Source organism: Streptomyces sp. NPDC004667 (assembly GCF_040609475.1).
In the GTDB taxonomy this organism is placed as follows: domain Bacteria; phylum Actinomycetota; class Actinomycetes; order Streptomycetales; family Streptomycetaceae; genus Streptomyces.
This window is the reverse complement of the sequence record NZ_JBEXKC010000009.1, coordinates 1-55861: the sequence shown is the minus strand read 5'-3', so window position 1 is coordinate 55861 and position 55861 is coordinate 1. Positions and strand designations below refer to the sequence as shown.

Sequence of the window (55861 nt, the reverse complement as noted above, 5' to 3'; positions counted from 1 at the left end):
CAGGATCGGAACGGGCAGGGTCTGCATCATCGACACGACCATGGCGGCGAGGCTCAGGGCGAAGACGATGACCGTCTCGTTCCTGTTCTTCGCTTCGGCGGGGGCGGATGCGGCGGAGCTCATGACTGGCAAGACCTTCTTACTGCTTCAGGACGCAGATGTTTGATGTCATCAAGTACTTGGACGAAGGTAGCCAGTAATAGTTAAGGTGGTCAAGTAAAAGGTTGATAATGTCAATGATCCTGGCGTACGCTCCATGGGTATGAGCGCCACCGCCCCCCACGCCCCCAGCAAGCTGGAACTCCTCGAACTGCTCGCCGCCATCGGCACCGCGCAGTGGCGGGACTTCGCCGCGGCGGCCGGCCGGTACGGGCTGACCTCCACGCAGGCGAAGGTCCTCGCCCAGCTGGAGGGCCCGGTCCCGATGCGCGGCCTCGCGACCCTCCTGGCCTGCGACGCCTCGAACGTCACCGGGATCGTGGACCGGCTGGAGGCGCGCGGGCTCGTCCGGCGCGAGGCCTCCGCCGCCGACCGGCGGGTCAAGAACGTCGTCGCGACCGACGAGGGTCGCGAGACCATCCGTCGGGTGCGCGAGGAGATGCAGGCCACGCACGGCGCGCTGGACACCCTGGACGCGGCCGAGGGGGCGACGCTCTACGCCCTGCTGGAGCGGCTGCGCCCCACCATGGAACGCAGCGCCTGACGGCCTGCGGCCTCGCTCTGACGGTTCGGGGCGTCGTTGCCCTGGCGGTCCGCGGCCCCTGTGCCCTGTTGGTCCGAGGTCCCTGCGTCCTGGCGGTCCGCGGCCCCTGTGCCCTGATGGTCCGAGGTCCCTGTGCCCTGGTGGTCCGCGGCCTCCACCCCCTGGCGGTCCGCCGTCCTCAGTCCTGCGGGACGGCCGCGTCGAGCGCGGCCGTGAGGCGGGCCAGGCGTACCTGGAGCTCGCGGATCTCGGCCAGCTCGAAGCCGGTGGCCGCCGCGATCCGGCGCGGGACCTCCACCGCCCGCTCGCGCAGGGCGGTGCCCTCCTCGGTGAGCACCGCGTGCACCGACCGTTCGTCCCGCGCGCTGCGTTCGCGCCGGATCAGGCCCGCCGCCTCCAGTCGCTTCAGGAGGGGGGAGAGCGTGCCCGAGTCGAGCCGCAGGCGCAGGCCCAGTTCCTTGACCGGGGTCGTGCCGTTCTCCCACAGCACCAGCATCACGAGGTACTGGGGGTAGGTCAGGCCCAGGTCCTTCAGGACCACCCGGTACAGACCCCCGAAGGCCCGGTTCGCGGCGCCCAGGGCAAAGCAGATCTGCCCGTCGAGGCGGAGGAAGTCCTGGTCGCGGAGGGCGGCTGCGGGCTGCTCGGTCATGAGCGCCAGTGTACCGGAGCACACTCGCGAGCCATTGAGTTGTGCACAACTGAATTGTGTGCTCTATTTGTGGTCAGGGACGGCCACGAACCGCCCCACCCCCCTCCGAAAGGACCCCCCGATGGACGCGCTGTACACCGCCGTCGCCACCGCCAACGGCCGCGAGGGCCGCGCCGTCAGCTCCGACGGCCAGATCGACCTCGCGCTCGCCATGCCCCCGGCACTCGGCGGCAACGGCCAGGGCACCAACCCCGAGCAGCTCTTCTCCGCCGGCTACGCGGCCTGCTTCGCCAGCGCGCTCGGCCTCGTCGGCCGCCAGATGAAGGTCGACACCGGCGACATCTCCGTGACCGCGGAGACCTCCATCGGCCAGGACGCCGGCGGCTTCGGCCTCGCCGTGACCCTGCGCGTCGAGCTCCCCGAGTCCCTCGCGGGCGAGACCGGCGCCCTGCTGGTCAAGCAGGCCCACGAGGTGTGCCCCTACTCCAAGGCCACCCGCGGCAACATCCCGGTCGAGCTCGTCGTCGAGTAGCACCGGCACCGGGCCTCCCCGGCCCGGACCGCGCGGCCCGGACGGGCGTCCCGTCTCAGGACGCGCGCCGGGCGGCCACCGCCGCGCACACCCCCGCCATCGGCAGCTCCGCCGCGAGCGCCAGCACGAGCGCCATGCCCTGACCGCTCGTGCCCGCCGAGGTGGTGACGTCGAACCAGGCGTCCATCAGGAGCAGCGCGGCGGTGGCCGCCGCCACCGGCGACACCCTCGGATCCCCCTTGCGCAACAGCGCCCCCGTCCCGGCCAGTCCGAGGGCCAGCATCGCGTCGAGGCCGATCCACGCGGCCGACCAGTTGGACACCTCGGCCGTCGCCGGCATCGTCGTGGCCAGCACCACCATCCACGGCAGCAGCGCCACCCCCGCGCCGGTGAGCACCGTCGACAGGCGGGGGGCGCGCCGGGTCCGGAACTGCGGGGCGGCGAGGGCCATGGCTGCGGGTCTCCTTCCGGCCCGCCGGACCGTCCGCCGGGCACACCACCACTCTCGTTCCGCGCGCCGCGAAGATCAGTAACTCCACCGTCCGAACCGGGGGTGGTGCCAGGTACACCCCCCACCGGGCACCAGGGTGGTGGTGGGCCGATGATCACTGCGCATACCGTACGGACATGACAAACCGCGGCGCCCTGCGGCGTACGTACACCTGGATCGCCGCGCACACCCCCTGGTCGGCGTGGGCCTGGCGCAACACCGCCTTCAACGCGGCGGCGATCGCCCCCACCCTGCCGCTCGTCCTCGGGAGCCTGCTGCTCGTCGCGGCCCCCGGCCACACCCCCTACCCGCTGCTGCTCGCCGTCGTGGGCTCCCCGCTCCTGACCGCGGTCCAGCGCAGCCGTTTCCGTTCCCTGCTCGGCCTCGACATACCGCCGGTCGTCCGGGCGCACCCCCGGACGACCCTCCGCGGGCTTACCGAGCGGCTGCGCGCCGAATCGACCTGGCGGCAGTACGGTTACCACCTCGTGGTCGGCCCGCTCGTCGCCACCGGAGCCGCGCTCCTCGTCCTCGCCTGGGCCGCCGGCGCCGCCGGCGCGAGCGTGTACGCCTGGTCCTGGATGCTGCCCCGCGAGGAGCCGTTCGGGCCGCCCACCGGCTGGCAGAGCCAGTACGACACGATCACCGTGCTCGGCGCGCTGCTGCTGCTCGCCGCCCCCTGGGCCGCCGCCGCCCTGACCCGGCTGGACTCCGCCGCGGCGGCCGCCCTCCTCGGCCCCAACCGGGCCCGCGAACTGGAGCGGCGCGTCGAGGACCTCGCCGAGAGCCGTGCCGGGGTCCTGGACGCCGCCGACCTCGAACGCCGCCGCATCGAACGGGACCTGCACGACGGCGCCCAACAGCGGCTGGTCTCCCTCGCCATGAACCTCGGCATCGCCCGCGCCACCCTCCCCGACCTGCCGCCCGAGGCCAAGGCCGTCATCGACGAGGCCCACCGGGAGGCCAAGGAAGCCATCGAGGAGCTCAGCAACCTCGTACGCGGCCTGCACCCGGCCGTCCTGGAGGACCGCGGGCTGGACGCCGCGCTCTCCGGCATCGCCGCCCGCGCGCCGCTGCCCGTCGAACTCACCGTGGACATCACCGTCCGGCCGGGCCCCACCATCGAGGCCGTCGCCTACTTCGTGGTCTCCGAGACCCTCGCCAACGTGGCCAAGCACGCCCGCGCCCGGCGCTGTTCGGTCTCGGTCGCCCGCGTCACCGGCGACCGGGGGGACCTGCTGCGCATCGTCGTCACCGACGACGGCGTCGGCGGCGCGGACCCGGCGGGCGGATCCGGTCTGGTCGGCCTGCGCAAACGCGTAGGGTCGGTCGACGGAACGATATTGATCAACAGCCCCCTCGGGGGCCCGACCGTCGTCACTGTGGAGCTGCCGTGCGGGCTGTGATCGCCGAGGACTCCGTCCTCCTGCGCATAGGTCTTGTCAAAGTCCTCGAAATGGCCGGGTTCGAGGTGTGCGCCGAGACCGGCGACGCCGAAGGCCTGCTCGCCGCGGTCGAGGAACACCGCCCCGACCTCGCCCTCGTGGACGTGCGCATGCCGCCCGGCTTCACCGACGAGGGCGTCCGCGCCGCCCTGGTGATCCGCAGCCAGAACCCCGGCACGGCCGTGCTGCTGCTGTCCCAGTACGTGGAGGAGCGCTACGCCGCCGACCTGCTGTCCTCCCGGAGCGGCGCGGGCGTCGGCTACCTCCTCAAGCAACGCGTCGCCGACGTCGAGGAGTTCATCGACGCCCTGCGCCGCGTCGCGGGCGGCGGCACCGCCCTCGACCCGCAGGTCGTCGCCCAGCTCCTGCTGCGCCGCGGCGGCGGCCCCGACCCGCTGGAACGCCTGACCCCGCGCGAGCGCGAGGTGCTCGCGCTGATGGCCGAGGGCCGCTCCAACGCGGCGATCGCCGAAGGACTCGTCGTCAGCGAGAGCGCCGTGGCCAAACACATCAACAGCATCTTCGCCAAGCTCGACCTGCCGCCGGCCGCCGAGGCCCACCGCCGGGTCCTCGCCGTGCTGCGCTTCCTGGACGGCACCCCGTGACCCACCCCGCGCCCGCCGCCGCCGGGAGCGGGCACCGTCGTGCCTGGTACTGCGCCGCCGTCCTCGGCGCCGTCCTCGTGCTCCTCCCGGCCGGCTGGCAGGTGTGGGCCAAGAGCAACGGCCACACCGGCGTCCTGGAGGGCGGCAGCGCCGGACGGACGGTGGCCGCCGTCGAGATCGTCGCCGGTGCGGCGAACGTGAGCATCACCCCGCGCGGCGACCGGGAGATCGGCTACCGGGCCGACGTCCGCTGGTCGTTCGGGCCGCCGGTGATCGAGGAGAGCTGGCTCGGCGACACCCTGAAGCTGACGCCGCGCTGCCCCGGCGACACCGTCACGGTGGCCGACGAAGCCGGCTGCTCCGTACGGCTCGCCGTGACCGTGCCCACCGCGGTCCCGGTCAAGGTGTCCGCAACCTCCGGACGGATCGGCGTCAGCGGCCTGGAAGGCACCGTCGACGCGGACGTGCAATCCGGCTCGCTGATCCTCTCCGGCCTGCGCGGGCCCCTGCGCGCCAACGTCGATTCGGGCAGCCTCCATGCCGCCGGGCTCGCCTCCCGGCAGGCCGACCTCCGCGCGGGCGCCGGCCGGGCGGACGTCCGCTTCGTGGCCCCGCCGGACCGCGTCACCGCCCGCGCCGGCTCGGGCCGGCTCGACCTCACCCTTCCCACGGCCACCCGCTACCGCGTCACCAGCCACGTGGGGTGGGGCCGCTGCGAGGTGGACGACGGCCTCCGCGACCCGTCGGCCCCGCGCACCCTGGACCTCTCCGCCGATTCCGGCACCGCCACGGCGGGCCTGCGGCCCCCGTCCGACTGAACGGGCGGCCGGGGTCGGCGGACCGGGCGCGGGTCAGTGGTGGCCGGCGAGGGTCACGCGGATGTTCGCGATGCGGCCCAGTTCGTCGAAGGTGACCTCGGCCCCCAGGTTCCCGGGCAGGGTGGCCGTGATGCGGCCGGGCTCCTGGTGCTGCGGCAGGCCGAAGTGCTCGAAGTAGCCCGCCGCCATGGCGTACGGGGAGTGGCCGATCAGGCCCATCGCCGAGGTGAGCGCCCCCGGGAGCGCCGTGGCGTCGAAGGCGGGGCGCGGCACCCGCGGGTCGTCGGCGAGCAGGTACAACTGCGTGTCCGGACCGGCCTGCACGCTGAGGTAGCCCGGTGCGCCGGTCACCCCCATCGCGGCGAAGGCGAGGGTCTCCGCGGCCCGGCGCGGGTCGGCGAACCCCGACAGGTCCAGCGTCTCCTGCGCGAACTCGGCCATGCCGTACGCCCTCCCGTACTCCCCGGCGCGCCCGGAGAGCGCGACCACGGGGGTACCCCGCAGCCCCGGGTTGGCCCAGCCCCACATCCAGGTGCCCTGTGAGAGGTCGTAGGTGCCCAGTACGGATATGCGCAGGTCGAGGCCGCCCTGGCGGTAGAGGCAGGCGTCGAGGTCGGCGGTCCAGTCGCCCGCGGGCACGAAGGCCGTCAGGGCCTGGAGCTGCGCCGCGCCCCAGGCGGCGTGGCGTTCGGCTTCGAACAGGAAGGCGTCGCCGAAACGGGAGTTCACAGGTGTCGTCACGGGCCACACCCTAAGCCCGTCGGCGCGCTACTCCAGCCGCTCCAGGGCACCCCGGACGAAGGCGGCCTGGCCCGCGTGCTGGAGGTCGTCCGCCAGCACGCTGACCAGGCGGACGCCCAGGGTGACCGGCGGGTCCCAGCGGTCGTCGACCACCCGGTCGAGGTCGGCCGCCGCGAGGCCGTGCACGAACCGCAGGGTCTGCTCGTGCACGGCGTCGAAGTAGCCCAGCAGCAGCGCGAACTCGTCCACGCGGACCGCCGCGGCCTGTCGCGGGGTGTGCCCGTACCCGGTGGCCCCGACGGGCAGCCGCAGGCCGAAGCGGTCGGCCCAGCCCTGCTCCCGCCACACCTGGGCCAGCCCGGCGGCGTCGGCCACGTGGTCGTCCTGCACCCGCGTCAGGTGCCAGACGAGCCAGGCGATCGAGTTCGCCGCCGGGTCGGTCCGGGCGTTGAGTTCCTCGGCCGAGAGCCCGTCGACCACCTCGTGGACCACCTCCCGGACGCGTGCGAAGCCGTCCACGAGTACCTCGGTGCCCTTCATCGCCCTCTCCCGCCACATCCGCCGGACCGCCGGTCACCGCCGGTCACTGCCGGGACCACCATGCCGGTCCGCGGCGCGACGGCGCGGGGCGACACTCCGTCAGGGCCGCCGCAGCCGCCTGCGGCGCAGCAGGATGCCGGCGGCGGCGCCGACCAGGGCGATCCCGGCCACCCCGGCGGTGGTCCACCAGCCGGCGGCGCCGCTGTCGGAGGCGGGAGAGGTGGCCGGGGAGGTGGCCGGGGAGGCGCTCGGGGTGCCGGACGCCGGGGGAGCCGACGGGGTCGTGGTCACCGGGGCGCCGGAGGGGGAGGCGGCGGCGGAGGCGGTGGGCGGGGCCGGGTCCACCACCGGGACGGCCACCTCCCCTTGTGCGTGCCCCAGGGAGGGGAAGCCCGCGTCGACGGTCACCGTCCACGTGCCGGGCGGCAGCGCCTCGGCCGTCGTCCACGTCGCGGCCCCGCCGGTGCCGCGGACCAGCCGCCACGGTCCCGCCGTACGGGCCCCGTCGGCGCTGACCGCGTTCACGGTGGCCGCGACGGCCTCCTCGACGGCGTCGCCGTCGTTCTCCCAGGTGACGTCGGCGGTGACCCGCCCGGCCTGCTGACCGGTGATCACCACCTTGAGGGTGTCCCCGTGGGCGTGCGCGGCGCCGGCCAGGGCGACGGCCTGCACGGGCAGCAGCAGGGCCAGTCCGAGGGCGGCGGGGAACGGGAGGGGACGCGGGCGCGTGGTCATGGTGCTCCAGGCGGGAGGTGGGGAGGCGAAGGGACGAGCGGAGGTGGGGGGTTGGGGGTGAGGGGTGTGGGGGGCCTGGCCGAGCGTGGGGGAGGCGTGGGGGGTGAAGCCTGTGGGGGAGGCGTGGGGGGTGAAGCCCGTGGGGAAGGCGTGGGGGTGAAGCCCGTGGGGGAGGCGTCGGGGAGCGGAGCCGGAGGGCGGCCGGGGGAGCGGCCGCCCTCCGGAGCGGTGGGTCAGCCCGCCTTGCGGGCCGTCCAGGCCTGCGCGGGACGGCCGTCCGCGCGCTGGAGTTCGAGCAGCCAGTTCCCGTAGTAGGGACGGTTGCTCACCGCGAGGGCGAAGCCGCCGCTCGGGTCGGAGACGGTCGTCGAGCCGTCCCGGGTGGTCAGCCGCCACTGCTGCGACGCGGCGTTCCCGCAGGGCTGCTGCGAGACCCACATCCCGGCGGCGGGGGCGCCGCCCGGCTGCAGGCACTTGCCGGAGACGGCGGACCGGATGCGCACGAGCCCGTTGCCGGCGTCGTCGAAGTACCACTGCTGCTGCGCGTAGCCGTTGGTCCGGCCCGCCACCAGGACGGTCCCGTCGGCGGTGCGGCCGTCCCACACCTCGGCGGCCATGCCGCTGCTGCCGTTGCCGAGCACGTAGCGGCTGCCCGGAGTGGTGGCGCCGCCACCGGTGGCGGTCGTGCGGAAGGAGGTGGCCTTGCCGGGGCCGCTGTCACGGCCGGCCGTGTCGCGGACCGAGACGGCGGCGGTGTAGTCGGTGCCGGCGCGCAGGCCGTACACGCGCAGGGAGGTCGACTGCACCCAGGTCAGGTGCTTGCCGTTCAGCAGCACCTGGTACCAGGCGGCGCCCTCCGTGCGGGGCCAGCTCAGCACCACCGAGTCGGCCTGGATCTGGCCGGCCGTCACGACCGGTCCGCCCGTGGGCTTCTTGGTGGGCGAGGGCGAGGGGGTGGGCTTGGCCGTCGGGCCGGGGTTCGGGTTCGGACCGGGCCCGGTGCCGCCGCCGTCGGCGCGCATCAGGAACTGGTTGTCGGCGATGTTCCAGTGGGTCGCCAGGTAGCTGCCCGGCTTCGGGCTGGTGTGGAAGTAGTCGTCGTGGTTGCAGTCCAGGATGTTCTCGGACGCCTGGTTCGTGCAGACGTTGCGCATCTGCGGGTAGTACGGGGTGTCCGAGTAGCACATGACGTCGAATTCGTCGGTGCAGTGCGCGCCACGGCTGGTGTTGGGGGCGCTGTTGTTGACCGCGCCGAGGTTGTGCCCGAGTTCGTGCGCGGCGGTGTGCCCGCCCCAGCAGCCCGAGTCGGTGCGCCCGTAGGAGGGGCCGAAGTTGCTCAGGTTGTTCTGGCCGGGCCGCTCGTCGCCGTTGAAGGTGCCGATGCCGCAGTAGATCTGGGTGTCCGCGAAGATCATGTACTTGCGGTCGCGGCGGTCCAGGCCCTTGCCGGCGAGCGCGGCGTTGGTCGCGCTGAACTCGGCGAGGGCCGAGTCCGGGAGCTCGATGCTGATCACGGACGGGGTGCAGTCGGCGGCCGTCACGTAACGGATGTGCCGGATGCCGCCGGTCTCCTTGGCGCTGGCCGCGTAGATGAGGTCGGCGTCGGCCGCCCACTTGCGGAAGGAGGCCAGGTACTCGGCGTAGCGGTCGCGGCCGGGGCCGTGGGCGTAGACGACCTGGACCCGGTTGCCCGAGGTCCCGTCGCCGTCGCACTGGACGGTCTGTCCGGCCGGTCCGGCCGCGATGCCCTGGCTGCCGGAGGCCGGCGGGGCGGGGGCCGTCTTGGAGGCGGCCGTACGGGCGTCGGCAGCGGGCGCGTCCTGAGGACGCCCGCCGCCCTCCGTGGCGGCCGGGTCGGCGGAGGCCGGCGCGGCGGGGTCGGCTGCCGGGGCCTTGGTGCGGACCACGGGCTGGACGTCCTTCTTGATGTCCACGCCCCCGGGGGGTGCGTCCGGGCCGTGGGTGCACAGTCCGGCGTCCGTGCGGTAGACGCCGACGCAGCGGTCGCCCTTGGGGGCGGCCTCCAGGCCGTCGTAGACCATGCCGCGGGCGTTCTCGTTCGCCGGGGCGCTGGAGAGGGCGGCCGGTTCTGCGTCGCGGGCCGGTGCGGCGGCCGGTTCGGCGGGCGCGCCGGCCCCCGAGGCCTGCGCGGGGGTGCCGGCCTCGGCGTCCGCGCCGAGTCCGGCGTAGGTGATGCCGCCGGCTATCGCGGCCGCGGTGGCCATGGCGGCGGTCAGGAGCATCAACCTGCGCGGTCTGCGCCGGTGTTCACGCTGTTTGCGTCGTCGGCCGGTGTGTCGTGCTGTCATGCGCACCTCAAGTCCTGATCGGGAAGGTGGGTGCGCGGAAGCTTGCCAGACGGGAGCCGCGGAGAATTCGGACAAACGGGAGCCGGGCCCGAGAAATCTATCCGTGACCTTGTTGCTCGATTTGATGAACTGTCAACTTGCTTTTAGTGCAAGGGAGTTACGCGCGTTGCGTGAGAAAGGTCCAGGCCTTTTCGGGGATCTCGTTATCAAATCGAGATATACGGGTAATGCTTGTTGACGGCAATTCAGTCAGGTATTCATGTAAAAACTACCTGCCGAATTCTCCCCGTCACGAGCGGTGAAGTGCGACGGGGATCCGGACGTGGCCGTGGGTGCCCAGGCCGCCCGCCCGGTGCGGCGGCGGCAAGGGCACCCCTACGGACTAGCGCGCGGCGTCCCGCTCCCAGCGGTAGAACCGGGTGGCCATGGCGTCCTTCGGGCCCCGCCAGGTCTTGGGGTCGTGCGGGCTGATGTAGGCCTGGAGCCGGTCGCTGAGGTCGCGGAACTCCGGGTGGTCCGTGACCTGCGCGATGGCCGGACCGGGGTCCTTCTCGGACTCGATCAGGTGCAGGTACACGTCCCCGAACTGGAAGAGGCTGCGGCGGCTGACCCCGACCAGACGGGGGAGCTCGCCCGCGTCCGAGGAGGCGAACAGGTCGGCGATGTCGGGTGCCGATCCGGGCGCCATACGGGCCACGATGAGGGCTTGGTGCATCGGGTGGGTTGCCTTTCGACTCGGAGGGTGGGGAGGAGGGCGGTGCGCTCAGCGGCGGGAGGCCACCCGCTCGCGGCGCTCGATCTTGTCCCGGATCAGTTCCATCTGGATGCGGGAGTTGTGGTTGATGCGGTCGGTCATCCCCGCGTCGTCGATCGGCGCGTCCGGCTTCATCGCGAAGTCCTGGACCCACCGCATGCGGGTGCCGCCGCCGGGCGCCTCGCCGTACTCCCAGTGGATGTCCATGTGCGCGAACGGACCCGTCTCGACCCGGCGGGCCTTCACCGTCAGGCCCGCGCGGTCCACCGTCCGCTCCGAGACCCAGCTCCACACCACCCCGTTCTCGTCCGGGTGCATGGCGAGACGGAACCGGGTGGTGTTCCCGGCCTTCTCCAGGATCTCGATCGAGGCGTACTCGCTGAACAGCTCCGGCCAGTTGGGGAGGTCGTTCGTGACGTCCCAGACGACGTCGACGGGCGCGTTGACGGTGATCTCGTTGTCGGTGTGTCCAGGCATGTCAGGCTCCGGTCATGAGGCTGTTGTTGACGAGGTCGACGAACTCGCGGGGGCTCTTGCAGCGGTCCGCGTCGGTGGGCAGCGCACGGCCGCGCCGGTTCTCCAGCTCACCGACGATGCCCAGCAGGCCCAGCGAGTCCAGGCCGTAGTCGTCGAACCGGGAGTCCGGACGACTCGCCAGCTCGGTGGGGTCGACGGTGATGCCGGCGCTCTTCATGAGCGTCGCCAGCTCTTCCATGGTCAGTCGGTCGGACATGGTGCCTTCTCTCTCTTCCTGCTTCCGGGGGCCGCGCCGGACTCCCTGCGCGGCCCTGACCAGCCGGGGTCCCGACCCCTAGGCGCGGGATTCGGGCCCCTTGCGGAGGACGAGTGCCGCGTTCGACCCCATCCGGCCGCGGCTCAGGACGAGCGCGGTCCGCACGGGGGTGACCCGGGCGCTGCCGGTGACCACGTCGAGGTCGTGGCAGACGTCGAACACGTTCGGGGTCGGCGGCACGACCCCGTGTTCCAGGGCCAGCACGGCCGCGGCCGTGTCGAGGGTGCCGGCCGCGCAGTACGCGCGTCCGGTCCCCGTCTTGGGGGCGGTCACCGCCACCTTGGAGCCGTGACCGCCGAGCGCGTCGCGGATCGCCCGCGCCTCCGCCGCATCGGCCTCGGGCGTGCCCAGGGCGTCCGCGAAGACCACGTCCACCTCCTCGGGCGCGCAGCCCGCCTCCCGCAGCGCACCGCGGATGGCGTGGGCCAGGCCCTCGCCGCAGACGTCCGGCGACCGCGTCCCGGTGAAGGTGGCGGCGTGGCCGGCCAGCAGGGCCCGGACCGTCGCGCCCCGCCGCCGGGCGGCCTCCGCGTCCTCGACGACGAACATCGCGCCGCCCTCGGCCGGGACGAACCCGCACGCCTTGGCCGTGAAGGGCCGGTAGGCGCGCTCCGGGTCGTCCCAGGTGCTCAGGCCCTCGTAGCCCAGCTGGCAGACCACCGAGTACGGGGCCAGCGGGGCCTCCGTCGCGCCGGCCAGCATGGCCCGGCTGCCCTGCCGGATCCCCCGGGCGGCGTGCGCGAAGGCGTCCAGCCCGCCCGCCTCGTCGCTCGCGATCACCCCGCACGGGCCCTTGAACCCGCGCCGGATGGAGATCTGACCGGTGCTGGCCGCGTAGAACCAGGCGATCGACTGGTACGGGCCGACGAAGCGAGGGCCCTGCCCCCACAGCCGCTGTAGCTCGCGCTGCCCGAACTCGCCGCCGCCCGAGCCGGCCGCGGTGACGACGCCCACCGCGTACGGGTCGTCCTCGTAGTCGGCGCGCCCCAGCCGGGCGTGCTCCAGCGCCAGATCGGCGGCGGCCAGCGCGTAGTGGCTGAAGCGGTCGGTCTGCACGAGGAAGCGGTCCTCGACCAGCGCCCCGGGATCGAATCCCCGGACCTCGCCGGCGACCCGCACGGGAAGGTGCTCGCAGCCCTGCCGGGTCACCCGGTCCAGGACGCTGTCGCCCGCCTGCGTCGCCTTCCAGAAGGCGTCCGCGCCGATCCCGTTGGGGGCGACGACCCCGATGCCGGTGATCGCCACCGGCGCTCCCGCAGTACGGCTCTTCACGCGCGTACCTCCTTGGGCTGGGTCAGGACCACGGCGGACTGGAAGCCGCCGAACCCGCTGCCGACGGACAGCACGCTGCGCAGGGTGTGGCTGCGGGCGGTGCGCGGCACGTAGTCCAGGTCGCATTCCGGGTCGGGGGTCTCGTAGTTCGCGGTCGGCGGCACCACGTGATGGGTCATCGCCAGGACGCAGGCCGCGAGTTCGATCGCCCCGATGGCGCCGAGGGAGTGCCCCACCATGGACTTGATGGAGGTCATCGGCGTCTTGTAGGCGTGGTCCCCGAGCACCCGCTTGACGGCCGCCGTCTCGTGGCGGTCGTTCTGCTTGGTGCCGGAGCCGTGCGCGTTGACGTAGTCGATCTCACCGGCGCCGATCCGGGCCTGGGCCAGGGCCGTTTCGATGGCCCGCGCCATCTCCAGGCCCTCGGTGGTCAGCCCCGTCATGTGATGGGCGTTGCCGAAGGTGGCGTACCCGCCGATCTCGCAGTAGACGGTCGCGCCGCGGGCCCGGGCGTGCTCCAGCTCCTCCAGGACCAGGACGGCGCCGCCCTCGCCGAGGACGAAACCGTCCCGCTCGGCGTCGAAGGGCCGCGAGGCGTGCGCCGGGTCGTCGTTGTTCGCCGAGGTCGCCTTGATGGCGTCGAAGCAGGCCACGGTGATGGGGGAGACCGGGGAGTCCGACGCCCCGGCTATGCACACGTCCATCCGGCCCTCCTGGATGGAGTGGACGGCGTAGCCGACGGCGTCGAGCCCGGACGTGCAGCCCGTGGAGACGGTCTGCACCGGGCCGCGCGCCCCCGTCTGCTCCGCCACCGCCGAGGCGAGGGTGGCGGGGGTGAACGCACGGTGCAGGAAGGGGGAGGACAGCCGGTGGTCCACGTCCCACCAGTCGCCGTGCTGGCTGACCGCGACGTAGTCGTGCTCCAGCCGGGTGGTACCGCCGACCGCCGTGCCCAGGGAGACGCCGGTGCGCCAGGCGCTCTCGCCGTCGAGTTCCAGGCCGGAGTCGGCCACCGCCTCGCGGGCGGCGACCAGGGCGAACTGGATGTACCGGTCCGCGCGGGCCGCCTCGTCCTCGCTCAGGCCGTGCTCGGACGGGTCGAAATCGACCTCGGCGGCTATCCGGGAGCGGAACCCGGACGGGTCGAAGAGGGTGATGCCACGCGTCGCCGTACGGCCGTTGGACAGCAGGTCCCAGAAGGCGGGGGCGCCGATGCCCCCCGGGGCCACGACACCGACCCCGGTCACGGCCACCCGCCGGCGGGTCACGAAACCGCTCCGGTGCGCTCCGGCGGACGCTCCGCCCACCCGGAGGCCGCCGGGTTCGGCGCCTCCTCGGTGTCGACGTGCCCGAGCTTCGGGTCCGGGGCGAGCGGACCCAGGTGGAAGACCATCCGGGCCTCGGTGGAGCCGACGTTGCGGAACCGGTGGCGCATGTTCAGCGGGACGAGCAGCCCCTGGTCGACGCGCAGCGGGTGCGGCTCGCCGTCCAGGTCGACTTCGAGGGTCCCGGCGACCACGTACACGAACTCCTCGGAGTACGGGTGGTAGTGCTCGGCGATCGACTCGCCCGGGGCCATCACCGCCAGCCCCATGAAGCCGCTGGTCGAACCCACCGACGTCGGGGTGAGCACGGCGCGCAGATCACCTCCGCGCCTGCGGTTGGGCTGGGTCTCGCTGAGGTCGACGATGCGCGGGTGATGTCTGGTCATGCTGACTTCCTCCTGGCGGAACGGGAGCCCGCACTGCGCACGGACTGCCGGACGGGGTGGTGGGGACGGGGACGGGGGCGGGACGGGGTGCGGGGGCTCGGGGCGAGGTCCGCCCGGATCAGTCCCGCGCCGGCGCGCGCCGGTCGGTGACGGGGGTCATGGGGCGGGGGGCGTCGGCCGCGGTGGCGGGATCCCCGGTGAGCAGGCGCCGCAGCACGGCCGCACGGCGGGGGCCCTCGATGCCGAAGCCGCCGGCGAAGCGGCCGTCGGCCGGCCCGTTCACGTCGAGGAGGCGGACCACCACGTCGTCCCGCTGGAAGATGGTGCTGCTGAGCACGGGACTCGTGGGGAGCTTCGCGGCCGCCTCGTCCTGGCGGGCGAGGAAGCGGGCCACGAGCGGGCCGCAGCCGGGCTTGGCCGGGTAGAAGAGCGCGTGCCGCGTCACCTCCGGCGGTTGCTGCCCCTGCGCCGCCACGTGGTGCACGGCGGGCAGGGCGGCGCGCATGAAGAACATCCGCGCGGACTCCGGGTCGGCGAGGTCCCGGTCCTGCTCCAGGTACGGGTTGATGGCGTGCTCCACGGCACGGACCTCGGGCTGCTCCGACACGTGCCGCAGCGCCGCCGTCAGGTCGCCCTCGACCTCCACCGCCCGCACCACCCGGTTGCCGTACATGAACAGGGAGGTGCGCAGCAGCCGGGTGTGGTCGTCGACGCGGGCCTGCGGGGAGTCGTAGGACGACAGGATCTGCGCGACCTTCTCCTCGCTGCCCGGCTTGACCGTGAAGGTCAGGGCGTGCCGGACGATCCCCGCCCCGAGCCGGGGCGAGCCCTGGAGCCGGGCGACCGGCGCCCGCCCGGGGGCCTCGTAGCGCTTGCCGGTCTCCCGCAGCACGGTGAACGTCAGCGGGCGCATCGAGCGGGCGCAGGCACCCAGCGGCCGGACCTGCGCCGCGTGCTCCTCGCTGTTCACCCAGGCGAGGTACTGCGGGGCGCTCTCCCACTCACTGGTGATCAGCCACTGCGAGGGGTTCGCGAAGGACTGGCAGAGCTGGTCGCCCAGGTGCCCGGGCACCGACGCGATGTCGTGCCGGAGCTGCTCGTAGGCCTCGAAGAAGCGCTGTTGGGCGCCCTCGTGGAGATCCATCAGCAGGACGACCCGGAGCATGGAGCCGTCGAAGGCGGACTGCGACACCCGTTCGGACAGGGTGGTTGTCATCTGCTCACTCCTTCGTGAGTGCACGGAGACCGCCACGTACGCGTTCGTGTGCGTCATCGGCGGCAACGGCCCGGAGGGCGGGGGCGGGCGGTGTGGCCAAAAGGGCTCCCGCTGTCGCTCATCGTCATCCGGCGGGGTACGGATCGCTACATCTCCGGATCAAGCGGGTGACAAGACGCGACTCGCCAGGGCAAGAACCCTGATCGGGGGCATAAGGCGTCCACTGCCCCCCACACGAAACAGGAGCCCGCAGCCGATGGAAGAGCATGCCGATGTCCGCGTACCGGTCCTCGTCGTGGGAGGCTCCCTCGTGGGCCTGTCCACCTCGCTGTTCCTGAGCCGTCACGGCATCAGGCACCTGCTGGTCGAGAAGCACGCCGGTACCTCGGTCCACCCCCGCGGCCGGGGGATCAACGCCCGGACGATGGAACTGTTCCGCACGGCGGGCGTCGAACCCGCCATCCGCAAGGAAGCCTCCGCCCTGGAGGCCAATCAGGGCATCCTGCAGACCCGGTCATCGCTCGTCGAAGGCGAGCACAAGTGGCTCGTCAAGGCCGTCGACCCGTCCGGCGCGCTCAAGAAGTTCAGCCCCACCGGCTGGTGCCTGTGCAGCCAGAACAACATCGAGCCGGTGCTGGCCGCGCAGAGCCGCGCCCAGGGCGCCGACGTGCGCTTCGCCACCGAACTGATGAGCTTCGACCAGGACGAGACCGGCGTGAGCGCCGTGGTGAAGGACCGGGAGACCGGCGAACACCTCACCGTCCGCGCCGACTACCTGATCGCCGCCGACGGACCGCGCAGCCCCGTCCGCGAGGGCCTGCGCATCCGCCAGACGGGCAACGGCGAGCTCTTCCACAACGTGAGCATCGTCTTCCGCTCGGAGCGGCTCGCCGACGTCCTGGGCGACCTGCGCTTCATCGTCTGCTACCTGATGAAGGAGGGCGCCGACGGGGCGCTGCTGCCGGTGGACAACGAGACCCAGTGGGTCTTCCACGCCCCCTGGCACCCGGAGACGGGCGAGACCCTGGAGGACTTCACCGACGAGCGCTGCAGGGAGCAGATCCGCTCGGCGATCGGCGTGCCCGACCTGGACGTGGAGATCGGCGGCAAGGCGCCCTGGCACGCCGCCGAACGGGTCGCGGAGCAGTACGGCGTCGGCCGGGTGTTCGTGGTGGGCGACGCCGCCCACGAGATGTGCCCGACCGGAGCCTTCGGCTCCAACACCGGCATCCAGGACGCGCACAACCTCGCCTGGAAGGTCGCCGCGGTCCTCGACGGCGCCGCCGGACCGGAGCTGCTGGACACCTACGAGCAGGAGCGGCTCCCCGTGGCCCGGGCCACCAGCGAGCGCGCCTCGGCCCGTTCGGCCGAACACAGCCACCCCGGCTACGTACCGCCCCCCACCATGGGCGGCGGTCCGGGCAGCGGGGTCCTCACCACCGCGATGGGCTACTGCTACCCCGAGGGCGCGGTCCTCGGCGGCGACCCGTCCCGGCCGGTCATCCCCGAGACCATGCGGCTGCGGGGCGACGTGGGTACCCGTGCCCCGCACATGTGGCTGACCCGGGCGGGCGAGCGGATCTCCGCCCTCGACCTCTACGAGCGGTCCTTCGTGCTGCTCAGCGGCCCGGGCACGCCCTGGCGGGAGGCGGCGCGGGAGGTCGCGCGGCAGACGGGCGTGCGCCTGGACGCCTATGCGATCGGCTCCGGATCGGACGCCGACCTGGTCCAGCCGGACGGCGTCGACTGGGCGGAGGTGCACGGGCTGCCGGCCGACGGGGCGGTCCTGGTGCGCCCGGACGGGTTCGTCGCCTGGCGTTCGGAAGGGGCCGTCACGGACCCGCGTGCCGTCCTGACGGACGCGCTGACGCGGCTGCTGCGCCGCGCCTGACACCGCGCGGGCAGGGCCGGGGCCTAACGGCAGGCCCAGCACCCCGCCCAGCATCCGTGGCCCACGGGCCGCGGACGCGGGCGGTGGTGCGCGGTGTGCGCGGGGCGGTCGCAGGAGGGCGCGACCCGGCCGGCGAGGCAGGCGACCACCACGGTGATCGCGGCCAGTTCCTCGGGTTCGGCGGTGCCCCGGTGGACCCGGAGCAGGCTCGATATGGAGTCGTCGCTTCGCATCGGCACGGCCTCCCGGCAGGAGATTTCGCCCTCGCCGGGCCGTCCGGCGCCGACGCTGACGACGCTACGAGCCCGCCGGTGGGCTGTCGTGCCGGGGAGCTCCGTCCACAGCCATCCGTGCGACGCGCGCGGGCGGGGCGGCCGCGGCCCCCGGGCGGCCGAGGAAGATGCCGGCCACCGCCAGCAGCAGCCCGCACAGCTGGCGCGCCGTCAGGCTCTCCCCGGCCACCGCGAGCCCCAGCAGCACTCCGGTCACGGGGTTGAGCAGCCCGAGCAGTCCGACGGTGGCCGCGGGCAGCCGCCGCAGCCCCGCGAACCAGGTGGTGAAGGCGAGGGCCGTCGCCACCAGGACCGCGTAGCCGAACCCGACCGCCGCCCGGCCGTCGACGGCCGGCGGCGCGCCCTCCACCGCGACGGCGAAGGGCAGCAGCAGGAGGCCGCCGCCGAGCAGCTGCCAGGAGGCCGAGGCGAGCACTCCGGCGCCGGCGCTCCAGCGTTTGGCCAGGACGTAGCCGAGCGCGGACATCGCCATGGCGACGGCGGCGGCCACGACCCCGAGCGCGTCGGCGGGCACGCTGCCCGTGAACAGCATCAGCGCCACCCCGCCCGCCCCCAGCCCCGCCCCGGCCAGGTGCCGGGACCCCGGCCGCTCGCCCACCAGGGGCCAGGCGACCAGCATCATGGTCAGCGGTCCGGTCGCCATCACCGTCGCGGCCACGCTGCTCGGCAGCCGCTGCGCGGCCACGTACACGAGGGCGAAGAACCCGCCCATGTTGAGCACGCCCAGCAGGAGCGACTTCCACCACCAGGAGCCGCGCGGCAGCTCGCGGCTGACGGCCAGGAGCAGCAGCCCGGCGGGCAGCGCGCGGATCGCCGATCCGTAGAGGGGGTGGCCGTCGGGGAGGAACGCGCGGGTGACGTAGTAGTTGGCGCCCCAGGCCACCGGGGCTATCGCCGTGACCAGGGACCACCGCAGATCAGCTTCCATGGAAGCTACAATACCTTCCATGGAAGACATCAAGAGCGGTGCACCGGACCACGTCGCCCGCATCCAGGCGGAGTGGGCCCGTGAGCGCCCCGACCTGGACGTGGGCCCCCAGGCGGTGATCGGCCGGCTGCACCGCCTCGGCCTGCTGCTGACCGAACGCCTCACCCCCGTCTACCGGCGCCACGGCCTGGGCGAGGGCGAGTTCGACGTCCTCGCCGCGCTGCGCCGGGCGGGTGAACCCTTCGAGCGGGCGCCCGGCGAGCTGGCCGCCCACACGATGGTCACCACGGGGGCCATGACCAAGCGGATCGACCGGCTCGAACGGGACGGGCTGGTCACCCGCCGCCGGTCGGCCGCCGACGGCCGCGGCCGCGTGGTCGCCCTCACCCCGGCGGGCCGCGAGGTGATCGACCGCGCCTTCACCGACCACATCGGCAACGAGCACGTTCTCCTCGACGCACTGACCCCCGCCGAGGCCGCCGACCTGGAGGTGCTCCTGACCGCCTGGCTCTCCCGCCTGGAACCGCCCGCGCAGACCTGAGCGGCGGCCGGTCCGCTAACGGACCCCGAGCTTCAGCCACTTCGCCGTACTGGGGACCCCCCGGCCGTCCAGGAGGAAGAGCATGTAGTACCCGGGCGGCGCGTCGGCCGGGGTGGCCGGCGTGCGCAGGGTGATCGTGTCGCCGCGCACCCCGGTGACGGGCAGTTCCAGGTGGCGCTGGCTGGTGTTCACCGCGTGGGTGACCGTGGTCGGCGCCAGCAGGACGGCCCGTCGCACGGCGGACGCGGTGGAGCTGCGCACCTCGAAGGCGGCGTCGTGGGGGAGTTCGCCCCCCGGAGCCCGGTCCAGGGCGGGCCGGGGGCCCCGGTGCAGGTACGCGGGCTCGTAGAGCTCGATGCTGCCGTCCATCGTGTCGCGGATGTCGGGGTCGTTGGCGATCTGCTGGAGCTCGTCACCGGTCACCATGACCCGGCCGTCCGGCATGACCAGGGCGTTGGAGTGGTACCCGCGCGGCAGCCGCTGGGCGGGGCCCAGCCGCCAGCGGCCGTCCGCGCCGCGCAGTTCGGTCTGCCGGTACTTGAGGTCGGCCTTCGGGTTGAAGGGGCCGTAGCCGTAGTCCCGGGTGCTGAGGGCGCCGTTGACGGTGAGCAGGGTGGCGTCGGGCAGGATCAGGGTGTCGTCCTGGGTGCGGCCGAAGGCCCGGGGCTCCTCGGTGGTCCACCCCGCACCCGACAGCCGGTACGTGTTCGGGTCGAGCGGGTCGCCGCCGAGGACCAGGACCGAGTCGGGGCCGCGCAGGCCGGCCGGGAGCGGTACGGCGGATCCGTACCCGCGGAAGTCGGCCGGGCGCCGGGGGAGGTCGCGGCGGGTCTCCTTGACGGGGTCGAACAGCCATTGCTGGTCGGCGTCGCGGCCCAGGCCGTAGATCATGCCGTCGCGCAGGGAGAAGAGGTGCGGGTAGTCGTTGCGGAAGGGCGCGTCCGCGCCGAAGCGCTCCGAGGCGATGTCGAGGGGGATGTCGTACGTGCGCCAGGGGACGGGCAGCCGCTTCGCCGGGAACCGCTCCACCACCGGGGTGGGGGTGCCCGTACCGCGCTCGGACTGGCCCGACATGATGATCTGGCGGCCGTCCGCGCCGGTGACCACCGAGGGGTACCAGCGGCCCACCGACATGTCCCGGTTGCGGTACCAGGTCTCGGTCCAGGGGTCGAACACGAAGGAGAGCCGGGCGCCGCTGCCCCCCTTGCCGCCGTTGTTGCCGCCGAACACGGCGACCATCCCGTTGGGCAGGAAGGCGTGTCCGGCGCAGAAGAACGGAGCCGGGCGCGGCCAGTGGGTGCCGTCCGGGATCAGCACGGTCGGCGGCCGGACCTCCTTGAAGGCCCTTGCGCCCGTCCCGCGGGCCGGGTCCCAGAGGAAGGCGCGGCCGGCGTTGGTCCGTCCGATCCGGTCGGTGGGGCCCGTCTCCTTGGTGGGGTCGGTCTCGACGCGTTCGAAGGAGAACAGCAGTACCTTGCCGGTGGGGAGCTGGGCGAGGTGGACCCCGAAGTCGGGGGAGGGGAAGAACTCGGCGAACCGGCCGAACCGGGCTGCGGGGAATGCCGCGTTGGCGCGGGCCTGGGAGTCCGTCAGCGCGGCCAGGCTCGCGCTGCGGGTGGCCTGCGGATAGCCCCCGGCGTCCCGGGCGGCCCGGCGCCGGCCCGCGTGGGCCCGTGCGTGCTCCTCGCCGATCAGGGCCGCTTCGGCGGGATCGGCCGCGGCCGGGGCCGCCCCGTCGGGGTGCGCGTCCCCGAGGCCGCCGTCGTGCGCCGGGGGCCGGTGCGGCACGTCGGCGACGGCCGCTGCGGGGACGGCTGCCGAGGCCGCCACGGCCAGCGCGGAGACGAGGACGCCCGCGCACAGTACGGCGGATCGTACGGCGGACCGGTGTGCTGCTCGGGGCATGCGTCTCCTCGGTGGGCAACCGCCGGGTCGGGAGGGCCCATGCTAGAAGAAACGGGATGAATCGCCTCATACCGCACGGGTGCGTTTCCCCGTGATCACGGCCGTCGCGGGCGTGTTCCGCCTGCTCGGAGCAGCCCGTTGTCCCGGGTGTACGGGGCGGCCCGGGTGCGGTCGCGCAGTCCCAGCCGGCCCAGGAGGCGGGAGATGTGGTTCTTGACGGTGCCCTCGCCGAGGTGGAGGCGCGCGGCGATCTCCTTGTTCGTCGAGCCGGCGGAGATCGGCCGCAGCACTTCGGTCTCCCGGGGGTGAGCAGGTCCGGGGCGGGAAGCCCGGCGGCCGGCGCTGCGACGACCGTCTGGTCGAACTGGGCGACGCCCGCGTGCGCGAGGCGTACGGCGCGGGCCGGTTCGGCGGCCGGCAGGTTCTTCAGCAGGTAGCCGACCGCCCCCGCGCGCAGGGCCCGGCCGACGTACTCGTCGTCGAAGGTCGTCAGCATCACGACCCGGCACCCCGGCACCCCGGCAGCCGCCGGCGCAGCAGCGCCGTCGCCGCCACCCCGTCCGTGCCGGGCATCCGTACGTCCATCAGCACCACGTCGGGCCGGCACAGCACCGCCGACTCCACGGCTTCGGCCCCGTCGCGGGCACTGCCCACCACCTCGACGCCCAGCAGCGCGGTGATGCCCTCGCGCACCGGGTCCTGGTCGTCGACGACCAGGACCCGCACGGGCCGCCCCTGCGGCGTCTCCGGCGGCGTGTCCATCCGGGGCTCCTCCCACGCAGGCGTTGGTGAGCCCCTCCTGCGCGGCCCGGTACAGCACGGGCAGCGGCCGTCGCTCGGTGCCGGGGACGTCGAGGAGCGCGCGGTTCGCCGACCAGCGGGCGAGCCGCTCCTGCCCCGGAATGCAGGAAATGCCCCGGACGAATTGGCGTCCGGGGCATGCATGCGCGTATATTTAACGGTTCACGCCCTACTATTTCAGGGCGTAGTTGAGCCGTATAGAGGCATCGTATCGCGCCGGGAGTGGAATTGTCAAACATCGCCTTGCAGAGTGAGCAGCGATTCATCACCGAGCTGTACGCGCGCCTCGAAGAACTGCGTGACCGGGCCGATCGCGCCGTCCGGGCGGCGCTGCGCCAGGGCGGCAACGGATTTCAGGAACGGCTGGAGCGCGACGTGGCCGTCGCCGAACAGTCCGGTCTCGTCGCCGCGCTGAACGCCGCCGAACACGGTCTCTGTTTCGGCCGGCTGGAATTCTCGGACGGCCGCGACCACCACATCGGCCGGATCGGAATCAGGCAGGACGACGCCGAACGCACGCCCCTCGTACTCGACTGGCGCGCCGAGACGGCCCGCCCCTTCTACCTCGCCACCGGGTACGTCCCGATGGGGCTGCGCCGCCGCCGGCACATCACCACCCGGGAGCGGGAGGTGACCGCCCTGCACGACGAGATCCTCGACCTCGCCGACACCGAACGCACCGGTTACGAGGGCGCCGACGCGGACGCCGTGCTGCTCGCCGCCCTCGACGCCGCCCGCACCGGCCGCATGCACGACATCGTGCAGACCATCCAGGCCGAACAGGACGGGATCATCCGCTCCTCCCACCGCGGCGTCCTGGTCGTCGAGGGCGGCCCCGGCACCGGAAAGACCGCCGTCGCCCTGCACCGCGCCGCCTTCCTCCTGTACGCGCACCGCGAGCTCCTCGCCCGGCGCGGCGTCCTGATCGTCGGCCCGAACCCCGCCTTCCTCGGCTACATCGGCGAGGTGCTGCCCTCCCTCGGCGAGACCGGGGTGCTCCTGTCCTCCCCGGGCGACCTCTTCCCGGGCGTGCGCGCCACCGGCACCGACCGTCCCGGAGCCGCCGAGGTCAAGGGCCGCGCCGCCATGGCCGAGGTCCTCGCCCGGGTCGTCGCCGACCGCCAGACCCTCCCCGAGGGAGTGCCCGCGGGCAGCGGCGAGGACAGCGACACGGTTCCGGAGCCGGCCCTGGAGATCGACCACGAGGACTACGGGACGCTCCTGCTCGACCGGACCATGGCCCACGCCGCGCGCGACCGGGCCCGCGCCACCGCCCTGCCGCACAACCTGGCCCGCCCCTACTTCGCGTTCGCCGTCATCGACGCCCTCACCGCACAGCTCGTCGACCGGCTCGGCGCCGACCCCTACGGAGGCCCCAACCTGCTCGGCCCCGACGACGCCGCCCAGCTCGGCAAGGAGATCGCCACCAGCGCCGACGTGCACGCCGCCATCGACAGCCTCTGGCCGCCCCTCACCCCGCAGGAGCTGGTCACCGAGTTCCTCGCCGAACCCTCCCACCTCGCCGAGGCGGACGCCGACCTGATCCGCCGGCCCGCGGGGGAGTGGACCCCGGCCGACGTCCCGCTCCTCGACGAGGCCGCGGAACTGCTCGGGACCGACGACAGCGCCGAACGCGCCGCCGCCGAGCGGGCCCGGCTGGAGCGCATCGACTACGCCCAGGGCGTCCTGGACCTCTCCCAGGGCTCCGAGTCCTACGAGTTCGAGGACATGGAGAACGAATACCTCGCCGCCCACGACATCATCGACGCGGAACGGATGGCCGAACGCCACGAGGAGGCCGACCGCCGCACCACGGCCGAACGCGCCGCCGCCGACCGCACCTGGGCCTTCGGACACGTCATCGTCGACGAGGCGCAGGAGCTGTCCGAGATGGCCTGGCGCCTGCTCATGCGCCGCTGTCCCACCCGCTCCATGACCCTCGTCGGAGACCCGGCCCAGACCGGCGACGAGGCGGGCTGCGGCTCCTGGAGCCAGATCCTGGACCCGTACGTGGGCGAGCGCTGGGAACGCGTCCGGCTCGCCGTCAACTACCGTACGCCCGCCGAGATCATGGAGGTCGCCGCCGCCGTCCTGCGCGCCCACCACCCCGGCTTCGAACCGCCGAGCTCGGTGCGCTCCACCGGCGTGCGCCCCTGGGTGCGCGAGACCGGGGACCTGCCGGGGGCCGTCGCCGAGGCCGTCCGCACCGACGCCCCGGCCGAGGGCCGCCTCGCGGTGATCGCACCCCGCCCCCTGCACCCCGCGCTGGCCGCGGCCCTGCCCGGCGTACGGGCGGGGGAGGAGCCCGACCTCACGCGGCCCGTCGTGCTGCTCGACCCGCGCCAGGCCAAGGGGCTGGAGTTCGACACGGTGATCGTGGCCGAACCGGCCGAGTTCCCGCCCAGTGACCTCTACGTGGCACTCACCCGCGCCACCCAGCACCTCGGCGTGCTCCACACCGGCCTGCTGCCCGAGGGACTGGACGGCTGAGCCGCGGCGGACCGGCCACACGCGCCACAAGTGGCCGGATCCGCCCGTCTCCACGGGCCGTCGGCCGTCGTACCGTGAGCGGATGCCCGCGATCGACATCAGCTCAGGCGCCGAGGACTTCGCCGCCGACCCCTACTCCTTCTACGCGGCGCTGCGCGCGGCCGGACCGGTGCACCGGCTCGGCGGCGGCTCACCCGACGACGCCCCGTGCTGGATCGTCGTCGGGTACGAGGAGGCCCGCCAGGCCCTGAGCCACCCGTCCCTGCTGAAGGACTGGCGCAACGCCGGGACCTTCCCCGGCATGGAACCCACCCCGGCCAACTCCAACATGCTGGAGTCCGATCCACCCCACCACACCCGGCTGCGCCGCCTGGTGGCCCGCGAGTTCACCGGCCGCCGGGTTCGGGCGATGCGCCCGCTCGTCGAGCGCACCACCGGCGAGCTCCTCGACGCCATGGCCGCCCGCCCCGAGCGCGCCGCCGACCTGGTCGGGGCGCTGGCCTTCCCGCTGCCGATGACGGTGATCTGCGAGCTCCTGGGCGTCCCGGACCTCGACCGCGACCGCTTCCGCTACTGGTCGAACGAGGTCGTCACCCCGCTGCCGGGCACCGTCGGCAACGAGGCCCACCGGCACCTGAGCGACTACCTCGCGGAGCTCGTCGCGCGGAAGGCCGACCACCCGGGCGACGACCTGCTCAGCGCCCTGATCCGGACCCGCGACGAGGACGGCGACTCCCTCTCGCCCGACGAGCTGATCGGGATGGCCTTCCTGCTGCTGGTCGCCGGCCACGAGACCACCGTCAACCTCATCTCCAACGGCGTCCGCGCCCTGCTGGCCCACCCGGCCCAGCTGGCCGAGCTCCGCGCCGACCCCGACAAGCTGCTCGACGCGGCGGTGGAGGAGATGCTCCGCTACGACGGCCCCGTCCAGAACGCCACCTACCGCTACGCCGCCACCGACGTGGAACTCGGCGGTGTGGTCATCCCCGCCGGGGCCGTCGTGCTGGTCTCGCTGGCCGGGGCAGACCGCGACCCCGGCCGCTTCGCCGCCCCGGACGTCTTCGACATCCACCGGGCCCCGCAGGGCCACCTCGCCTTCGGACACGGGCTGCACTTCTGCATCGGCGCCCCGCTGGCCCGCATGGAGGGCCGGATCGCGGTGCGCGCCCTGCTGGAGCGCTTCCCCGACCTGGCCGAGGACCCGGCCGGCGGGCCCCCGCAGTGGCTGCCCGGCAGTCTGATGCGCGGGGTGAGCAGCCTTCCGGTGCGCTGGTAGCCCGCGCCCCGCACCGGCGGCCGGGGGTGGTCCGGCCGCCGTACCGGGCCGCCCCACGGGTGAACGCCGCCCGCTGGCCGACGTTTTGGTTTGCCGTCGGATCCTCAATACGATCCGGCGATGATCACAAGAAAACGGCTGGCGGCCGGGGCCTGCGGCCTGTTCGTCGCCTTGACCGCGGGGCTCATGCCCACGAACGCCGTCGCCGCCGACGGACCCGCGAAAGAGCCCCCCAAGGTCGAGCTGGTGCTCGACGTCAGCGGATCGATGCGCGCGAACGACATCGACGGCCAGTCCCGGATGGCCGCCGCCAAGCAGGCCTTCAACGAGGTCCTGGACGCGGTGCCCGACGAAGTCCGGCTCGGCATAAGGACCCTGGGGGCCACCTACCCCGGCGACGACCGGGCGCTGGGCTGCAAGGACACCAAGCAGCTCTACCCCGTCGGCACGGTCAACCGCACCGAGGCGAAGACCGCCGTCGCCACCCTCGCCCCCACCGGCTGGACGCCGATCGGCCCCGCCCTGCAAGCCGCCGCCCAGGACCTCGACGGGGGCAACGCCACCCGCCGCATCGTGCTCATCACCGACGGCGAGGACACCTGCGCCCCGCTCGACCCGTGCGAAGTGGCCCGCGACATCGCGGCCAAGGGCATCCACCTCGTCGTCGACACCCTCGGCCTCGTCCCCGACGCCAAGACCCGCGCCCAGCTCACCTGCATCGCGGAGGCCACCGGGGGGACGTACACCTCGGTGGCGCACACCGCCGAACTCTCCGGCAGGGTCAGACAGCTGGTCGACCGGGCCGCCGACCCCGTGGTCACCCCGGTGGCCACCGAGGGCGCCAAGCAGTGCGAAGGCGCCCCGCAGCTGAAGGCCGGCCTCTACAGCGACCGCGAGACCTTCGGCGAGCACCGCTGGTACCGCGTCGACGTCCGCCCCGGACAGGAACTGCGCGCCTCCGTCAGCATCGGTGCCGACCGCGCCGTCAACAACGACTACGGCGTCCTGCTGCGCGCGTCCACCGTCCACGGGCGGGAGATCGTCCGCGGCTCCGAGGCCGGCGACGGCCGCACCGACGTCGTCTCGACCGGCCTGCGCTACCCGAAGGCCCCCCTGGACGGGGACGCCTCCGAGACCCCCGAGACCGTCTGCCTCCAGGTCAGCAACTCCTTCTCCGCCGGCCCGGCCGTCAAGACCGCGCCCGGCATGCCCGTCGAGCTGACCATCGACCTGGTCGACGGCCCGGACGAGCCCTCCGACGTGGCCTCCTTCGGCCTCGGCCGGGGCTGGTGGCTGCTGGGCCTGCTGGTGCTCACCGGTCTGCTCGCGGGGCTGGTCTGGGGCTGGATCTCGCGCTGGCGCATCTCCGTCTGGAGGACCAACTGATGCGTACCGTACGCACCCTGACGGCCGCCCTGCTGGCGGGGGCCGCCCTCCTCGCCCCGGCGTCCGCCGCCACCGCCGCCCCGAGCCCCACGCCCAGCGCGGGTCAGAAGGGCGAGGGTCCCACCGAGGCCGGCACCGGCTTCCGCACGGCGACCCCGTTCCGTCCGGGCCAGAAGGCCACCGCCGCCGGCTCCACCGGTGACTACCTGTACTGGGTCCTGCCCGTGGACGCGGGCCAACGGGCCACCGTACGGGCCTCGGTGACCCTCCCGGAGTCCGCCGCCCGGCACGGCGCCTCCACCTGGCGCCTCGACGTCTACGACGGGTTGCGCCGCCGCCAGGCCTGCACCTACGGGACCCAGACCGCCGCGGCGGCCCGGGAAGCCGCCACCGTGGAGCTCGACTGCGTGCTGCGCACGGTCCGCTCCGGGGCCGAGGCCTGGTCCAACGACCCCCTGCCGGGCAGCTACTACGTCCGCCTGACGGTGGCCGGGCTCCCCGAGGAGGACCTGGGCCTGCCCGTGCGGGCCCAGGTCGAGGCCGAGACCAAGGAGATGGGCGGAGCCACGGCGGTGGACGCGGCCCTGGCCGAACCCCTGGTCCCGGGCATCACGGGCGCCTCCGAGCAGCAGCGCGCGGCGCGCGCGCCCGAGGACGGCTGGTCCGGCGGCTGGTGGTCGGACCGCTGGCTGTGGACCGCCGCGGGAGGGATCCTCGGCGCCCTCGCGGGCATCTACGGGTACTCCCTGACCCGGGGCTCGGGCCGGCCCGGACGACCCCGGTCCGAGGCCTGACGGGACCGGAGGGACAGGGGCCGTTCCGTCCGCGGACGGAACGGCCCCGCACGGCACAATGATCAACCGGCCACGGAGCGTGGGCTATGTTGGAAGAAGAGTGACGTGAGAAGGAGGCCCTCCGGTGTCATCGGGGCAGCAGGCGCGCGCACAGGCGGCCGCGATCACGCCGGGCACGGTCCCGCAGGAGCGGGAGAAGCCGCCGGCCGACCGACTGCTCGCGCTCTTCGACGGCCACCGGCTGTCCCCGGGTCAGCGGCGGATCGCCCAGTACCTGATCGACCACCTCACCGAGGCCGCGTTCCTCTCCATCACCGAGCTCGCCGAACGCGTCGGCGTCAGCCAGCCCTCCGTGACCCGTTTCGCCGCCTCGCTCGGCTTCAGCGGCTATCCCGCGCTGCGTGACGTGCTCCAGCCGATGGCGCTGAGCGCGGTCGCCGGCACCCCCGACAGCCGCGAGCAGATCCGTCACAACGAGCTCCAGGCCGCCGTCGACGCCGAGATCGAGAACCTGGAGAGCGTGCGCAGGCTGCTCGCCGACACCAACCGGGTGCTGGAGATCGGCCGGGACCTGGCCCAGTCGGTTCCGCTGACGGTCCTGGGCCTGCGGATCTCGGTGTCCCTCGCCGAGTACTTCGCCTACGCCGCCCGCCGCATCCACCCCGACGTCCGCGTGGTGACCCGGGGCGGCAGCGTGGCGTACGACGCCCTGCTCCAGTCCCGGGCGGCCGGCGGCAGCTGGGTGATCGCCTTCGCCATGCCCCGGCACGCCAACGAGACCCTGGCGGCCCTGCGGGCGGCCCGCAGCACCGGCCTGCGGGTGGTGCTGATCACCGACCCCACCCTCGGTCCGCTGGTGGAGGAGGCGGACGTGGTGCTGACGGCCGGCACCGGATCCCGGTTGGTCTTCGACTCGTACGCGGCTCCCGGCATGCTCTCCGCCGCCCTGCTCCAGGCGATGGCCGACGCCGATCCCGAGCGGACCCAGGCGCGGCTGGAACAGTACGAGCAGGTCGCTGACCAGCACGGATTCTTCCTCTAGCAGGCTCTGCGGAGGCCTCGGGGGACCCCTCCCGGAAGGCGGATATTCAGCGCCCGGCCATGTATGAAATTTTTCATACCCTTGCGTACTCGACGGTATATATGTTTACTGACGGCGGCGTTCCGGATCCACCAGATGCCAGGGAGGGCGTCCCCACGTCCTCTTCGAACAGCCACCCAGTACGCCGCTCCTCCTCACGGCGCGACCGGGTGACGGGTCAGGGCTTTCGGATCCGGCGGAGCGCCCCCCTGGCGGCCTCGGTCAACCCCTGGGCCGAGGCCGCCCCCCTACGCAGTGTCTCGATCAGTGCTTCGACCACCACTCGGAAGTGACGAGAATGTCCCAGACGGCCACCCTCACGCGCAGCCCGGACTGGCCCCTCCAGGTGAAGTCCCCCGGCTCGCACGACTGGGAGCGCAGCGCCACCCGCTGGCTGCGGGACCTGCTCCCGGCCCGCTACGGCAGCTACCTGACGCTGACCCGCCACCACGCCCTGCTCGCCCGTCACGTCCAGCTCCAGCTCCAGCACGAGATGCGCGCGGTGCGGGTGGCCCTGCACACCAGCCGGGCCGAGCTGCCGATGATGGGCCTCCCCGAGTCCGCGATCGAGAACACGATCAGGATGTACGCCATCGAGCTCGAACAGCTCGGCCGCCTCTCCCGGGGCGTCCGCCTCGTTTCCGAGGCGCTCCTCGTGGGCACCCCGGCCCAGCGCAAGCGCTGACCCCGGGGCGCCCCTCCGCCCGGCGTCAGCCCTGGCAGATACCGCGCGCGTAGTCGTACGTGGCGGTCGCCTGCGAGTACTTCCACTGCGGGGCGAGCAGGCCGTCCGCCAGCTGCCGCGCGGCGGCCGGGCTCTCGACGACGTAGCCGAAGTCCTGGAGCCAGGACGGGTACAGGTTCTTCGAGCCGATGTAGAAGGCCGAGTCGTCCACCGAGACCAGCTTGTGGTGCTGGGCGTACGGCTTGCCGTCCGCCCACGTCGCCTTGTCCGAGGCGCGGAACGTCGCCAGCTGCAGACCGTCGCACATCGCGGCCTTCGCCCGGCCCGCGTCGCCGGTCAGGGCCTGGAGGCGGCCCCGCAGGACGTCGCTCACCTCGGACAGCGACTTGATCTGGGAGTAGCCGCCACTGCCGACCGCGCCCCGGTTCGCCGGGTCGCTGACGACGATGCGCACCTTCACCCCGGCCGCGAGCTTCGCGGCGAGGGTGTCGTAGAGCCGGATGTCGTAGCGGGGCAGCGGCGGGCAGGTCGCGTTCAGGTCCTGCTGGGAGATCTCGATGTGCCCGGTCGCGCTCGCGACCAGCGCCCGCAGCGCGCTCTCCTCCGGGTTGACCGTGTCGTAGTCCCGGTCGGCGTTGGTGTTGTCGTGCACCCCGATGACGCACTTGGTGTCGGTGGCCGTCGGCAGGACGGGCTTGAACGCCGAGGTCGGGTCGCTCTGGCGGATGCCGACGCCGAGGCCGCCGACCGCCAGGGCCGGGACGTCGCCGCCGCCGGCCGGGGCCGCGGGGCGGGGCAGGGTGGTCATGCAGCCCGCGTTGTCGGAGGACGCGAACCAGACGGTGGCCCAGCTGCTCTTGTTGCGGCAGGTCCAGTCCCACAGGGTGTCGAGGTAGCGGCCGGCCGAGCCCGCCGCCGGACCGGACAGGGCGAGGTCGACGTCGTTCACCGGGTGGGCGGTGTCGAGGTAGTCGTCCTTCCAGCCGTTGATCCCGCCGGTGATCACCGTACCGCCGTCCACCACGACGATCTTGGAGTGGTTCCAGGAGAACGCGGTCTTCGAGGTCGTCATCGACGCCACGTTGAGCGTGATGTTCGCCGCCGCGGGCCCCAGCTTGGCCACCAACTCGTCGCGGTACGAGGACGGGATCACATTGGCGTGGTAGATCGGCGCGGCGCCGACCAGGATGCGCACCTGGAGGCGGTTGCCCTTCTGTACCGCTTCCTTCAGGCCGGCCACGATCGCGTCCTGGAACCCGCCGTTGGGGAAGGGGGCCAGGGTGGATATGTCCACGCTCTGCCGGGCCTGCGCGATGTCCTCGCGCGTCTTGTCCAGCAGCCGGCGGGCGCCGGGGCGGTCGGTGCAGGACGCGTCGCCCCAGCAGCCGGGACTCTGCAGCAGCCAGTCGGAACCGCCGGGGGCGGAGGCGCCGAGGCGGTTTCCGGCGGTGCGCTCCCAGACGGAGCCCTCCAGTCCGGGGGAGACCTGGCGCAGGGTCTGCTCCACCGCGTCCAGGTGCGGGGTGGGGGAGTCGGCGTACGCCGGGGCGGCGGACAGCAGGGCGAAGGAGGAGAGCGAGAGCGCGAGCGTCAGGGCCGTCGTGCGGACGGTGCGTGCCAATGTGGTTCCTTGGATGGGGGTGGCTCCGGCCGGGCGGCACCGAGAACCGGGCCCCAGCCTTGATCAACTCCCGCAAGTTACCAGCGCGTAGGGCGCTGTTCATCTCAGTGCGTCGGCTTCCGGCCACCCCCGCGAGGGTTCCTCCCTGAGCGTGTCCGAAAAAGGCTGTCGGAATCGCGGCGTTCGGTGGGCCGGCGGGGTCGGGTGTGTCGGCCATTCGGATTGGACTCGGCGCGACGCGGAACGCCGCCGGGACAGGAGGAGCCCTCCGCCCTACCTTCGGGGACTGTTCCGCTTCCTCCCGAAAGGTGCATCCATGCGATCTGTCCGTTCCGCATTCGCCGTCCTCGCCACCGCCGCCATCGTGCTCGGTGGTGCCGGCGCCGCGAGCGCCGACGTGACCGTGACCGTCCCGGAAGGCAGCCAGTACAACCTCGTCTTCGGCAACTGGTTCCAGTTCGCCGCCGACGACATCTTCAACGCGGGCAGGGACAACACCGTCGGCTCCAACAACTGACGCTGCGGGTGGTACGGGCCCGGCCCGCCCCGGTCGTACGGGGTGGGCCGGGCCTCGCCGTGCGTCAGAGCCAGGGGACCTGGTCCGCCCCGTACCGGTAGGCGCGGAAGACGGAGTTCTGCGCGCCGCGCGAGGACTCCAGGCCCGTGCCGCGGTCGAACGAACCGAACTCGGGGACGACGAACTCCCAGACCACGTCCCCCTCGGGGGTCACCTCGAAGAGCCGCCCGAAGGAGCCCTCGGCGATGAAGGTGTTGCCGTTGGGCAGGCGCTGGGCGCTGGACATGTAGGGGCTGTAGAAGTTCTGCGGCGGATTGTCCTCGTACGACCACACCCGCTCGCCCGTCGTCGGGTCGAGCTCCAGCACCCGCGAGTACGGCACGGACGTCGTGTCGCGGTAGGTCCCGTTGTCGAACACCAGGATGGTGCCGCCCGGCAGCTCGTGCGGGTGGTGCTGCTGGGCGAGGACGTCGGGGCCGATCCGCCAGCGCACGGACCCGTCGGCGCGGTCCACGGCCACCGTCGTCGACGCGCTGCGGAAGCCCACCACGATCCCGCCGTCGGCGAGTTCGTTGACGGTGTTGGCCATCGGCCAGTGCTCGCGGGCGAAGTGCGGGTTCAGCGGGACCTCCTCCGGGTCGAGGTGCTCGATCGCCGCCCAGCGCCAGACCGTCTCGCCCTCCCAGGTCAGCTCGTACACCACGTCCCCGTAGATCACCCCGCCCGGCGCCTCCGAGCCGGGGATGCCGCCGCGGATCCGGGCCGCGTCCGCCGGTGACAGCGGCTCCACGACGGTGATCAGCAGGTTGCCGTTGCGCAGGACGGAGGCGTCGTGGTGGTGGAAGGGGTGGCGGACCTCGCGCAGCACGGTGGAGTCCGGGGCGAGTTCCTGGAAGATGCCGCCGTGGTAGACGTCCCAGATGGGGAAGAGGCTCGGGCCGGTGGTGTCCTTGGCCGCGTAGAAGAGGGTGCCTCCCGGGAGCAGCTGCGCCTGACGGCCGGGCGGGTGCGGGGAGTTCCAGGTGTGGGCCGTCCGGCCGTCGATGTCGACGAGGTGGATCCGGCCGTCGCCGGTGATCGGGGTGTAGAGGGTGTAGCCGCCGAAGCTCCGCTGCGGATCGTGGGCGCGCAGGCCGGTGCCGCGGCGGCGCAGGGTGTTCTGGTCGACGCTCATGGAGGTCCTTCCGGGGTGGGGTGGGGTGGGGTGGGCCGTACGGGGCCGGTTCAGGGGGTGGTTCAGGGGGTGGTGACCGTGACGGCGGCCGGATCGGCCGCCCGCAGCGGGCCGGGCCGCAGCCGGGCCGACAGGGCGGACCGGTCGGCGGCGCCCGGCAGGGACTGGGCCGCCTTGGCCCAGGCCGCCTCGTCCGACAGGTCGGTGAGCAGCTCGGGCGTCAGGTTCGCCCCGTACGCGTAGCGGGGCTGGAAGACCTCCACGTACCCGGACTGGAGCGCGCCCTTGGACTGGGCCACCACGGCCGCCCGCGCCGCGGCCGGATCGGCGGCGGCGGCGCGCTGCGCGCCGAGCACCGTTCGCAGGACGGCGGTGGTCTCCTCGTCGCCCGCCGAGGGGCCCGCGACGAGGAGGGTGTGGGCGGTGTAGCCGGTGAAGGGGAGCTCGGCGTAACGGCTGCCGAGGGCGGTGCGGGCGGCGTCGTAGAAGCTGGGGAAGGTGACGCCGGCGTCGACGTCACCGCGGGCGAGGGCGGGGGCCACCTGGTTCGGGGCCAGGTTGACCACCGTCACGTCCGCCGCCGTCAGCGCGGCGGAGGCGAGCATCCGGGACAGGGCGTACTCGACGTTCGTGCCCTGCGGGACACCGACCTTGAGCCCCTTGAGCGCGCCGAAACCGGAGACGGCGCGGTCGGTGCGGGTGAGCAGGCGCCAGTCCGAGAAGCGGGACAGGTCGGCCACGATCCGTACGTCGCGCCCGCCGAGCGCGGCCGTGACCGCGGGCAGGTCGCCCACGACGCCGAACCGCGCCTGGCCGCCGAGGACGGCGTTCAGCGCGTCGCGGCCCGTGGGCAGGGTGGTCACGGTGGCGTCGAGGCCCTCGGCGGCCCAGAGCGAGCGCTCCTGCGCGAGGTACACGGGGGCGGCCGCCAGCTGGTCGCTGCCGGCCAGGGTCACGGCGCGCCGTCCGCCGCCGTGCGCGGCGCCGCCCCCGGCCCCGCCTTCGGCGCAGGCGGTGGCGAGGAGGGGCAGCAGAGCGGCCAGCAGTACGCCGACCAGCGTGCGGGGTCTGGACATGATGGGTTCCTTCCGGGGGATCGGGGATCGGGGGTCAGGGGGCGGTGAGGTGGGCCGCGACGCTCTCGCGCAGGGCCGGGTCCGGGGGGCCCGCGGGGACCGCGTGGTCCGCGAGGATCCGGCCCGGGGAGCCCCCGAGCACGACCACCCGCCCGGCCAGGGCGAGCGCCTCGTCGATGTCGTGCGTCACGAACAGCACGGTGGTGCCGCTGCGCTCCCACAGCTCGCGCAGCAGTGCCTGCATCCGCGTCCGCGTCAGCGCGTCCAGGGCCCCGAACGGCTCGTCCATCAGCAGCACCTCCGGCCGCGCGGCCAGCGCCCGCGCCAGGGCCACCCGCTGCTGCATCCCGCCGGACAGCTGCGCCGGGTACTTCTCGGCGCCGTCCGCCAGCCCCACCTCCGCGAGCGCGGCCAGGGCCAGTTCGCGCCGGCGCGCACGCGGCAGTCCGAGCCGCTTGAGGGCGAACTCGACGTTGCCGCGGGCCGTGCGCCAGGGGAAGAGCGCGTAGTGCTGGAAGACCACGCCCCGGTCCGGGCCCGGCCCCGTCACCTCGGTGCCGCCGGCCGTCACCCGTCCCGTCGCGGGCCGCACGAAACCGGCGACCGTGTTCAGCACCGTGGACTTCCCGCAGCCGCTCGGCCCGAGCAGCGCCGTGAACGACCCCGCGGGGAACACCAGGTCCGTCGGCCGCAACACCGGGGCCGCCCCGTACCCGACCGACAGCCCCTCCAGACGTACCTCCAGGCTCATGACGCGCTCCAGTGCACCCAGCGGCGCCCGACGGCGGCCAGCAGCAGGTCGGCGGCCACGCCCAGCAATCCGAGGACCAGCAGCCCCGCGAACATCCGGTCCACCCGCAGGAACTGGCCGTCCACCTGGAGCCGGTACGCCAACCCGCTGTCCGCGCCGCCCAGTTCGGCGGCGACCAGCGCCAGCAGGGCCACGGAGGCGCCGTAGCGCAGGGCGGCCAGCAGCGCGGGCGCGGCGGCGGGCAGCAGGACCTCGGTGAACCGCCGGTGCAGGGGCGCCCCCAGCGACCGGGCGGCCCGCAGGTGCGACACCGGGACCCGCGACACCCCGTCGTGCACGTAGAGCCAGACCGCGAGGAGGACGGCGTAGGCGATCAGCAGCCGCTTGGCGTTCTCGCCGATGCCGAACCAGGCGGTCGCCAGCGGCACCAGGGCGACGGCCGGGATCGGGCGGAGGAAGGAGACCACCGGCGTGACGGCGGCCGACAGCCGGGGCAGGTACCCCGTCGCGAAGCCGAGGGCGCCCCCGATCACCGCCCCCAGCGCGAAACCCTGCCCCGCGCGGGCCAGACTTGCGCCGAGGTCGGTGGCCAGGGTCCCCTCGCGGGCACTGGCCGCCAGGGCCGCAGCGGTCTCGGCGGGGGAGGGCAGCAGCCCCGGGGCCACCGCACCGGACCGGGCGAGCAGGTACCAGAGCGCGAGGACGGCACCGGCCGCGCCCAGGGCCGGGCCGAGCCGGCCGAGGGCCCGGCCGGCGGGGGAGGGGGAGGCTTGCACGGGACGACTCCTCGGTGGGTTGATAAGTGAGGTCAATAATTGACCACGCTTATCAACGGGGTGTTGCGGCGGTGTGAAACCGTCCGGGTCCACCCGGGCCCGCGCGGGCGATGGGATACGTTCACCTGCGTGTCTCGACCCGAACCCACACCCGAAGCGCTGGAGGTCGGCCGGGCGATCCGCGAGTGCCGCACCGCCCGCCGCGTGTCCATGGCCGTGCTCGCCACCCGCTCGGGCCTCTCCCAGCCCTTCCTCAGCCAACTGGAACGCGGACTCGCCACCCCCAGCCTGAGTTCGATCTACCGCATCGCCGAGGCCCTCGACGTCACTCCCGGCACCTTCCTGCGGCCCCCGGAGCGCGCCGGAGTGGTCAGCCACGAGAGCGACCCGCAGGTGATCAGGGTCAGCGAGGCCGCCGGACAGGTGGCGCGGGTGCTCATCCCGGGCGGCCGCAGCGGCCTGATGGAGGCCTACGAGCACCACTTCGAGCCCGGCCGGGGCGAGCGCGGCTGGTTCGCACACCCCGGCGAGGACTTCCTCTACGTACTGGAGGGCGAGGTCCTGCTCGAAGTCGAGGGCGAGGAGCCCCTGTTGCTGCGGGCGGGCCGCAGCGCCCACCACCGGGGCGACGTGCCGCACCGCTGCTCACTGCCGGAGGGCGGCGCGGCGGCCCGCACCCTGCTGGTCATCGCGAACGCGTAGGGGCGCGCCTCACGCGGGGGCGGCGTAGCACCGCACGGTCACCGTGCGCCCGGGGCCCCAGTGCTGCTCGACGCTCCCCAGCGGGCTCCAGCCGAGGCGGTCGTAGAGGGCGGCGGCGGCCGTATCGGCGGCCAGTACGTCGAGTACGGGACGCAGCCCGCGCGCCCGCGCCCCGCGCACGGCCCGCGCCATCAGCAGGGCCCCGGCCCCCAGCCCCCGTGCGGTCGGGGCGACGAAGAGCCGCCCGACCACGGCCACGGCCTCGACGGGCACGCCGTCCCGTCGGCACAGCAGTGCGGGCGCGGCGTCGTCCGGCTCGGCGCGGGACAGCGCGACATGGCCGGCCGTCACCCCTTCGTGCCCGGCCACCCAGGCGTCGAGGAGCGCCGACGGCGACAGCCACCCCTCGGGCCGCTCCGGCCAGTCCACGGGATAGCCGTCGGTGCGGTGGACCTCGGCGAGCACGCGCGCGCACGCGCCGAGGTCACTGGGTTCACGGCGCCGGACGTCCATGCCGCCATGCAACCACGAGGGCCGTGCCGTCAGGACAGCCGGGTCACCCGCGTGCCGAAGGACGGCTCCACCAGGTCCTTGCCCACGGCCACCGGGACGCTCCTCGCGCCGTCCCCGTCGCCGACCGTCAGCACGCCGACCTCGGTGCCCGCCTTCGCCTCGTGCGGCAGGGACTTGCCGCCCGCGCCGAGCGAGAGCTTCAGCCGCTGCCCCGGTACGCCGATCACGGAAAGGTCCTTCGTGGCCACCAGCGGGGTGCGGCCGCCGAGCCCGTCGTCGACGTAGCCCACCAACTGCCCCTTGCGCACGGCCGGGATCTCGGCGAGCGCCGCACGGACGGCCTCGATGATCTTGCTGCTGTTCTCCTTGACCAGCTCCAGGCTGTCCGCGCCGTCCACGTCCGGCCCGCTCGCGTGCTGGTCCATCAGCGTGCCCAGGACCAGCGGGGTCTCTGCCCCGACCGTCTTGTAGGCGGCCCACAGCAGGGTGCCGCCGGCGGGGGTGCTCGAACCGGTCTTGATGCCCTTGATGCTCAGGCCGCGGGTGAGGAGCAGGCTGCCGTTGTTGTTGATGAGCGGCTCGGTCAGACCCTTGATGTTCTCCTGCGGCAGGGCGACCACCGCGCGGAACGCCTCCTCCTTCATCACCGCGTCGGCGAGCTTCAGCTGGTCGGCCGCGGTACTCACGGTGCTTGCCTGCAGGCCGCTGGGGTCCGTGTACGTGGTGTCATTCATCCCGAGCTCCTTCGCCGCAGCGTTCATCTTCGCGACGAAGGCGTCCGGGGTGGTGGATCCGGTGTCCCAACGGGCCAGAAGACGGGCGATGTTGTTACCCGACGGGATCATCAGCATCTTGAGCATGTCCAGCTGGCTGAACTTCGTCCCGGCCGTGAGCCCCTTGATACGGGACTCGTGCTCGGCGTTGCCCTCGGCCACGGCCGTCGCGTCCACCTCGATGCCGGGGCCGGGATCGTCCTTGCGCAGGGGGTGGCCCTTGAGGAGCACGTACGCCGTCATCACCTTCGCCACACTGGCCGTCGGCACCGGCTTCTGCTCGCCGAAGGTGGCGATGTCACCGGAGCCGGGCACGCGGACGGCGCCCTGGCCCTTGGCGGGCCACGGGATCGGGGTGTTCCCCTCCAGGGTGTGGGAGGACTCGCCGCCGGCCAGTCGGGGGGCGGGCAGCGGGCGCAGCAGCTGCGCGCCGACGACCACGCCGCCGAGCAGCAGCACGATCGGAGTCCACACCTTGACCCGGCGGGTGAGGGTGCGGCGGGGGGTCTCCGGCAGGGGAGCGGTGTTGGTCAGCTCGGCCAGCAGTTCGAGCGGGGGCAGCGGCGCCTCCCGCGTCACCTCCGGCCCGGCGGGGGACTGGGGGCGGGGCGCCTCGGGGGCCTTGGGCGCGGCCGTGGGTGCGACCTTGGGCAGGGCCTTGGTTCCGGCCGGGGTCCCGAGCTCCTTGAGCGCGACGAACTGACTGGTCCGCTCGGCGTCGCTCTCCGTGTCCGCGTCCGTGTCCGCGTCCGCCCGCCGGGCGGGCGGGCCACCGGTCGCGTCGGCCTTCGTCCGGGGGCCGTCGGCAGCACCGGAGGCGACGGTCTCCGCGTCCGGCTTCCGGGTCCTGGCGGTCGCGTCGGGCTCGCCGTCCTTCGGGGCGGTGGCCTCCGCGTCCGGCTTCCGGGTCCCGTCCGTTGGCGCTGCCTTCCCGGCCTCGGGTGTTTCCGGGCCGGTGTCCCGGTCCGTGGCGGCCGACGCGCCCTTCACGCCGTCGGGTGCTCCGGCGTCCGTTTCCCCGGCCGGGGCGTCGCCCTGCGGGGTGGCGGGGGCGGTCGTGTCGTTCCGGGGTCCGGCCGGGGCGGGCCCGGCGGGCCGCTCGTCTTCCGGGTCGTCCGAGGCGGGGGCCGCTTCGGCCGGGGCCGGTGCTGCGGGTTCGCGGTCCTCGTGGTCGCCTTCGGCAGCGGTCGGCGGGGTGTTCGCCGCGTCGTCGGAGGCCGAACCGTCGCCGCATTCCGGCTCCGCCTTCGTGCCGGTCCGGGCCCAGGACGGCGCGGGCCTCCCGGTGGCGGAGGGCTCCCGGTCGGCGGTCGCGTCGGACTTCGCGGGTGCCGGGCTCCCGGCGTCGGTGGCGTCGTCGCCGCCGTCCCGGTCCGACAGGTCGGGGGTCTCCACCGACGAGCCGTCCCCGTCGCTCCGGGGGGTGGCGGCAGGCCGTTCCCGCCCGGTCGGGGCCGCGTCGGCGGCGGCAAGGCCGGTGCGGGCCTCCTCAGGGTCGCCCTCGGTGCCCTCGGTGCCCTCGGTGCCCTCGGTGCCCTCGGTGGTCTCGTCGGTCTCGTCGGTCTCGTCGGTCTCGTCGGGGTCCGCCGGGGTTTCGTCCGGGGTCTCCCGAACGGTGCCGGGTGCCGTGGCGCCGTCCCCCTCAGCCGCCCGCAGGGCACCCGGTACGCCCTCCGGGTCCGTCCGCTCCGTCACCGTCTCCGCCTTCATCCAGCGCCCCACCCTTGCTGCTCACACCCGGCCCGGCCGGTTCTCGCCGTCGTCGTCATCGCCATCGGCGCGGCCGTCGTCCGGCCCGCCGATCACCTAGATGTGGCGCGCACCCTGCGCGTTCCCCTTGATCGAACCTGTGACCGTTCGGTCATACTCCGCCCCCGCGCTCCCTCGGCACCCGGTTTGACGCGCCCGCGATCACTCTGCACTATTCCACTAACGTGTTAGTGGAATGAGGTGGAGGTATGGAGTTCCGGGTCGACCGGCGCAGCGGCGTCGCCACCTACCTGCAGCTCGTGACCCAGGTCAAGCAGGCACTGCGCCTGGGCGTGCTGGAACCGGGGGACCGGCTGCCGACAGCCCGTGAAGTGGTCGCGGCCACCGCGATCAACCCCAACACCGTCCTCAAGGCGTACCGGGAGCTGGAGCGCGAAGGGCTCGTGGAGCCGCGCCCCGGCGCGGGCACCTTCGTGCGCCGGTCCCTGTCCCGCCCCGAGGCAGCGGCGGACTCCCCGCTGCGGACCGACCTGGCCGCATGGATGGTCCGGGCGCGCGAGGCGGGCCTGGAGCGGGAGGACATCACGGCGCTCGTCACGGCCGCCGTGGAGGACAGCTTCAACAACTCCGGGCCCCTGCCCGGACCGTCGAGAGAGGACACGGCGTGAGCGATCCGACCCACGCGCCGGCACTACGGGCAACGCGGCTCGGACGGGCGTACGGAGGCCGGCCGGCCCTGCGTGCGTGCGACATCGAGCTGCCCGCCGGGCACATCACCGCCCTCGTCGGCCCCAACGGGGCCGGCAAGAGCACCCTGCTCCAGCTCGGCGCCGGGCTGATCCGCCCCGGCAGCGGGCAGATACGCGTCTTCGGTCACGCCCCCGGCACCGCCGAGGCCCGCCGCCGCACCGCGTTCCTCGCGCAGGAGAAGCCGCTGCACGCCCGCTTCACCGTCGCCGACACCCTGCGCCTGGGCCGCATGCTGAACCCGGGCCACTGGGACCAGGCGGTCGCCGAACGCCTCGTACGCTCCGGGGACATCCCCCTGAACGCCCGCGTCGGCGCCCTCTCCGGCGGCAACCGCACCAGGGTCGCCCTGGCCCTGGTCCTCGGCAAGCGCGCCGATCTGCTCCTGCTGGACGAGCCGCTCGCCGACCTCGACCCGCTCGCCCGTCACGAGGTGATGGCCCTGCTCATGGCCGAGGCCGCCGAACGCGGCTCGACCATCGTGATGTCCTCGCACGTCCTGGCCGAACTGGACGAGGTCTGCGACCGCGTACTGCTCCTCGCGGGCGGCGTCCCCCGCCTGTCCGGCGACATCCAGGAGCTCTGCGACGGGCACACCTGGCTCACCGGGCGCGCCGACCCGATGGAGAAGGACGGGCTGCCCCGTGCCTTCGACCGCGGTGCGGTCGTGCACTGCGCCGTCAGCGGCCGTCAGGTCACCGCCCTCGTCCGTACGGCGCCCGGCGCCCCGCTGCCCGCGGGGACCGACGAACGCTGGATCGCCGAAACCCCCTCCCTGGAAACCCTGTTGCTCGCTCACCTCCGCGGCGCCGCGACCACCACCCCGACCACCGAGGAGGCCGCCGCGTGAAGGGCGTCCTCTGGCTGGCCTGGCGCCAGCAGCGGCTGATGATCCTGGCCGGCGCCGCCCTGCTGGTCGCCTGCGCGGCCTGGGTGGCCTATCAGCGCTCCGAGATGATGTCGCTGATCGACGCCACCGGATGGGTGCCCTGTCCGGGGTGGAACGGCGGCTGCGAGAGCCCCGCCACCTTCCAGATCATGGACGGCAACGCCACCGGGATCCGCGCGCTCGGCACCCTCGGCATCGCGCTGCCCGCCCTCATCGGCGTGTTCTGGGGCGCCCCGCTCATCGGCCGGGAGCTGGAGACCGGCACGATCAAGCCCGCCCTCACCCAAGGGGTCGGCCCGCGCCGCTGGTTCGCCGCCCGTTTCGGCCTCGCGGCCCTCTTCGCCCTGCTCGCCTCGGCGGTCGTCGCGGCCCTCGTCGCCTGGTGGTGGGTACCCATCGCCAACACCCTCGACGGCCCGTACTGGCACGACGCCGCCATCTACAACGCCACCGGCCCGGCCTCCGTGGCCTGCGCCCTCTTCGCGCTCACCGTCGGCACCCTCGCGGGGCTGCTGGTGCGCCGGGTGCTGCCCGCCATGGGCGCGGCCTTCGCGGCGATCGGCACGGTGACGGTGTTCGTGACCTACTTCCGCCGCAGCTGGATCGACCCCGAGACCCGGATCACCCCGGGCATGACGCCCAAGCGGCCCGTCGGCAGCGCCTGGTCGACCGGGGAGTTCGGCTACCTGACGCCCGACGGGCGCGAGCACTCCATCTGGAACGTCTGCCAGACCTCGGGGGAGGAGCTCCGGCGGTGCATGGCCGAGCACGACTTCGTCGCCCGGTACCACAAGGTCTACCCCAGCAGTGACTTCTGGACGTTCCAGTGGATCGACACGGCCCTCTACGCGGGCGGCGCCGCCCTGCTCCTCACGGTCACCGTCGCCCTGCTGCGCCGCCGCGTCGCGTGACGACCGCCCGCGTCGCCTGACGGCCGCCCGCATCCACCGACGGCCGCCGCGGTCCGACCCGCCGCGGCGGCCCCGTACCACCCCGTACCACCCCGCACCGTCCCGTCCACCTTCCGTCCGCATCCCAGGGGGGACCCCTCATGGCAACGAAGAAGAACCTCACCGCCGACCGCGCGAGCGTCGGCCACAAGGTCCGTTACGCGCTGAGCAACCCGACCCGTATCGCCCCGTACGTCAAGCGGGCCGCGCGCGACAGCTGGCTGCGCTTCAAGCACCCCGACCACGTGGGCTACTACCGGGCGGTCATGGCCTCCGACACCGGCCGCAACCCGGAGGCCGCGGTCGGCAGCCAGACCCACGACCGCTGGCTGGCCCTCGGGAAGATGCAGTTCGACTACCTGCTGGAGCACGGGCTCGCCCCGCGCCACCGGATGCTCGACATCGGGTGCGGGAACCTGCGGGCGGGCTGGCGCTTCATCGACCACCTGGAGACCGGTCACTACTACGGCATAGACATCTCGCCCGACATCCTCATCGCCGCCAAGCGCACGCTGACGGACCGGGGACTTCAGGCCAAGTTGCCGCACCTGACCATCACCCAGGACCTGACCCTCGACTTCCTGCCCGACCGTCACTTCGACGTGGTGCACGCGCACAGCGTCTTCTCCCACTCACCGCTGTCGATCATCGACGAGTGCCTGGCCCACGTGGAACGGGTCCTGGCGCCGGGCGGCCGGTTCGACTTCACCTTCGACCGCACCGAGGGCACCGAACACCAGGTCCTGCGCGAGGACTTCTACTACCGCACCCAGACCCTCGTCGACCTGGCCGCCCGGCACGGCCTCAAGGCCCGGTTCATGGACGACTGGGAGAAGCTCGGCCACGGCCAGTCCAAGATCCGCGTCACCGCCGCCTGAGGCCGCGCCACGGCCCGGGCCGGGAAGCCGCCGTTACGGCTCCCCGCCCCGGGCCGTGGTGTCACATGCTCAAAACTGCGTGCATGGAGACCACTTCGAGCAGCTTCCTTCAAAAACGCCACCGGGGTCCGCTATCTTGCCGAGAGCATGCCAAAGCGGTGTGTCCGCGACCCGGACCGCACGAGGAGCTGCCCGATGAGTGTCATCGACCCACCACCCCGGCCCCGCCGCCCCGCCCGCACACCCCGTACAGCCCGCAGGTCCCCGCTCGCGGCCCTGCTCGCCGCGGCCCTCGCGGTCGCCGGACTCGCCGCCGCCGGTCCCGCCACCGCCCGCGCCGCGACGGGCCCGTTATCCGCGTCCGCACCCGCCGCCCCGGTCTCCACGGCCGGTTCCGTCACCGGCCTCGCGCAGGCGGGCGGCACCTTCACCGTCAGCACCACCAGCGGCGCGAAGGCCCGCGTGGTCGTCGCCCGTGCCGACATCTTCCGGCTCTGGCTGTCCCCCGACGGCTCCTTCTCCGACGATCCGGCCGGCTCCGACCTCGCTCCCACCACCGACTTCGGCCCCGTCGCCGCCTCCTCCACCGACGCGGGCACGTACTACCGGATCACCACCGGCGGCCTGTCCATCCACGTCAACAAATCGCCCCTGCGCTTCTCCGTCTACCGAGCCGACGACTCCACCCCCGTCTGGGAGGAGACCCAGCCCACCAGCTGGGGCGGCGGCCACACGACCCAGTACCTGGCCCGCGGCGCCGACGAGCAGTTCTACGGCACCGGGCTGCGCCTCGGCGAGTGGGCGCTGCGCGGCAAGACCGTCCCCGTCGCCGTCGACAACAAGTGGCGCGAGAACGACAACGCCAGCCCCGCCCCCTTCTACATGTCCACCAACCGCTACGGCGTCATGCGCAACACCTGGGCCCCGGGCTCGTACGCCTTCAACGCCCCCACCACCCTGACCCACGACGAGAACCGCTTCGACGCCTGGTACTTCACCGGCGACTCCCTCAAGTCCGTCCTCGACGCGTACACCGACGTCAGCGGCAAACCCTTCCTGGCCCCGGCCTGGGGCTTCGAGCTCGGCAACGCCGACTGCTTCAACGCCTCGAACCCGGACTACCAGGGCGACCACAACCGCCTCCGCCACCAGACCACGGCCGACGTGGCCGGCTACGCCGCCGACGCCCGCGCCGCCGACATGCCCTCGGGCTGGTTCCTGCCCAACGACGGCTACGGCTGCGGCTACACGGCCCCCCTCAAGTCCACCGTCGACGCCCTGAAGGCCAAGGGCTTCCAGACCGGCCTGTGGACCTCCACCGGCCTGGGCTCGATCGCCGACGAGGTGGGCACGGCCGGCAGCCGGGGCGTCAAGACCGACGTGGCCTGGATCGGCGGCGGCTACAAGTACGCCTTCAACGGCGTCCAGCAGGCCGTCGACGGCATCGAGAAGAACTCCGACGCCCGCCGCTACGTGTGGACCGTCGACGGCTGGGCCGGAACCCAGCGCAACGCCGTCGTCTGGACCGGTGACACCAGCGGCACCTGGGACGCCATGCGCTGGCACGTCCCCGCCATCGCCGGAGCGGGCCTGTCCGCCCTCAACTACGCCTCCGGCGACGTCGACGGCATCTTCGGCGGCAGCCCCCAGACCTACGTCCGCGACCTCCAGTGGAAGGCCTTCACCCCCGCCTTCATGACCATGTCGGGATGGGGCGCCACCAACCCGTCGGCCGGCTACCAGGACAAGCAGCCCTGGCGCTTCGCCGAGCCGTACCTGTCCGTCAACCGCAAGTACCTCCAGCTCAAGATGCGGCTGATGCCCTACCTCTACACGATGAGCCGGACCGCCCACGACACCGGCGTCCCCAGCACCCGCGCCATGGTCCTGGAGTACCCCGACGACCCTGTCGCCCGCGGGAACCTCACCAGCGGCCAGTTCATGGCCGGGGACTCCTTCCTCGTCGCCCCCGTCGTCTCCGACACCTCCGTCCGTGACGGCATCTACCTGCCCGCCGGGACCTGGACCGACTACTGGACGGGGAAGACGTACGCCGGACCGGGCTGGCTGAACGGCTACCGGGCCCCCCTCGACACCCTCCCCCTCTTCGTCAAGGGCGGCGCCGTCGTCCCGATGTGGCCGCAGATGAACCACACGGGGGAGAAGCCCGTCTCCACCCTCACCTACGACGTCCACCCGCGCGGGAACTCCACCTTCAGCCTCTACGAGGACGACGGCCGCACCCGCGCGTTCGAGTCCGGCGCCTACGCCCGCCAGCGCGTGGACGTCACCGCGCCCACCACCGGCTCCGGCACGGTCACCGTCTCCGTCGGCGCACCCACCGGCTCCTACGCCGGACAACAGGCCTCGCGGGGATACGAGTTCACCCTCCACGTGGCCTCCGCCCCCGCGGCGCTCACCGTGGACGGGAGCGCACTGCCCCGCCTCGCCTCGAAGGCCGCCTACGACTCCGCCGCCACCGGCTGGTTCTTCGACCCCGCCGACCGCTCCGGCGTCCTGTGGGTCAAGACGGGCACGAAGAGCGGCGCGTTCACCGTGACCGCCACCGGTACGGCCGTCCCCGCGGCGGACCCGATCCCCACCGGCTCCGCGCCCGTCCCGCAGACGGCCTGGAGCCTGGTCTCCGCCGACAGCCAGGAGACCGCCGCCGAGAACGGCGCGGCCCGCAACGCCTTCGACGGCGACCCGTCCACGATCTGGCACACGGCCTGGTCCTCCGGCAAGCCGGCGGCCCTCCCGCACGAGATCCGCATCGACCTCGGCGCCCGGTACACCGTCGACTCCCTCGGCTACCTCCCGCGGCAGGACGGCGGGGTCAACGGCCGGATCGGCGGGTACGAGGTCTACGTCTCCGACACCACCGCCGACTGGGGCACCCCGGCCGCCACCGGCACCCTCGCGGACACCCCGGCCGCCAAAACCGTCCCCCTCGCCCCCAGAACGGGCCGCTACCTGCGCCTGCGGGCCCTGACCGAAGCGGGCGGGCGCGGCCCGTGGACCAGCGCCGCCGAACTCACCCTCACGGGCCGGCCGACGCCGCTGCCCGCCGACGCCACCCTCGTCAACTCGGCCTCCACGAGCTGTCTGGACCTCCCGCACAGCGCCACCGCCCCCGGGACGCGGCCCACCCTGTACGCCTGCCACGGCGGCCCGAACCAGCGCTGGACCCTCCAGCCGGACGGCCGCCTCACCGGCCTCGCCGGGGTCTGCCTCGACGGCACCGACCCCGCCGCGGTCACCGTCCAGAGCTGCGCCGGCACCCCCGGCCAGAGCTGGCAGCCCGGCCCGGACGGCAGTCTCCGTACGGGCGGCCAGTGCCTGACCCCGGCCGGATCCGGCACCGCCGACGGCACCGCCCTCACCCGCGCCGCCTGCGCAGGCACCCCCGCCCAGCGCTGGACCTTCACTCCGTGAGCCCCCTCCGGCGCCGGACCCTCACCCCCGTGAGCCCCCTCCGGCGCCGGAGCCTCACCCCGTGACCCCCGCCGGGTCGGACACCTCCCCCACGGGTGTCCGGCCCGGCAGCAGCGCCGCCGCGGCCAGACCCGTGGCGGCCAGCCCGGCCAGCACCGGCAGCGCGGCCCCCGCGTCCGGCCCCGAGCCCGCCGCCCCGGCGCCCGCGGCGACCGCGATCCCCAGCGTCGGGCCGACGTTCGCGGCCGTCTGCTTGAGCCCGCCCACCACCCCCGCGTACCCGGGCGGAGCGTCCCCGACCACGGTCCCGGTGGCCGTGACCATCACCGTGCCGAAACCCGCGCCCAGCACCCCGAACGCCACCGGCCCGCCCGAGCCCAGGCCGGCGATCCCGCCCACCACCAGCCCCGTCCCGGTCAGCGCCGTCGCCCGCGGCCCGTACCGGCGTACGGCCCGGGCCGCCACCGGCGCCCCCGCCACCATCAGCGCGGTCAGCGGCAGCACCCGCACCCCGGTCTCCAGCGGACCGAGCCCCCGTACGTCCTGGAGCAGGAACGTGGCCGTGAACAGCGCCCCGAACATCCCGGCGGAGACCGCCATCAGCAGGGCCATCGACGCCGCCACCGGCCTCGACCGCGCCACCGCGGCCGGCACCAGCGGGCGCTCCCCGCGCCGCTCGCCCCGGACGAACAGCGCCCCGAGCCCCACGGCCGCCGCGCAGCCGAGCAGCGTCGGCGCCCCCGTCCAGCCGTGCTCCGGTACGCCGGACAGCGCGTACACGCAGGCCCCGAGCGCCGCCGCGAGCAGGGCGGGCGCAGCCGCCACCGGCCGGCCGCCACCGGCGCCGTCGCGCGCGGGCGGCGGGACCCGCAGGGCCGAGGTCAGCACCGCGATGGCCAGCGCGACGGGCACGTTGAGGACGAACACCGCCCGCCAGTCCGTCCGGGCGACCAGGACCCCGCCGATCAGCGGCCCCGCCGCGGCGGCCACCGCGATCGCGGCGGTCCGCACGGCGACCGCCGACCCCAGCCGCTCCCGCGGGTACGCGACCCGCAGCAGGGCCAGCGTCGCGGGCTGCAAAAGCGCCCCGAACAGCCCCTGGACGGCGCGCAGCGCGATCACCCAGCCGACTCCGGGGGCCAGCGCGATCCCCGCCGAGGCGGCGGCGAAGCCGAGCGAGCCCGTCAGCAGCAGCCGGGGGTGCCCGTACCGGTCCCCGAGCCGTCCGGCGATCACCAGGAAGGCGGCGACGGTGAGCAGGTAGGCGGTGCTGGTCCACTGCACCTGGGCGGCGCTCGCCCCCAGATCGCGGCGCAGGGCGGGCTGCACCACGATCAGCACGGTGCCGTCGAGGGCCACGAGCGCCGCCCCGGCGGCGCCGGCCAGCAGCGCTACCGCCGGCCTCACGAGGGGTCCGCCCCGAGGTGCGCGTCGATCGCGGCGCCGACGAGCCGGGCGACGTACGCCCCCGGGTCCGTGCCGTCCGCCGCGTCCCCGAGCACCAGGGGCAGGCTGCCCGCCCCCCACAGCTGGGCCACCCCGTGCAGGTTCGCCCACAGCGCGGCGGTCGTCACCTCCGGATCGGCCGCCCCGCACCGGGACACGAGCCCCACGAACATCGCGAACAGCGGCCGCGTCGACTCCCGCAGCCGCGGCCCCTCGGAGCCCTCCTGCCCGGTGCTGTCCAGCAGGTCGTGGCGGAACATCAGCTCGAACATCCCGCGCTGCTCCAGGGCGTAGGCCACGTACACCGTCGCCAGCGCGCGCACCCGCTCCCTCGGCGCGGCCTCCCCGGCGCCGGCCGCCGCGAACCGGGCCCCGAGATCGGCGAACCCGCGCCGGGCGATGGCCGACAACAGGGCCTGGTGGGTGGGGAAGTACCGCCGGGGAGCCCCGTGCGACACCCCGGCCCGCCGGGCGATCCCCCGCAGCCCGAGGGCGGCCGTCCCCTCCGCCGTGACCATCTCCACACCGACGTCGATCAGCCGCTCGCGCAGCGGGCTCTCATCCATGGACACTGTCTACCAGTCGGCGTAGACAGTGTCTACTGGTGCTCCGTTGTCCGCCGGGGCGGGCGGATCCGGAACCTTCAGGCGGAGCCCGCCGTGAGCAGCGACTGACCCACCGCCGTACGGGCGTAGAGGACCGAGCGGCCCGCGCGGTGGGCGCTGACCAGGCCCGCGTCACGCAGCGCCGTCAGGTACTGGGACACCCCGCCCGGCGAGAGGCCCGTCCGGGCCGCCAGCTCCGTGGTGGAGGCCGGAGTGTCCAGCTCCGCCAGCAGCCGGGCCCGCGAACGGCCCAGCACGGCGGTCAGGGCGCTGCCGGCAACGGCCGGACGGGACGCCCACAGCCCGCCCGTCCCCCGCGCCGGATAGGCCAGTTGCGGCGGCTCCGGCGGCGCCACCCGGGTCAGCGGCACCGGCCCGGTGAAGGCCGACGGGATCAGCACCAGCCCGGACCCCGCAGTCCCGCGGGACAGGGAACGCTGCCGCAGCGCCAACCGCAGCGCGTTGCCGGACCAGCTCAGCGAGGGGTGCAGGTCGTTGAGGAGACGGGCGGCGCCCTGCTCGGCCACCTGCCGGGAACGGTGGAAGACGTCCGCGTCGAGCACGGTGCGGATCTGCGCCCAGTACGGGCCCAGAGCCAGCTCCCAGTACTGCTCGACCTCCTCCGCCACCCGGGCCAGCCGCCCCTGCGGATCCGCGTACAGGGCCCGCGACCGGGGACCGAGCCGCCCCTGTTCCCGGGCCAACCGGTCCAGGTCCCGGCGCACCGCGGCCGCGGGCGCGGCCCTGACGCGGGCCAGCTCCTGCTCCAGGGTCGGGGCGGGCCCGTCGGGCGCGGGGTTCAGGAAGTCCGGTACGAAGCCCTTCGGCGCGACCAGCTCGGCCAGCCATCCCCGGTCCAGCCCGGCCGCCGCCAGCCGCGGCCGGACCTGTGCGGTCCACGGGCCGTGCACGGGATGGACGGCCCCGGACCTCAGCAACCGCATGCTCGTCCCGACCTCCCACATCGGGGAGACGGCGAAGCGCATCTGTGCCAGGTCGCCGGCGGAGAACGCCAGCCTGACCGGCCCGCCCGGCCCCTCGCGCCGCATCAAGAAGCCCCTGCCTCCCCGCTGATTCACGCATGTGTGAATCCGTGGCGGCGAGCGTACCGGCTGATGGATCATTCCGGCATGACGACCACTGAAACGATCACCGCCGCCGCCTCGGGGACCTGGAAGCTCGGCGACCTGGAGGTCAACCGCATCGGCTTCGGAGCGATGCGCATCCCCCAGAACGGTGCGGCCCTGCACGCCGGTGCCGCCTCCAGCGACCGTGACCGGGCCCTCGCCGTCCTGCGCCGCGCTGTCGAACTCGGCGTCAACCACATCGACACCGCCGCCTTCTACTTCTCCCCGCTCCGCTCCGCCAACGAGCTGATCAACAGCGCCCTCGGCGGCCCCTACCCCGAGGACCTGGTCATCGCCACGAAGGTGGGCCCCGCCCGCGGGGCGTCGGGGGAGTGGACGGAGCACGCCGGCCCCCGCGAGCTGCGCGGCCAGGTCGAGGAGAACCTCCGCCAGCTCGGCCGCGACCACCTCGACCTGGTGAACCTGCGCGTCTCCGGGATACCGGGCGGCGCCACCGCGGTCGCCGAGCGCTTCGGAGTCCTGGCGGAGCTGCGCGAGGCCGGGCTCATCCGTCACCTCGGCGTCTCCAACGTCACCCCCGAACAGCTCGCGGAGGCCCGGTCCGTGGCCCCGGTGGTGTGCGTGCAGAACCCGTACGGCATCGGGATGCGGCCCGACCAGGACGAGTTCGTCCGCTTCTGCGGCGAGGAGGGCATCGCCTTCGTGCCCTTCTACTCCATCGCCACCACCGGCCGCGAGGGCGGCGCGAGCGGCTCGGAGGACGAGGAACTGCTCGCCGTGGCCCGTGCGCACGACGCGAGCCCCGCACAGGTCCGGCTGGCCTGGACCCTGCGGCGCGGCCCGCACGTCCTCGCCATCCCCGGCACCGGCAACCCCGACCACCTCGCCGCCAACGTGGCCGCCGGAGCCCTGCGCCTGACGGACGCGGAACTGACCACCCTGGACGCCGTCCACCGCCGCACCGGCGGGGCCTGACCGCCGGGACACCCGGGCAGGGGCGCGGGTACGGGCGCGGCACGGGCGGACCCCCTCCGGGACACCCGGCCCGCGCCCGGCAGGGTTGCCGCACCGACCGGGCCCTCGCCCGCGCCGGGTCCCGGCCGGGTTCCGCGCCGGGCGGACGGGCCCGTCCGGCACAATCGACGGATGAGCGACGAAGCCCCCGGCGCGGCCCACGAGCCCTCCGGTCCCCACGACCACGACCCGTACCTCTGGCTGGAGGACGTGTCCGGCGAGGCCGCCCTCGCCTGGGTCCGTGAGCGCAACGCCGAGACCGTCGACGCGCTGACCACCGGCACCGACTTCAAGGTGCTGGAACGCGAGGTGCGCGAGGTCCTCGACGACGACGGGCGCATCCCGTACGTCGTCCGGCGCGGCCCGCACCTCTACAACTTCTGGCAGGACGCCGACCGCCTGCGCGGCGTCTGGCGGCGCACCACCCTGGAGGAGTACCGCACCGACGACCCGGCCTGGGAGACCGTCCTGGACCTGGACGCCCTCGCCGAGGCCGAGGGCGAGAAGTGGGCCTGGGCCGGCAGCGCGGTACTCGCCCCCGGACACCGCCACGCCCTCGTCATGCTGTCCCGGGACGGCGCCGACGCCTGCGTGGTGCGCGAGTTCGACCTGGAGGACCTCCGCTTCGTCGACGGCGGCTTCGCCGTCGAGGAGGCCAAGACCCGGATCGGCTGGATCGACCACGACCACGTGTGGATCGGTACCGACTTCGGCCCCGGATCCATGTCCCCCTCCGGCTACCCCCTCCAGGTCCGCCGCTGGCGCCGCGGTACGCCCGTCGCGTCCGCCGAGACCGTCTACGAGGGCCGGCCCTCGGACCTCTCCGCCTCCGGCTGGCGCGACCACACGCCCGGCTTCGAACGGGACTTCCTCTCCCGCCAGATCGACTTCTGGAACCAGGAGCTGTTCCTCCTCCCGGCGGACCCCGACGGTCCGCCCGAGAAGATCGACGTGCCCGACGACGCCGTCGCCTCCGTCCACCGCCGGTGGCTGCTGGTGACCCCCCGCTCGCCCTGGCTCGGCCACGCCCCCGGCAGCCTCCTCGCCTTCGGCCTCGACGCCTTCCGGGCCGGCGACCGCGAGCCCGACGTGCTGTTCACCCCCGACGCGCACACCGCGCTCGGCGGCCACAGCTGGACCCGCAACCACCTCCTCCTCACCACCCGCGCCGACGTCTCCTCCCGCCTGGAGCTCCTCACCCCCGGCCCCGACGGCTGGACCCGCGCCCCGCTCGCCGGCGTACCGCCGCTGTCCACGGCCTCCGTCGTGTGCACCGACCCGGACGAGAGCGACGAGTACTTCCTGAACGTCACCGGCTTCCTCCAGCCCTCCACCCTGCACCGGGGCACCGCCGGAGCGGCCGACGGGGGAGAGGCCGTCAAGCGGGGACCCGCGCTCTTCGACACCGCCGGCCTGGCCGTGAGCCAGTACTTCGCCACCTCCGCCGACGGCACCCGGGTGCCCTACTTCGTCATCGGCCCCCAGGAACGCCCCGGCCCGGGCCCCGCCCTGCTCTACGGGTACGGCGGCTTCGAGATCTCCATGGTCCCGCAGTACAGCGCCGTCACCGGCCGGGCCTGGCTCGCGCGCGGCGGGACCTACGTGGTCGCCGGCATCCGCGGCGGCCGCGAGTACGGACCCGCCTGGCACCAGGCCGCCCTCGGCGCCAACCGCGTCCGCGCCTTCGAGGACTTCGCCGCCGTCGCCCGCGACCTCACCGCCCGCGGCATCACCACCCCCGCCCAGCTGGGCATCGAGGGCGGCAGCAACGGCGGCCTGCTGATGGGCGCCATGCTCACCCGCGACCCCGAGCTGTTCGGCGCGGTCGTCGCCCACGTGCCCCTGCTGGACATGCTCCGCTTCCACAAGCTCCTCGCCGGAGCCAGCTGGACCGCCGAGTACGGCGACCCCGACGACCCGGCCGACCGGCCCCACCTGGAGCACATCTCCCCGTACCACCGGATGCGCGCGGACGGCCCCGCGTACCCGCCGCTGCTCCTGCTCACCTCCACCCGCGACGACCGCGTCCACCCCGGCCACGCCCGCAAGGCCGCCGCCCGGCTGCGCGAACTCGGCCACCCGGTCCTCTTCCACGAGCACCTCGGCGGCGGCCACGGCGGCGCCACCGACCACCGGCAGACCGCCTTCAACGAGGCCCTCGTGCACACCTTCCTGTGGGAGCGGCTGACCCCGCGCAGGTGAAGGCCGTCCGGCGCGCTGCCCCGCCCGGCGCGCCGGGGCTGGTGGAATGGAACCACCGGCGGCCCGCACGGGGCCGCCCGGCGGGCGGAGGCACCGTGTCGGATCGCGACAGCCGCGCGTGGGTCCCGGCACCGGACGAGACCCTCGAAGCGATCGGCACGACCGACGACGAGCACACCACCTGCCGGGAACTCGCCGCCTTCCTCTTCCGCACCCTCTGCGACGCGGTGGCCGTCGACCTGACCGGCGAGGCCGGCCGCGTCGAGCGGGTGGCCCAGGCCGGTGCCGCAGGCCTGCTGCGGCCCCCGGGCCCCGGAGCGGGCGCCGCCGTCCGGGCGGTCGACGCCGGCCACCCGCTGCGCAGCTGGACGCTGCGGCCGGGCGGCCCCCCGGTGCACGGCCTGTCCGTCGAGCTCGCCCGCCACGGCACCTCGTACGGGATCCTCCTCGTGGCGCGCACCGGCGCGGCCTTCACCGACGGGGAGGCCGCCGCCCTGCACTTCGCGGCGCGGGTCGCCGCCGTCCACGTCCGGCACGCCCGGCGCCTCGCCGCCACCGAGAGCGTCGCGCTCGACCTCCAGCGGGCCCTGGTCTCGGACCCAGGCCGGCCGCACCCCAACCTCCTCATCGCGGGCCGCTACCTGCCCGTCGGGCCGAGCGCGCTCGTCGGCGGCGACTGGTACGAGACCGTGCGCCTGCACTACGGGCGGACCCTGCTGGTCGTCGGGGACGTCATGGGCCACGGCCTGGACGCCGCCGTCGACATGAACGCCTACCGCTCCACCCTGCGCGAGGTCGCCTCCACCGACCTGGCCCCCCACCGGGTGCTGCGCCAGCTCGACGTCGTGGTCTCCGAGGACGCCGGGCGGCGCCCCGCGACCTGCCTCCTGGTCCGGGTCGACCCCGCCCGCGGGACCGCGGTCTACGCCAGCGCCGGCCACCTGCCGCCCGCCGTCTTCGCCGCCGACGGCACGGGCCGGCTCCTCGACGTCCCCGTCGGTCCCCCGCTGGGCACCGGCCTCGGCGGCTACGAGTCCGCCGCCCACCCCCTGGGCCCCGACGAGACCCTCCTGCTGTACACCGACGGGCTGATCGAACGCCGGGGCGAGGACATCGACACCTCCCTGGCCCGCCTCACCGCCCTGCGGCTGCCGGGCGGCGCCTCTATCGCCGAAGCCGCGGACGCGGTCGTCGGCGGCCTGGACGCCCTCCACGCCGAGGACGACGTCGCCGTCCTCGCGGCCCGCATCCGCTCCCGCTCCCCGCAGCCCTGATCCGGGCCCCGTCAGGAGAGGGCACGGGCGATCAGGAGGGCGACGTCGTCGTGGGTGTCGGGGCGGCGCAGGGCGGACAGGAGCAGGTCGCAGGTCTCCTCGATGGGGCGGTGCGGGCCGGCCAGGAGGTCGGTGAGGGTCAGCAGCCGGGTGTCGATGTCCTGGTCGCGGGTCTCGACCAGCCCGTCGGTGTACAGCACCAGCTCGTCCCCGGGCGCCAGGGTCAGCGAGGTCGTGAAGAACGGGATGCCGCCGACGCCCAGCGGGACCGCCGACTTCAGGCGCAGGAGCTGCGGGTGGCGACCCCCGCGCAGGTGGACCGGGGGCAGGTGACCGGCGGTGGAGAACAGGCACAGCCGGGTGTGCGGGTCGTAGACGGCGTAGACGCAGGTGGCCATCGCCTCGCCGAGGTCGGCGGTCGCCGCGTCCAGGTGGGTCAGGACCGTCGCCGGGTCCAGACCCAGGCGTCCCAGGGCGCGGGCGGTGGCCCGCAGCTGTCCCATGGTGGCGGCTGCGTTGATGCCGCTGCCCATCACGTCACCGACCACCAGCGCGGTGCGCTCCCCGGTGAGGGGGATGACGTCGAACCAGTCGCCGCCGGTGTCGTCGGCGGCCCCCGCGGGCTGGTACCGGTAGGCGATGTCCAGGCCCGGGGCCGCCGGCGGGGACTGGGGGAGCAGGTGCTGCTGGAGGGTGAGGGCGGCGTGCCGCTGGCGCTGGAACCAGCGCGCGTTGTCGATGGACACCGCCGCGTGGGCCGCGAGCTCCGAGGCGAGCAGCACGTCGTCCGGTCCGAACGGCGCGGAGTTGCGCGCCCGCTTGAGGTCCAGGGCGCCCAGGACCTGACCCCGGGCGATGAGCGGCACCGCCAGGTACGAGTGCAGCCCCGCCTCGCCGAGCAGCCGGGCCGCGTCCTCGTCGCGGGCGATCCGGGGCAGGTCCTCGGGCAGCACGTGCGGTACGAGGACGGGCCGGCCGGTGCGGGCACAGCGGGAGACCAGCCGGGCGGGCCCGTACAGGGCGACGTCCCCGACGGGGTCGGCGGCGGCCTCGGCGGGGGTGCGGTAGGCGGACTTCACCGCCAGCGCCCGGAACCGTACGCCCAGGTCGCCCGTGTCCCCGCCCGGCCGCAGACCCGTCAGGGCCGTGTCGAGGACGTCGACGGCGGCGATGTCCGCGACCTCCGGGACGGCGACGTCGGCGAGTTCCCGGGCGGTGATGTCCAGGTCGAGGGTGGTCCCGATGCGGACGGAGGCGTCCGCGATCAGGGACAGGCGCCGCCGGGCGTGTGCGGCGGACACGGCCGTACGGTGCTGCTCCGTCACGTCCATCACGGACACGGCGACGCCGATCACCCGGTGCGCCTGGTCGTCCAGCCGGTAGAGCGACACCAGCCAGGCGCGCTCGCCGTCGTCGTCCGTGGCGACCCGGCCGGTGGTGAACTCGTCCAGCACGGGTACGCCGGTCGCCATGACCTCGCGCATCCGCTCCTCGATGGCCGAGGCGTCGAGGAAGGGCAGGATCTCGGCGATCCGCTTCCCCAGGTGCCGCTTGGCGGAGACGCCGTTGATGCGCTCCAGCGCCGGGTTGACCAGCACGAAGCGCAGATCGGTGTCCAGGACGGCCAGCCCGAGGGGGGACTGGTCGACCAGGCGCAGGGACAGGGCCAGGTCCCGCTCGACCCGCCGCAGGGTGGCCTGCTCGGAGGCGAGGCCCAGCGCGAAGAGCCGGCCGTTGTCGGCCTGCAGCCGCATGTTGCGGAACTCCACCAGCACGGTACGGCCGTTCCGGTGGCGTACGGGGAACACCCCCGCCCACGAGCCCGAGTCCCCGCCCGCCATGACCCGGGCGAACAGCCCCAGCACCTCCTCGCGGTTCTCGTCCGCGACCAGCAGCGCCGCCGCGTACCGGCCGAGGGCCTCCTCGGCCGTGTATCCGAACAGGGTGGCCGCCTGCGGGCTCCACAGGGTGATCCGGCCGGCGGCGTCCAGGACGATGGCGGCCACGCCGAGGACGTCGAGCAGGGCGCCCGCGGCCACGGACCCGGCCGGCGCGGACCTCACCGCCCCGCGCCGTACCCCGGCGCGCGGGGCGTGGGGAGCGGGCTGCCCATCGGTCATGCAGGCCTCCTCACCCGGACGGACCTCCTTCCATGCTGCGTCCCCGCTCCCGCCCCTGCGACCCGTGCCGGGTACCGGGGGTGCCGGGGCGGCAGCGGAGCGTGCCGGTCCTGGGGCCGGGGGGCCGGGGCGTGGGCGGGGGCGTGGGGCGGGGTCTACGCGACCCTCTTCCCGTCCCACGTGCGCCGCATGATCGTCGACAGCGTGGTCAAC

53 protein-coding genes (1 of these 53 cut by a window edge) are annotated in these 55861 nt (G+C 74.1%); 23 read left to right on the top strand and 30 right to left on the bottom strand.

All coding sequences use genetic code 11. The features are described 5' to 3' along the window. Positions 1-123, bottom strand: partial view of an MFS transporter gene (locus ABZW32_RS07410; protein ID WP_356212464.1) — the 5' portion only. Its footprint begins 1458 nt before the window's first position; 123 of the gene's 1581 nt are visible here — the first part of the coding sequence; it begins with the start codon at positions 121-123; its stop codon lies off the left edge, out of view. A 139-nt stretch (positions 124-262) separates the two neighbouring features. Between ABZW32_RS07410 and ABZW32_RS07405 the strand changes: the two genes are divergently transcribed. Further along, positions 263-703 carry a MarR family transcriptional regulator gene (locus ABZW32_RS07405; RefSeq protein WP_356212461.1) on the top strand — a complete coding sequence of 147 codons (441 nt, stop codon included), beginning with the start codon at positions 263-265 and terminating at the stop codon, positions 701-703. Between the two features lie 178 nt (positions 704-881). Here ABZW32_RS07405 and ABZW32_RS07400 read toward each other — a convergent pair whose 3' ends face one another. After that, positions 882-1355, bottom strand: a complete 474-nt coding sequence (locus ABZW32_RS07400; RefSeq protein WP_356212458.1) for a MarR family transcriptional regulator — start codon at positions 1353-1355, stop codon at positions 882-884. A gap of 121 nt (positions 1356-1476) precedes the next feature. Here ABZW32_RS07400 and ABZW32_RS07395 point away from each other — a divergent pair, with 121 nt between their 5' ends. After that, a complete protein-coding gene (locus tag ABZW32_RS07395) occupies positions 1477-1887 on the top strand; it encodes an organic hydroperoxide resistance protein (RefSeq protein WP_356212455.1) in 411 nt (136 codons plus the stop codon). Between the two features lie 55 nt (positions 1888-1942). Here the strand turns inward: ABZW32_RS07395 and ABZW32_RS07390 are convergent, their stop codons facing one another. Beyond that, positions 1943-2338, bottom strand: coding sequence for a hypothetical protein (locus ABZW32_RS07390; RefSeq protein ID WP_356212452.1), 396 nt, complete (start codon positions 2336-2338; stop codon positions 1943-1945). A gap of 176 nt (positions 2339-2514) precedes the next feature. Here ABZW32_RS07390 and ABZW32_RS07385 point away from each other — a divergent pair, with 176 nt between their 5' ends. Genes ABZW32_RS07385 through ABZW32_RS07375 form a run of 3 tightly spaced genes read left to right on the top strand, consistent with a single transcriptional unit; the run spans position 2515 to position 5245 of the window. Next, entirely contained in the window at positions 2515-3783 is a 1269-nt protein-coding gene (locus ABZW32_RS07385; RefSeq protein WP_356212449.1) for a histidine kinase, read from the top strand. Further along, the gene (locus ABZW32_RS07380) at positions 3771-4427 is read left to right on the top strand and encodes a response regulator transcription factor (RefSeq protein ID WP_356212446.1); all 657 of its coding nucleotides are present in this window, start codon (positions 3771-3773) and stop codon (positions 4425-4427) included. Before ABZW32_RS07385 ends, ABZW32_RS07380 begins: the two co-directional genes overlap by 13 nt. After that, complete coding sequence (locus tag ABZW32_RS07375) at positions 4424-5245, top strand: hypothetical protein (protein WP_356212443.1); 822 nt, start codon at positions 4424-4426, stop codon at positions 5243-5245. The genes ABZW32_RS07380 and ABZW32_RS07375 overlap by 4 nt, the downstream gene beginning before the upstream one ends. Positions 5246-5278: 33 nt before the next feature. On the opposite strand, the gene ABZW32_RS07370 is transcribed toward ABZW32_RS07375, so the two are convergent. From ABZW32_RS07370 to ABZW32_RS07320, 11 genes are all read right to left on the bottom strand, one after another. Further along, positions 5279-5986, bottom strand: coding sequence for a DUF6882 domain-containing protein (locus ABZW32_RS07370; protein WP_356212440.1), 708 nt, complete (start codon positions 5984-5986; stop codon positions 5279-5281). A gap of 27 nt (positions 5987-6013) precedes the next feature. Continuing rightward, complete coding sequence (locus ABZW32_RS07365; protein ID WP_356212437.1) at positions 6014-6526, bottom strand: DUF664 domain-containing protein; 513 nt, start codon at positions 6524-6526, stop codon at positions 6014-6016. A gap of 99 nt (positions 6527-6625) precedes the next feature. Next, entirely contained in the window at positions 6626-7261 is a 636-nt protein-coding gene (locus ABZW32_RS07360) for a hypothetical protein (protein WP_356212434.1), read from the bottom strand. A 233-nt stretch (positions 7262-7494) separates the two neighbouring features. Beyond that, positions 7495-9504, bottom strand: coding sequence for an RICIN domain-containing protein (locus ABZW32_RS07355; RefSeq protein WP_356212431.1), 2010 nt, complete (start codon positions 9502-9504; stop codon positions 7495-7497). A 448-nt stretch (positions 9505-9952) separates the two neighbouring features. Further along, the gene (locus ABZW32_RS07350; protein ID WP_356212428.1) at positions 9953-10285 is read right to left on the bottom strand and encodes a TcmI family type II polyketide cyclase; all 333 of its coding nucleotides are present in this window, start codon (positions 10283-10285) and stop codon (positions 9953-9955) included. Between the two features lie 48 nt (positions 10286-10333). After that, complete coding sequence (locus ABZW32_RS07345; protein ID WP_030234396.1) at positions 10334-10801, bottom strand: SRPBCC family protein; 468 nt, start codon at positions 10799-10801, stop codon at positions 10334-10336. Between the two features lies 1 nt (position 10802). Next, positions 10803-11057, bottom strand: coding sequence for an acyl carrier protein (locus ABZW32_RS07340; protein WP_266836585.1), 255 nt, complete (start codon positions 11055-11057; stop codon positions 10803-10805). A gap of 78 nt (positions 11058-11135) precedes the next feature. Further along, positions 11136-12389: a ketosynthase chain-length factor gene (locus ABZW32_RS07335; RefSeq protein ID WP_356212424.1), complete on the bottom strand. Its 1254-nt coding sequence runs from the start codon at positions 12387-12389 to the stop codon at positions 11136-11138. Next, on the bottom strand, positions 12386-13657 hold the full coding sequence (locus ABZW32_RS07330) for a beta-ketoacyl-[acyl-carrier-protein] synthase family protein (protein WP_356212421.1): 1272 nt from the start codon (positions 13655-13657) through the stop codon (positions 12386-12388). Before ABZW32_RS07330 ends, ABZW32_RS07335 begins: the two co-directional genes overlap by 4 nt. Next, positions 13654-14100 carry a cupin domain-containing protein gene (locus ABZW32_RS07325; protein WP_356212418.1) on the bottom strand — a complete coding sequence of 149 codons (447 nt, stop codon included), beginning with the start codon at positions 14098-14100 and terminating at the stop codon, positions 13654-13656. Before ABZW32_RS07325 ends, ABZW32_RS07330 begins: the two co-directional genes overlap by 4 nt. A gap of 118 nt (positions 14101-14218) precedes the next feature. Next, the gene (locus ABZW32_RS07320) at positions 14219-15316 is read right to left on the bottom strand and encodes a TcmI family type II polyketide cyclase (protein WP_356212415.1); all 1098 of its coding nucleotides are present in this window, start codon (positions 15314-15316) and stop codon (positions 14219-14221) included. Positions 15317-15572: 256 nt separating this feature from the next. On the opposite strand from ABZW32_RS07320, the gene ABZW32_RS07315 reads away from it, so the two are divergent. Then, a complete protein-coding gene (locus tag ABZW32_RS07315) occupies positions 15573-17207 on the top strand; it encodes an FAD-dependent monooxygenase (RefSeq protein ID WP_356212412.1) in 1635 nt (544 codons plus the stop codon). Between the two features lie 23 nt (positions 17208-17230). Here the strand turns inward: ABZW32_RS07315 and ABZW32_RS07310 are convergent, their stop codons facing one another. After that, the gene (locus ABZW32_RS07310; RefSeq protein WP_356212409.1) at positions 17231-17440 is read right to left on the bottom strand and encodes an acyl-CoA carboxylase subunit epsilon; all 210 of its coding nucleotides are present in this window, start codon (positions 17438-17440) and stop codon (positions 17231-17233) included. 64 nt (positions 17441-17504) lie between these two features. Beyond that, positions 17505-18428 (bottom strand): EamA family transporter, encoded by a 924-nt coding sequence (locus tag ABZW32_RS07305; RefSeq protein WP_356212407.1) that lies wholly within the window; start codon positions 18426-18428, stop codon positions 17505-17507. Between the two features lie 19 nt (positions 18429-18447). Here ABZW32_RS07305 and ABZW32_RS07300 point away from each other — a divergent pair, with 19 nt between their 5' ends. Continuing rightward, complete coding sequence (locus ABZW32_RS07300; RefSeq protein WP_356212405.1) at positions 18448-18969, top strand: MarR family transcriptional regulator; 522 nt, start codon at positions 18448-18450, stop codon at positions 18967-18969. A 15-nt stretch (positions 18970-18984) separates the two neighbouring features. Here ABZW32_RS07300 and ABZW32_RS07295 read toward each other — a convergent pair whose 3' ends face one another. The 3 genes from ABZW32_RS07295 to ABZW32_RS07285 all read right to left on the bottom strand — a co-directional run bounded on the left by ABZW32_RS07295 (position 18985) and on the right by ABZW32_RS07285 (position 21636). Beyond that, positions 18985-20874, bottom strand: coding sequence for a galactose oxidase-like domain-containing protein (locus tag ABZW32_RS07295; RefSeq protein ID WP_356212402.1), 1890 nt, complete (start codon positions 20872-20874; stop codon positions 18985-18987). Positions 20875-20969: 95 nt separating this feature from the next. Continuing rightward, a complete protein-coding gene (locus ABZW32_RS07290) occupies positions 20970-21164 on the bottom strand; it encodes a LuxR C-terminal-related transcriptional regulator (RefSeq protein WP_356212400.1) in 195 nt (64 codons plus the stop codon). Positions 21165-21369: 205 nt separating this feature from the next. Beyond that, positions 21370-21636, bottom strand: coding sequence for a response regulator (locus tag ABZW32_RS07285; RefSeq protein ID WP_356212398.1), 267 nt, complete (start codon positions 21634-21636; stop codon positions 21370-21372). A gap of 267 nt (positions 21637-21903) precedes the next feature. On the opposite strand from ABZW32_RS07285, the gene ABZW32_RS07280 reads away from it, so the two are divergent. The 6 genes from ABZW32_RS07280 (at position 21904) to ABZW32_RS07255 (ending at position 29387) form a co-directional block, all read left to right on the top strand. Next, positions 21904-24165 (top strand): ATP-binding domain-containing protein, encoded by a 2262-nt coding sequence (locus tag ABZW32_RS07280; RefSeq protein WP_356212396.1) that lies wholly within the window; start codon positions 21904-21906, stop codon positions 24163-24165. Between the two features lie 82 nt (positions 24166-24247). Then, positions 24248-25441, top strand: a complete 1194-nt coding sequence (locus tag ABZW32_RS07275) for a cytochrome P450 (protein WP_356212393.1) — start codon at positions 24248-24250, stop codon at positions 25439-25441. Between the two features lie 120 nt (positions 25442-25561). Continuing rightward, positions 25562-26827 (top strand): VWA domain-containing protein, encoded by a 1266-nt coding sequence (locus tag ABZW32_RS07270; protein WP_356212391.1) that lies wholly within the window; start codon positions 25562-25564, stop codon positions 26825-26827. Then, positions 26827-27621, top strand: a complete 795-nt coding sequence (locus ABZW32_RS07265) for a hypothetical protein (RefSeq protein WP_356212389.1) — start codon at positions 26827-26829, stop codon at positions 27619-27621. The genes ABZW32_RS07270 and ABZW32_RS07265 overlap by 1 nt, the downstream gene beginning before the upstream one ends. A gap of 124 nt (positions 27622-27745) precedes the next feature. Beyond that, on the top strand, positions 27746-28663 hold the full coding sequence (locus ABZW32_RS07260; protein ID WP_356212387.1) for a MurR/RpiR family transcriptional regulator: 918 nt from the start codon (positions 27746-27748) through the stop codon (positions 28661-28663). Positions 28664-29000: 337 nt separating this feature from the next. Next, positions 29001-29387, top strand: coding sequence for a hypothetical protein (locus ABZW32_RS07255; RefSeq protein ID WP_356212384.1), 387 nt, complete (start codon positions 29001-29003; stop codon positions 29385-29387). Between the two features lie 25 nt (positions 29388-29412). Here the strand turns inward: ABZW32_RS07255 and ABZW32_RS07250 are convergent, their stop codons facing one another. Continuing rightward, positions 29413-31008, bottom strand: a complete 1596-nt coding sequence (locus tag ABZW32_RS07250; RefSeq protein ID WP_356212381.1) for a phospholipase D-like domain-containing protein — start codon at positions 31006-31008, stop codon at positions 29413-29415. A gap of 316 nt (positions 31009-31324) precedes the next feature. On the opposite strand from ABZW32_RS07250, the gene ABZW32_RS07245 reads away from it, so the two are divergent. Further along, positions 31325-31525: a hypothetical protein gene (locus ABZW32_RS07245; RefSeq protein ID WP_356212379.1), complete on the top strand. Its 201-nt coding sequence runs from the start codon at positions 31325-31327 to the stop codon at positions 31523-31525. A 64-nt stretch (positions 31526-31589) separates the two neighbouring features. Here the strand turns inward: ABZW32_RS07245 and ABZW32_RS07240 are convergent, their stop codons facing one another. The 4 genes from ABZW32_RS07240 to ABZW32_RS07225 form a co-directional block, all read right to left on the bottom strand. Further along, a complete protein-coding gene (locus tag ABZW32_RS07240; protein ID WP_356212376.1) occupies positions 31590-32699 on the bottom strand; it encodes an aryl-sulfate sulfotransferase in 1110 nt (369 codons plus the stop codon). Between the two features lie 62 nt (positions 32700-32761). Beyond that, entirely contained in the window at positions 32762-33775 is a 1014-nt protein-coding gene (locus ABZW32_RS07235) for an NrtA/SsuA/CpmA family ABC transporter substrate-binding protein (protein ID WP_356212374.1), read from the bottom strand. Between the two features lie 34 nt (positions 33776-33809). Next, entirely contained in the window at positions 33810-34526 is a 717-nt protein-coding gene (locus tag ABZW32_RS07230; protein WP_356212371.1) for an ABC transporter ATP-binding protein, read from the bottom strand. Continuing rightward, a complete protein-coding gene (locus tag ABZW32_RS07225; protein WP_356212369.1) occupies positions 34523-35302 on the bottom strand; it encodes an ABC transporter permease subunit in 780 nt (259 codons plus the stop codon). The genes ABZW32_RS07230 and ABZW32_RS07225 overlap by 4 nt, the downstream gene beginning before the upstream one ends. Positions 35303-35431: 129 nt before the next feature. Here ABZW32_RS07225 and ABZW32_RS07220 point away from each other — a divergent pair, with 129 nt between their 5' ends. Continuing rightward, the gene (locus ABZW32_RS07220; protein WP_356212366.1) at positions 35432-36004 is read left to right on the top strand and encodes an XRE family transcriptional regulator; all 573 of its coding nucleotides are present in this window, start codon (positions 35432-35434) and stop codon (positions 36002-36004) included. A gap of 9 nt (positions 36005-36013) precedes the next feature. Here ABZW32_RS07220 and ABZW32_RS07215 read toward each other — a convergent pair whose 3' ends face one another. Further along, on the bottom strand, positions 36014-36517 hold the full coding sequence (locus ABZW32_RS07215) for a GNAT family N-acetyltransferase (RefSeq protein ID WP_356212363.1): 504 nt from the start codon (positions 36515-36517) through the stop codon (positions 36014-36016). A gap of 29 nt (positions 36518-36546) precedes the next feature. Then, the gene (locus tag ABZW32_RS07210; RefSeq protein WP_356212360.1) at positions 36547-39000 is read right to left on the bottom strand and encodes a serine hydrolase; all 2454 of its coding nucleotides are present in this window, start codon (positions 38998-39000) and stop codon (positions 36547-36549) included. Between the two features lie 248 nt (positions 39001-39248). Here ABZW32_RS07210 and ABZW32_RS07205 point away from each other — a divergent pair, with 248 nt between their 5' ends. The 5 genes from ABZW32_RS07205 to ABZW32_RS07185 all read left to right on the top strand — a co-directional run bounded on the left by ABZW32_RS07205 (position 39249) and on the right by ABZW32_RS07185 (position 45899). Beyond that, positions 39249-39668 carry a GntR family transcriptional regulator gene (locus ABZW32_RS07205; protein WP_356212357.1) on the top strand — a complete coding sequence of 140 codons (420 nt, stop codon included), beginning with the start codon at positions 39249-39251 and terminating at the stop codon, positions 39666-39668. Next, positions 39665-40597: an ABC transporter ATP-binding protein gene (locus ABZW32_RS07200; protein ID WP_356212354.1), complete on the top strand. Its 933-nt coding sequence runs from the start codon at positions 39665-39667 to the stop codon at positions 40595-40597. Before ABZW32_RS07205 ends, ABZW32_RS07200 begins: the two co-directional genes overlap by 4 nt. Further along, a complete protein-coding gene (locus ABZW32_RS07195) occupies positions 40594-41547 on the top strand; it encodes a transporter (RefSeq protein ID WP_356212351.1) in 954 nt (317 codons plus the stop codon). Before ABZW32_RS07200 ends, ABZW32_RS07195 begins: the two co-directional genes overlap by 4 nt. Positions 41548-41687: 140 nt before the next feature. Further along, positions 41688-42464: a class I SAM-dependent methyltransferase gene (locus ABZW32_RS07190; protein ID WP_356212348.1), complete on the top strand. Its 777-nt coding sequence runs from the start codon at positions 41688-41690 to the stop codon at positions 42462-42464. A 195-nt stretch (positions 42465-42659) separates the two neighbouring features. Next, positions 42660-45899, top strand: a complete 3240-nt coding sequence (locus ABZW32_RS07185) for a TIM-barrel domain-containing protein (protein WP_356212345.1) — start codon at positions 42660-42662, stop codon at positions 45897-45899. A 54-nt stretch (positions 45900-45953) separates the two neighbouring features. On the opposite strand, the gene ABZW32_RS07180 is transcribed toward ABZW32_RS07185, so the two are convergent. From ABZW32_RS07180 to ABZW32_RS07170, 3 genes are all read right to left on the bottom strand, one after another. Beyond that, positions 45954-47306, bottom strand: coding sequence for an MFS transporter (locus tag ABZW32_RS07180; RefSeq protein WP_356212342.1), 1353 nt, complete (start codon positions 47304-47306; stop codon positions 45954-45956). Beyond that, positions 47303-47911, bottom strand: coding sequence for a TetR/AcrR family transcriptional regulator (locus ABZW32_RS07175; protein ID WP_356212339.1), 609 nt, complete (start codon positions 47909-47911; stop codon positions 47303-47305). The genes ABZW32_RS07180 and ABZW32_RS07175 overlap by 4 nt, the downstream gene beginning before the upstream one ends. Positions 47912-47988: 77 nt before the next feature. Beyond that, complete coding sequence (locus ABZW32_RS07170) at positions 47989-48999, bottom strand: DUF5937 family protein (protein WP_356212336.1); 1011 nt, start codon at positions 48997-48999, stop codon at positions 47989-47991. A gap of 81 nt (positions 49000-49080) precedes the next feature. On the opposite strand from ABZW32_RS07170, the gene ABZW32_RS07165 reads away from it, so the two are divergent. The 3 genes from ABZW32_RS07165 (at position 49081) to ABZW32_RS07155 (ending at position 53528) form a co-directional block, all read left to right on the top strand. After that, entirely contained in the window at positions 49081-50013 is a 933-nt protein-coding gene (locus ABZW32_RS07165; RefSeq protein ID WP_356212333.1) for an oxidoreductase, read from the top strand. Between the two features lie 171 nt (positions 50014-50184). After that, positions 50185-52254: a prolyl oligopeptidase family serine peptidase gene (locus ABZW32_RS07160; RefSeq protein ID WP_356212331.1), complete on the top strand. Its 2070-nt coding sequence runs from the start codon at positions 50185-50187 to the stop codon at positions 52252-52254. A 95-nt stretch (positions 52255-52349) separates the two neighbouring features. After that, the gene (locus ABZW32_RS07155) at positions 52350-53528 is read left to right on the top strand and encodes a PP2C family protein-serine/threonine phosphatase (protein ID WP_356212328.1); all 1179 of its coding nucleotides are present in this window, start codon (positions 52350-52352) and stop codon (positions 53526-53528) included. A gap of 11 nt (positions 53529-53539) precedes the next feature. Here the strand turns inward: ABZW32_RS07155 and ABZW32_RS07150 are convergent, their stop codons facing one another. Then, positions 53540-55648, bottom strand: coding sequence for a SpoIIE family protein phosphatase (locus ABZW32_RS07150; protein ID WP_356212325.1), 2109 nt, complete (start codon positions 55646-55648; stop codon positions 53540-53542). Positions 55649-55861 lie beyond the last annotated feature (213 nt).

Bases quoted from the DNA above. Each gene is read 5' to 3' on its own strand.
- ABZW32_RS07350 (WP_356212428.1), bottom strand. From the start codon at position 10,285: ATGCACCAAGCCCTCATCGTGGCCCGTATGGCGCCCGGATCGGCACCC.
- ABZW32_RS07240 (WP_356212376.1), bottom strand. From the start codon at position 32,699: ATGAGCGTCGACCAGAACACCCTGCGCCGCCGCGGCACCGGCCTGCGC.
- ABZW32_RS07235 (WP_356212374.1), bottom strand. From the start codon at position 33,775: ATGTCCAGACCCCGCACGCTGGTCGGCGTACTGCTGGCCGCTCTGCTG.
- ABZW32_RS07345 (WP_030234396.1), bottom strand. From the start codon at position 10,801: ATGCCTGGACACACCGACAACGAGATCACCGTCAACGCGCCCGTCGAC.
- ABZW32_RS07355 (WP_356212431.1), bottom strand. From the start codon at position 9,504: ATGCTCCTGACCGCCGCCATGGCCACCGCGGCCGCGATAGCCGGCGGC.
- ABZW32_RS07185 (WP_356212345.1), top strand. From the start codon at position 42,660: ATGAGTGTCATCGACCCACCACCCCGGCCCCGCCGCCCCGCCCGCACA.
- ABZW32_RS07395 (WP_356212455.1), top strand. From the start codon at position 1,477: ATGGACGCGCTGTACACCGCCGTCGCCACCGCCAACGGCCGCGAGGGC.
- ABZW32_RS07270 (WP_356212391.1), top strand. From the start codon at position 25,562: ATGATCACAAGAAAACGGCTGGCGGCCGGGGCCTGCGGCCTGTTCGTC.
- ABZW32_RS07255 (WP_356212384.1), top strand. From the start codon at position 29,001: ATGTCCCAGACGGCCACCCTCACGCGCAGCCCGGACTGGCCCCTCCAG.
- ABZW32_RS07295 (WP_356212402.1), bottom strand. From the start codon at position 20,874: ATGCCCCGAGCAGCACACCGGTCCGCCGTACGATCCGCCGTACTGTGC.
- ABZW32_RS07160 (WP_356212331.1), top strand. From the start codon at position 50,185: ATGAGCGACGAAGCCCCCGGCGCGGCCCACGAGCCCTCCGGTCCCCAC.
- ABZW32_RS07210 (WP_356212360.1), bottom strand. From the start codon at position 39,000: ATGAAGGCGGAGACGGTGACGGAGCGGACGGACCCGGAGGGCGTACCG.
- ABZW32_RS07340 (WP_266836585.1), bottom strand. From the start codon at position 11,057: ATGTCCGACCGACTGACCATGGAAGAGCTGGCGACGCTCATGAAGAGC.
- ABZW32_RS07150 (WP_356212325.1), bottom strand. From the start codon at position 55,648: ATGACCGATGGGCAGCCCGCTCCCCACGCCCCGCGCGCCGGGGTACGG.
- ABZW32_RS07385 (WP_356212449.1), top strand. From the start codon at position 2,515: ATGACAAACCGCGGCGCCCTGCGGCGTACGTACACCTGGATCGCCGCG.
- ABZW32_RS07300 (WP_356212405.1), top strand. From the start codon at position 18,448: ATGGAAGACATCAAGAGCGGTGCACCGGACCACGTCGCCCGCATCCAG.
- ABZW32_RS07405 (WP_356212461.1), top strand. From the start codon at position 263: ATGAGCGCCACCGCCCCCCACGCCCCCAGCAAGCTGGAACTCCTCGAA.
- ABZW32_RS07245 (WP_356212379.1), top strand. From the start codon at position 31,325: ATGCGATCTGTCCGTTCCGCATTCGCCGTCCTCGCCACCGCCGCCATC.
- ABZW32_RS07305 (WP_356212407.1), bottom strand. From the start codon at position 18,428: ATGGAAGCTGATCTGCGGTGGTCCCTGGTCACGGCGATAGCCCCGGTG.
- ABZW32_RS07230 (WP_356212371.1), bottom strand. From the start codon at position 34,526: ATGAGCCTGGAGGTACGTCTGGAGGGGCTGTCGGTCGGGTACGGGGCG.
- ABZW32_RS07215 (WP_356212363.1), bottom strand. From the start codon at position 36,517: ATGGACGTCCGGCGCCGTGAACCCAGTGACCTCGGCGCGTGCGCGCGC.
- ABZW32_RS07285 (WP_356212398.1), bottom strand. From the start codon at position 21,636: ATGGACACGCCGCCGGAGACGCCGCAGGGGCGGCCCGTGCGGGTCCTG.
- ABZW32_RS07320 (WP_356212415.1), bottom strand. From the start codon at position 15,316: ATGACAACCACCCTGTCCGAACGGGTGTCGCAGTCCGCCTTCGACGGC.
- ABZW32_RS07400 (WP_356212458.1), bottom strand. From the start codon at position 1,355: ATGACCGAGCAGCCCGCAGCCGCCCTCCGCGACCAGGACTTCCTCCGC.
- ABZW32_RS07390 (WP_356212452.1), bottom strand. From the start codon at position 2,338: ATGGCCCTCGCCGCCCCGCAGTTCCGGACCCGGCGCGCCCCCCGCCTG.
- ABZW32_RS07360 (WP_356212434.1), bottom strand. From the start codon at position 7,261: ATGACCACGCGCCCGCGTCCCCTCCCGTTCCCCGCCGCCCTCGGACTG.
- ABZW32_RS07315 (WP_356212412.1), top strand. From the start codon at position 15,573: ATGGAAGAGCATGCCGATGTCCGCGTACCGGTCCTCGTCGTGGGAGGC.
- ABZW32_RS07365 (WP_356212437.1), bottom strand. From the start codon at position 6,526: ATGAAGGGCACCGAGGTACTCGTGGACGGCTTCGCACGCGTCCGGGAG.
- ABZW32_RS07310 (WP_356212409.1), bottom strand. From the start codon at position 17,440: ATGCGAAGCGACGACTCCATATCGAGCCTGCTCCGGGTCCACCGGGGC.
- ABZW32_RS07165 (WP_356212333.1), top strand. From the start codon at position 49,081: ATGACGACCACTGAAACGATCACCGCCGCCGCCTCGGGGACCTGGAAG.
- ABZW32_RS07265 (WP_356212389.1), top strand. From the start codon at position 26,827: ATGCGTACCGTACGCACCCTGACGGCCGCCCTGCTGGCGGGGGCCGCC.
- ABZW32_RS07170 (WP_356212336.1), bottom strand. From the start codon at position 48,999: ATGCGGCGCGAGGGGCCGGGCGGGCCGGTCAGGCTGGCGTTCTCCGCC.
- ABZW32_RS07325 (WP_356212418.1), bottom strand. From the start codon at position 14,100: ATGACCAGACATCACCCGCGCATCGTCGACCTCAGCGAGACCCAGCCC.
- ABZW32_RS07175 (WP_356212339.1), bottom strand. From the start codon at position 47,911: ATGGATGAGAGCCCGCTGCGCGAGCGGCTGATCGACGTCGGTGTGGAG.
- ABZW32_RS07190 (WP_356212348.1), top strand. From the start codon at position 41,688: ATGGCAACGAAGAAGAACCTCACCGCCGACCGCGCGAGCGTCGGCCAC.
- ABZW32_RS07275 (WP_356212393.1), top strand. From the start codon at position 24,248: ATGCCCGCGATCGACATCAGCTCAGGCGCCGAGGACTTCGCCGCCGAC.
- ABZW32_RS07205 (WP_356212357.1), top strand. From the start codon at position 39,249: ATGGAGTTCCGGGTCGACCGGCGCAGCGGCGTCGCCACCTACCTGCAG.